A 53,941-nucleotide genomic window follows, 5' to 3' on the forward strand; every position below is an offset into this window, starting at 1 on the left:
AACTCCTTGGGCCACGCGTCGAGATGCGCATCCGCCTTGGCGATGCCCCGCGGCCACAACCGGTCGATCAGGACGCGCAGGCCGTCGTCCGGATCGACCGGCTCGTACACCCGGCGCACGGTGATGGTGGGTCCGCCGGTGGTGCCGCGCCGAGCCATCGTGCCTCCCGCTCGTGTGGTGATCGCCGGCCTGTACCCGGCTCGGGGCGATCTCACCGCGGGGCCGGCGCGGCACCCGATCCCGGCGCGGGTTCAGTACGCGATGCCCACCGGTCGGCGGTAGGTCGCCGGGTCGCCCAGGACCGCGAGCATGGCGTGCGCGAGGTCGGCCCGGGCGATGGTGCTGCCGCGCGGGACACTGCCGCCGATGTGGGTGCGGTAGGTGCCGCGGCCGGCGCCGTCGGTGAGCTTCGGTGGCCGCATCGTGGTCCAGTCCGCGTCGCTGCGGGCCAACTCGGCCTCCATCGCCGCCAGGTCCGCGTACACCGCCTTGAGCGCCGCGCGCAACATCGGGATCAGCGCGCCGCGTACGAACACCGAGTCCTCGCGCGGCGTCGGGCCCACCGGCGCCGCGCTGATCGTCACCACGCGTCGCACGCCGGTGTCGGCCATCGCGGTCAGGATCGCGGCGGTCGCCGCCGCCGCGATGCCGGGGCTCTTGCGATTGCGTGGTCCGATCCCGGACAACACCGCGTCGCGGCCCTCGATCGCCTCGTGCAACTCGGCCGGGTTCGTCACGTCCGCCCGCACGACCTCGATGTTCGGGTGTTCGAAGGCCGGTCGGGACGGGGCCCGGACCACGGCGGTGATCTTGTGTCCGGCGGCTGCGGCGTGGCGCAGGACGTGTTCACCGGTGGCACCGGTCGCGCCGAGGACGGTGAGCCTCATATCTGCCTCCCGAGGTTGGTGAGTGTTCACTCACCTGTCCATGGTGAATACTTGCTCACCACTACGTCAAGTCCGGGAGACGGACCGCCCCGAATCCCCTCGGAGCCACCCGAAACCCCCGGATCGCACCGCCCACGACGAACGGACGACCGCCTCGATGCCGCACTCGCCCCGCCCGGAACCCCAGCGGCGGGAGCCGCAGTCGGCGCCGACCCCCGGACGGCGCCCGGCCGTGCCCACCCGGCAGCGGATCCTGGACGCCGCCGAGCACCTGATGCGCACGCTCGGCCTCGCGCGGACCACGACCAAGGAGATCGCCCGGGCCGCCGGTTGCTCGGAGGCCGCGCTGTACAAACACTTCACCGGCAAGGAGGAACTGTTCGTCGCGGTCCTCCAGGAGCGGCTGCCGCCCCTGGGCCCGCTGCTCGCCCAACTGGCCGAAGAGCCGGACGAATCCGATGGGTTCGGCGGCTCGGGCGGCTCGGTGGGCTTCGCGGAGGCCGGCGGCTCCGGTGGGTCCGATGGCTCCGGCGGTTCCAGCGGAGCCGGTGGGTCCGTGGAGTCCGGCGCCGACCCGGTCGAGCGGCGGCTGGCCGCGATCGCGAGCCGCGCGGCCGAGTTCTACGAGCAGAGCATGCCGATCGCCTCGTCGCTGTTCGCCGAACCCGCGCTGCTGCACCGCCACCGCGAGGCGCTGCGCGGCATCGGCGCCGGCCCGCACGTCCCGCTGCGATTGCTCGCCGCCTACCTCACGGTCGAACGCGACCGGGGCCGGATCGACCCGGACGCCGACCCCGAGGCAGCCGCCGCGATGTTGCTCGGTGCGTGCTACCAGCGGGCGTTCCTGCGGCACTTCATGGGCATCGAGGACGGCCCCACGGTGGCCGAGTTCGCCGCGAGCACGGCCCGGACGCTGATCCGAGGCATCGCCGCCCGTTCCTGAGCGCGGCCGAGGCCGGGCCGGTGCGTGTCGCGGGGCGCGCCGCGTCGGTGTCGGTGTCGGTGCGCCATGCGACACTCCGAGGAGGAGGGTGGGCCGCGATGTCGGACCCGGCTCCTATCGTGCGCGTATGGAATTGAAACAAGAGATGATCACGATCGACTGCGCCGACCCGGGCACGCTGGCCGCGTGGTGGGCGAACGCACTGGGCGTGGAGATCGCCCAGGACTTCGGCGAGTTCGTGATGGTCGCGGCCCAGCCCCTGGTCCTCGGTTTCCAGCGGGTCCCGGAGGACCGGGCCGGCAAGAACCGGCTGCACGTGGACTTCTCCACACCGGACCGCCCGGCCGCGGTCGAGCGCCTGGTGGCCCTGGGCGCGACGGTGGTGGCCGAGCGCAGTGCACCCGGTCTGAACTGGACCACGATGCAGGACCCGGCGGGCAACGAATTCTGCGTCTCGGGCTGACCGACGACCGGCCGCCGACATCGATGGGGACCGTGACCGGTCCCGGTCGATGTCGGCGGCCGTGTTCGTTCCTGGGTGTGTACGTCTGCCGCGTGGACGTCCGCCGCGTGAATGGCTGCCCCTTGCCCCAGGCGCCGCATCTCGGGTCGCCCTGATTGCGCCGAGGCCCCTGGCGCCCGTCGCGGCACGGTCCGTTCCCGCCGCGGCCCATCCGAGGCGGGACCCGCGGTGCCGCTCACCTTCGGGTCAGGGGTGGGTGCGTAGGTAGCGGCCGCGGGGGAGTTCGGTGACCAGGACCGGTTTGCCGTGGGCGGGGACGGTGGTGCGGCGTTCCTCGGTCATGCCCAGCTTGCCCATCACCGCGAGGGAAGCGGTGTTGTCCACGTGGCAGATGGAGATCAGGCGCGGTACGCGGGCGTACTCGAATGCGAAGCGCAGTACCTCGAAGGCGGCCTCGGTGGCGATGCCGTGTCCCCAGTACGGGCGGGCCAGTCGCCAGCCGATCTCCACGGCGGGCATCACCTCGGGCAGGAACTCCGGTACGGCCAGGCCCACCCAGCCCGCGAGCGCACCGACCGGGCCCGGGTCGGGGGTGCGCAGTTCGACCGCGAAGAGGCCGAACCCACGTGTCTCCCAGGCGAGTTCGTATTCGGCCAGGGCGGCGGCGCTCTGCTCGGGAGTGCGCGGCAGGCCGTCGCCCACGTAGCGCATCACCTCGGGGTCGGCGTTCATCGCGGTGAGCGCGGGCAGGTCGTCGTCACGCCAGCGGCGGAGCAGGAGACGGTCCGTTTCGATCATCGGACCATCCTGCCCGACGCGCCGCGCACGGCCCGTTCGGATCGACCCGCCGTGACCCCGGCCCCGCCGCGCCCCTCGCCGCGCCCGCGCGGTTTGACCCGGGGCCCGGGCCGGCATTCGATTCGGCGCTCCGCCGGGCACCCGCTCGGCATGCGATTCGGCACCCGCTCCGCTTCCGGATCGGCGCTCGAATCAGGGTTCAACGCCATGTCCGATTCCCGCCGGACGACGGGCTCGTCATCGCGCACAGTGGAACCCGGAAGCACCTGTGACCAGTGCACACGGCAACCGGCCGGTGCCCGCGGCGACCGCCGCGGCCTCGACGAAGGAAGCGCTCATGACCGTCCACACCACCCTCGACAGCCCCCTCGGCGAGCTGCTGCTGATCGGCGACGAACACCCCGACGGCACGCTCGCGCTGGCCTCGCTGTCCGTGCCGGGCCAGAAGGGCGGCGCCGCCGTGCCCGCCGATTCGCACCCGGACCCGGCCGCGTTCGCCGAAGTGGTCCGCCAACTCACCGCGTACTTCGCGGGCGGCCTGCGGGTCTTCGACCTGCCGACGGCGCCGCGTGGCTCGGCGTTCCAGGAACGCGTCTGGGCCGCGGTCGACGAGATCCCGTACGGCACCACCACCACGTACGGTGCCATCGCCGAACGGGTGGGCACCTCGCGGGCGGGGGTGCGCGCGGTCGGTACCGCGATCGGCGCCAATCCGCTGCTCCTGATCCGGCCGTGTCACCGGGTGATCGGCGCGGACGGCGCGCTGCGCGGGTACGCCGGCGGCCTGGACCGCAAGGAGTACCTGCTCGGCCACGAAGGCGCCCTCCCGGCGCAGGTGCGGTGAGCGCCGTGGACACACTGTTCGCCGCCGAGCCGGCGACCACCACGGAACTCGCCGCGCACGTGGACGAGCACGGCCACGCACTGACCCACCGGATCCTGGACCCGGACACCTGCCGCGAGATCGCCGAGCTGTACGACCGCCCGGAACTCTTCCGGGCCACCATCGACATGGCCCGGCATCGTTTCGGCTCCGGCCGGTACCGCTATTTCGCCGCGCCCGTGCCGGAGCCGATCGCGACGCTGCGCGCGTCCTGCTACCCGCACCTGCTGCCGATCGCCCGCGCGTGGGCCGCCCGCCTGGGTCGGCCCGCGCCCTGGCCGGACACCCTGGACGAGTGGCTGACGATGTGTCACGCGGCGGGCCAGACCCGGCCGACGCCGATCCTGCTGCGCTACGGACCGGGAGACTGGAACGCGCTGCACCGGGACCTGTACGGCGACCTGGTCTTCCCGCTCCAGGTGGTGATCGGCCTGGACGAGCCCGGAGTCGACTACACCGGCGGCGAGTTCCTGATGGCCGAGCAGCGATTCCGGGCCCAGTCGCGGGGCACCGCGATCAGCCTGCCGCAGGGGCACGGGCTGATCTTCACCACCCGGGACCGCCCGATCCGTTCGGCCCGCGGCTGGTCGGCGGCGCCGATGCGGCACGGCGTCAGTACCGTGCACACCGGGCTGCGCCGCACGCTCGGCCTGGTCTTCCACGATGCGGCGTGAGGTGATGTACACGCTGATCGGATCGGACGGGCGGCCCTACCGCAGCACGACCCCCGGCACGCTGGGCGGCACCACGAACGGTCGGCTGTACGGGCGGTTGGACTGCCGCAGTGCGCTGCGGGCGATCGCGCGCGGCGGCTATGTCGCGAGTCGGGTGTTCTTCGCGGACGAGGCCGTCGCGGTCGCCGCCGGGTTCCGGCCGTGCGCGGTGTGTCTGCCGGCGGCCTACGCCCGTTGGAAGGGCCGCCCGCCGGCGCCGCACACCGACGCCGAACTGGCCGCGCTGTTGGGCCGGTTGACCGGCTGCCGGACGTTGGCGATCGGCCACGGGCGAGACCGTGCCTCGACGGCGGCGGCGCATGCGCTCGCGGCGGCCTGGCCGGGCGAGGTGGTGGCCCTCGTCTCGTGGCCGGAGCAGGCCGCGTCGTGGCTGCGCCCGGCGTTGCGGCTGACCGCCCAGGCTCCGGACGCGTGGGTGGTGGCGGGTGCGGCACCGGGCTGGGCGGGCATGCGGGACCGGCTGCTGCGCAGTACCGACTGGGATCCGCAACGCACGTACGCCTTCGCCTCGTTGGCGGACGCGATCACCGATCCCGATCGGGACGCCGGGCCTTGGTGGGCGGCGGCCCGGCCGGGTTGAGGGCGGCCGGGTCGAGGTGGCCGGGGCGGGCGGTGGCGGGATCGATGCCGACTACCGTTTCGCGTACCGGATCCGCTCGAACGGCCAGTGCTCGGCCAGCCACGCGGAGACCTCGCGGTAGACCGGCTCATCGAGTTCGGCCCGATCGGCCCGAACCCAGGAGCGCACCGAGGTGACGGCGGGGTCGTCCCGATCCGGGTAGATGTAGACGCAGCCGATCACGTCGTAGTCGCCGGCGTTGTCGAGCACGGTGTAGGTGAAGCCGGTGCGCTTGGTGAAGTCGTCGGCGTGCCGGACCAGATCACGCAGATTGTCGTCCGCGGACAGCCCGTCGAGTGGTGGCCAGTGGCGACCGGCGAAGCCGGGGGTGGCCCGGATGTGCTCGATGCTCGACGACCACGCGGCCAGATCGGCCCGGTTGTGCCGGGCGGCCAGTGGCTCCAGTCGAAAGGACGGGGTGCTCGGCGGCGCGGGCACGACGAAATCCGTCGGGACGAAGGTGGGTTCAGCCATGCGGGGAGCCTACGCGGGGCGATGGGGCCGGGCGACCGCGGGTTGATTGCATCCGGTGGCCGGCGCGGCGAGTTCGCGCCACCGCGCGGGTGGAGTGCGGCCCTGACGGGGGTCGGCACGCGGAGGCCGCCGTAGCGAGTCCGTCGATGACGGCTGCCGCCTCGTGTACCGTGCCGGCCGCTTGCCCGTCGACCACGACGGTCCACGGGTTCGACTGCGACGGCCCACGGGCCGAGTCGTGCGGACCTCGCCCGCCGGGCCGGGACCCCTTCGGTCGGTGGCGTGGGGGCTGGGTCAGACTGCGTGGTCATGGACACCCAAGCGGACGGCCACGCAGGCACCCATGCGGACGGTCACCGGGACGGCTTTGCGGACAGTCACGGAGGCACCCGAGCGGACGGTCGTGGAGGTACCCATACGGGCGGCCCCCCGGACCGCCTCGCGGAGACTGCTGCGGATCGCCGGACCGACGGCGGCGCGGACGGGGGAACGGATCGGGAAGTGGTAGGCCGGTTGACCACCGCTGCCGGGGCGTTGTTCTTCGATGGCGAGGGACGTGTGCTGCTCGTCGAGCCCGACTACAAGCCGGGGTTGGAGTTTCCCGGCGGGATCGTCGAGCCGGGGGAGTCGCCGTGGGCGGGCTGTGTGCGGGAGGTTCGGGAGGAGTTGGGGATCGTCCTGGACGGGCCGCCGAACCTGCTCGTCGCGCAGTGGGTGGCGCCGGTGGACGGCCACCGGGGTGGGATGCGCTGGTTGTTCGACGGTGGCGTGTTGACCCCGCGTCGACTCGGCGGAATCCGGCTCCAGGCCGACGAGTTGCGGGCCTGGCATCTGCTGACCCCGGATCAGGGTGCGGCGGCGATGCCGGCGGAGCGGGCCCAGCGGTTGTGGGCCGCGCTGCGGGCGCGTGACAGCGGTCGGCCGATGTATGTGGAGGCCGCGACCTGATCCGCGCGGCGACCGGGCGACCGGGCGATCGAACGCCCGCCGCTCCCCGCTTGTCGTCCGTCGTCCGCCGCTCCCCGCCCGTCGCCCGTCGCCCGTCGCCCGCTGTTCGTGCGTCGATGGCGGTAGACCCATGGGGCAACCGGCCCCGGACAAGCCGCCGGTCGCGCCGGTCAGCCCTGCGGCGCGTCGTTCGTCACGGCCGTCGTGAGTACCTCGACGAGCGGGATCGGCGCGGCATCGGCCGGCGGCGGAAACACCAGCAGCGTGCCGTCGGCCGCGACGCCGAAGCAGCCGCCGGCGCGGCCGGTGCGCGCGGCCTCGTCCGGGTCGAGCACGATCGGCGGCCCCGCGACCAGGGTCGGGCTGTCCGGGGTCAGGCCGGCCCGGAGCACGGCCGCGCGCAACGCGTGGGCCCGACCGGGGTGCGAATTGCGCAGCCACACCTCCCGGGCCGGTACGGCGCCGCGCTCCAGGAACGGCCGGCCCGCGGGGTCGAGCGAGAACAGGTCCAGGACCGGTCGACGCCGATCGACGACGGTCGGCCGTCGGCGGAGGAGCCGGGCCGGCCCTCGCGCGGGCGGGTAGCCGAAGACCGGCAGCCCCGGGACGCCTCGGCTGTCGAGCTCCGCCGCCGTCGCGGCCAGGAGGATCTCGATGCGTTCGATGATCCGGGCCCAGTCCGCGGGTCGACTCGCGGGCGGTCCCGTGCCGGCTCCGGCCGCCGGGTCCGCCGGCCGCCGCCGCTCCGCGTCGATGCGGGCGTCGAAGTCGCTCATGGCGGCAACCTACCGGCGCGAACCCGGCGGCGGGCGGCGGCGATCGACGCCGACGGGTCGATGGTTCGGCCCGCCCCGGTGCGGCGCTCCGACCCGCTCGCCCCGCAGGGGCTTCACCGGCCTGCTCGACCGTCAGTCCGACCACCCCCGGCCCTGGCCGAACGGCAAGCCACTTTCCTTGCGAACAACGGTGCCGAGATGAAAATTGACGCCCCATCAGCCTTGTCGATTGGCAGAGGTCGACGTATGTTCATGCCCAACAGGAAGGGGGACCCGTGGCGATCCCGGCACCCGAGGACACCTATGACAAGGTGCTCCAGGCGGCAGAGGAACTGTTCGGCGAACAGGGCTTCGCCGGCACCTCGCTGCAGGCCATCGCCGACCGGGTCGGGGTGACCAAGGCCGCCCTCTACTACCACTTCCGCACCAAGGACGAACTGCTCGACGCGCTCCTGCGCCCGGCCCTGAACGACCTGGACCGGGTGTTGGAGGTCGCCGAGAGCAGGCGCGGCAGCACCGCCCGCCAACGCCTGTTGTTCGAGGGCTACGTCGACTTCCTCATCCGGTATCGCACCCTCGCCGTCATCCTCGACCGGGACGTCGCGATCGGACGCCACCCCGCCATCCAGCCCCGACTCGCCTCGATCACCGCACGGGTGCGCGAAGTCCTCGACGACGTCGACGACTCGATCGAGTACCGCGTGTCCACGGCCGTGGCAATGGGCGGCATCTACTCCGCCGTCGCCGCGTTCCCGGAACTGCCCGACGACGAACTCGCGCGCATCCTGCGCGGCGTGGTCCGCAAGCTGCTGGGCCCACGCCGCAGGGCGCCGGGCCCGGTCGCCGGGACCTGACCAGCACTCCGCACCCACCACCACCGGCCCACCACCGGTGGCCGGTACGCAGCACCGCAGCACCGCACCACCGCGCTTCCCGGCACTCGTCCCCGGCCGGTTCCCGCGGCGACCTCGCACACCCTCCGGCAACGGGAGTTCCACCATGACGTGTCCGGTCCTCGACCACGGCTTCGACCCCACCGACCCCGACCTGTACACCACGCGCATCCCGCTCGACGAGTTCGCCGAGCTGCGCAAGACCTCGCCGGTGGTGTGGGTCCCGCAGACGCCCGAGGTCTCCAACTTCGGCGACGACGGCTACTGGCTGGTCACCCGGCACGCGGACGTCAAGGAGGTCTCCACCAAGCCGGAGATCTACTCGACGAACAAGAACACGGCGATCATCCGGTTCGCCGAGGGCATGGACATGAGCAACATCGATGCGCAGAAGCTCATCATGATCAACATCGACCCACCGGAGCACACCCGGCTGCGCAGCATCGTCCAGCGCGGCTTCACGCCCCGGGCGATCAACGCCCTCCAGGCCGCGCTGACCGAGCGGGCCGCACAGATCGTGCGCGACGCCAAGCTCAAGGGCTCGGGCGACTTCGTCACCGAGGTCGCGTGCGAGCTGCCGTTGCAGGCGATCGCGGAGCTGATCGGCGTACCGCAGGAGGACCGCAAGAAGATCTTCGAGTGGTCGAACAAGATGCTCGGCTACGACGACCCGGAGTACGCGGAGTCCACCGAGGTCGGCGCGCAGGCCGCCGCCGAACTGATGTTGTACTCGATGGGCATGGCCGAGGAGCGCAAGGCGTGCCCGGCGCAGGACATCGTCACCCGGCTGATCACCGCCGAGTCCGACGGCAGCCTGTCCTCGGACGAATTCGGCTTCTTCGTCCTGCTGCTGGCGGTCGCGGGCAACGAGACCACGCGCAACGCGATCACCCACGGCATGCTCGCGTTCTTCGACAACCCCGACCAGTGGGAGCTGTACAAGGCGGAGCGGCCGGAGACCACGGCGGACGAGATCGTGCGCTACTCCTCGCCGGTGATGTCCTTCCAGCGCACCGCGACCCAGGACACCGTGCTCGGCGGCCAGGAGATCAAGGCGGGTCAGCGGGTCGGCATCTTCTACAGCTCGGCCAACTACGACGCCGACGTGTTCGAGAACCCGATGAAGTTCGACATCACCCGCAACCCGAACCCGCACCTGGGCTTCGGCGGCGGCGGTCCGCACTTCTGCCTGGGCGCGTCGCTGGCCCGGATGGAGATCAACCTGATGTTCAACGCGATCGCCGACGCGATGCCGGACATCAGCAAGGCTGCCGACCCCCGACGCCTGCGGCACGCATGGATCAACGGGATCAAGGAACTTCAGGTGAACTACACGGGCAAGTAGCCCACCGGAACCCGGTCGGGTCACATGTTCGTGACCCGACCGAACACGACGGGCGCCGTCCGCTACGGGAGCAGCGGGCGGCGCCGTCATGCCGTCGCAGGGGGCGGCTCGGCGCGCAATGGATCACGACTCGGTGAAGGACGCCCGTTCGGGTGGTTCGGGGGCGTAGCCTCCGCGGCATCCGACTGTGGGGAGTCCCGTGAGCAATCAACCGCCGCCGCCGCGTCGACGGATCGGCAACCGTGTCGTGGGGGCATGTGTTGCCATCGTCCTGGTGATCGGCGCCGCCGTGTTCGTGGCAAGTCTGGTGCAGGGAAAGGGAGACGGCGAAGCGGCGGGTCCGGCAGCGGCCGGGCGGCCGGACTCCTCGCCGGCCGATGGGAGCCGCTCGCCCACCGATGCCAGGTTCGTCGCCGAACTCGGCCGCTCCGCACCGCAACTCGTCGACGGCAAGGCCGACTTGGGCGTCCTGCTGAGCATGGCCAATGTGGCCTGCGGGTGGGTGCAGATGGGCAAGGACCGGGAGGAGATCGCCAGCCGCATCATGGGCGTCACCTACACCCACGACGAGGCCCTGGCCATCACCAACGCCGCCATGACCGGCTACTGCCCGAACGGAGGGCGCAAGTAGGGACGTGGGCCGGCGGGCGACATGTGGGTGCGGCGTGCAAGGGTGACTGGTTCAAGATCATGGATCGGGACCAGGGGTGCGACGTGGGTGGCGTTGACGAGGGCGTGTACGTGCTGCGGAATGTGCACAGCGGGCTGGTCCTCGAAGTCGAGGGCGGGCGGACCCACAGTGGGGCCAATGTGTGGCAGGGCGCGGAGGACGGTTCGAGCGCGCAGCACTGGCGGATCACCGCCGTGCACGCGGGCGGTGCGGTGTACCACGTGGAGCACGTGACCAGCGGGAAGCGGCTGGACGTGACCGGGGCCTCGGAGGAGAACGGGGCCAACGTGCAGCTGTGGCGGGCGAACAACTTCGGCGCGCAGGAGTGGATCCTGGAGCAGCACGCCGACGCGCCGGGCCGGGTCACGCTGGTCAACTACGTCAGCGGGCTGCTCCTGGAGGTGGCGGACGGCAGCACCGAGCCCGGCGGCAACGTGCGGCAGTGGGAGGACACCGACCGCGCCTCGCAGTGGTGGGCGCTCGAACCGCGCTGACCGTGCCGCCCGGGTCGGCTGGGGCGCGCTGACCGTGCGATCCGGGCCGGGTGACCGTGTCGTGCGAGACGGGCCGGGTCGCCGCCGGCCCGCCTGGCAGTGGGGGTGCTCGAACCGCGCCGACCGTGCCCGGGGTGCGACGGCCCTGCCGGACGAACCGCGCCGGCTGTGTCGTGCGAGACGGGACGGCCGCCGCCGGTCCGCCTCGCGTTGCGACTATGCGGCGGCGACCACGTGGGTGCGTGCGAGTGCCGGGGCGACCGGGCGCGGGCGGGCAGCGGGGCGGACGAAGACGAACAGGCGCAGCACCACGAACCGGCCGATCCCGGCCAGGCCGGACGCGCCCAGGTAGACGCCCTGTTCGACCAGGACCCCCGCGCCCGGCGCCGCCGCGTGCAGGCCGAGCACCGCGGCCGTGGTGAACAGGTAGGCGACCAGCGCGCTGAGCGCCGACTGGCCGTGGGCGCGCAATCCGGCACGCCCGCCGCCGAAGGTGAACCGACTGTGCAGCTCGGTGGCGGCCACCGTGGAGACCACGGTCACGAACGCGTTGGCGACCGCGATCGGCATCGTGCCGGAGAGCACGACCAGCGCGCCCGAGGAGGCGATCCCGGTGCCGCCACCGAAGACCACGAACCGCGCGAACGCGGCGATCGAACCGGACTTCCCGGCCCTGCCGCCGGCTGCGTTGGTGTTCTTCCCCGTGGTCTTCATGTCCTTCAGCCTAGAAACGAATGAGGCCAGAGACGTTCCTGATTCACCCGGTGCGCGCGAGGTGTTCGGCAAAAACACGGCGGTTCGCCGAAACCCCTCTCCCGCTTGGCCTCCGGGCACCCCGTCCCTCGCTTCGGAACGGCCGTGCCGACCCCCAGCCTGCTGGAAGACCGGCGCCCGGCGCACCCGATTTTCGCCCGCGCGACGTGTCCGCACGGAACGGTTGTGGGGCCGCCCCGGGCCGGTTCGCTCGGAGGTCGTCCGCTCCGCCCGCACCATCCGGTTCGGTCCCGCTGCGCCCCGCCTTGCGTCGCACCGCGCCACCCCGCTCCACTCGATCCGCTTCCTTCGCGACTCGGGCGCGGGCATGCGACGACCCCGGTCGGTGCGTCGGGACGCGGGGACCGGGGTCGGGCGAGCGCGGTGTTTCCTCGGGGCCGGACCCCACCGAGTTCCGCCGGACGGAGCCTAGTTCGCCGAGGTGAAGACCAGGGCGGCGTTGTGGCCGCCGAAACCGAAGGCGTTGGCGACGGCGACGTTCAGGGGGCCCACCCGGGGCTCCTTGGCGACCACGTCGAGGTCGATGTCCGGGTCCTGGGAGTCCAGGTTGAGGGTGGCCGGGATGACGCCGTCGCGCAGCGCCGACACCGCGGCGACCGCGGCGATCGCGCCGGCCGCGCCGCACAGGTGGCCCAGCATCGACTTGATCGCGGTGACCGCCGCGTGCTTACCGATCGCCTCGGTGATCGAGGCGGCCTCCAACGCATCGCCCCCCGGCGTCGAGGTCGCATGTGCCTGGATGTGGTCCACGTCCGCGGCGGCGACGCCCGCTTCGGCCATCGCCATCCGCAATGCCCGGACCTGGCCCGGACCGTACCCGGCGGTGATGTGGTTGGCGTCCGAGGTGACACCGGCGCCGGCCAGGTACGCGTGCACGGAGGCGCCGCGTGCCGCCGCGAAGTCGGCCCGCTCCAGGACCAGCAGCGCGGCCCCCTCGCTCATCACGAACCCGTTCCGCCCGGCGTCGAACGGACGCGACGCCGCGGCCGGGTCGCCCTCGTAGGTGGACAGCGCGCGCGCCTGCGCGAAGCCCGCGATCGGCAGGGCGCCTATCGTCGCCTCCGCGCCACCGGCGATCACCACGTCGGCGCGGCCGAGTCGGATCAGGTCCAGGGCGTACGCGATCGCCTCCGAGCCCGACGCGCACGCGCTCACCGGGGTGTAGGCGCCGGCCCGGGCGCCGAACTCCATGCTGACCTGCGCGGCCGGCCCGTTGGGCATCAGCATCGGCACGGTGTGCGGGGACACCCGGCGCACGCCGGACGCGGCCAGCACGTCGTGCTGCGCGAGCATCGTCATCGCACCACCCATGCCGGTGCCCACCACCACGGCGAACCGTTCCGGCTCGACCGTCGGCGCGCCCGCGTTCTCCCACGCCTCGCGCGCCGCCACGAGTGCGGCCTGCTGACATCGGTCCAGCCGCCGCGCCCGGACCCGGTCGAGCACCGTCTCGGGGCAGACCCGCATCCGTCCGGCGATCCGCACCGGCAGGTCGGCCGCCCACGCGTCGGCCAGGGCTTCGATTCCCGACTCGCCCGCGAGGAGGGCCGCCCACGTGGACGGTACGTCCCCGCCCAACGGCGTGGTCGCACCCATCCCCGTCACCACCACATCGGTCTTGCCGAGCGTCATAAAACGCACCCCAGCTCTGTCGAAGCATTGTGGAAACACGACACGGGTGGCCCACGCGCGCTCGCGTATGGGCCACTTGATCCGCAACGCTGTCAGGGAAAAGTCGGCGGGCGGGTATCGACACCGATAAAGAGGACGTCCTATTACTTGTGGAGTCCCGACAACCGACCGGTAACCGGCTCAGCCCCGCAAAGTATGTCAGAGCGGCCGATACCCGCCGATGATCGTCGGCCCCGGGCGGCGGATTCGGCTCGGTCGGTCGCTCGCGTCGGGCCCGGACTCCGCCGCCTCGCCGACCCCGGAGCCCGGGCCGCTGCCGGATCGGGGCGCCTTTCGGCCGGTGGCGAAGGCGCCCCGTGCCCGCGCGGCGCCACCCTGGTGAGCGGGTCGCGGCGCGGGTCGGGCAGCCGATGGATCGCCTCGGGATCGACCACCGTTCGGCCGTCGGCGACCTGCTCCGATGGGGCCATGAGTTCGGTCACATCGGCGGCGATCGGCAGGTCCGCCTCCCGGGCCGACGCGTCCGGATCCCGGTTCGGGCCATCGGCGGTGCGGTGCTCGGCGGCACCGGGGCGGATCGGGTTCGGGGTCTGAGCGGGAGCCCGGGGCGCGGACGGGTGTACGGGGTGCGGCGCGGGCGCGTACGGGTGTTCGGCGACATTATGGGCGGCTTCATGCGGATCGGCCCGGGTTTCCGGAAAATATCCGAAAAGCCGGCGAACCGTGGCGACCATGGGCATTTGCGACCCCGTCCCCCCGACCTCGATCACAGGGAGACCGCCATGGCCTGGTACCCCGGAGCCACCAAGCGCGAGCTGGAGCCGGAATCCGACGCGCAGCCCGCCATCCGCCCGACCCAGTTGATCCTGCACTCGATCGCGGCGCCCTGGTCCGGGGAGCGCATGTACGAGTACTGGCGCGACTCGACCAACCTCGAATCGCACTTCGGCTGTGCGTACGACGGCGGGCTGTGGCAGTACATCGGCACCGAGACCCGGGCCGACGCCAATGCCTCGGCGAACCGGCGATCCGACGGCACCGGCGCGGTCAGTTGCGAGAGCGCCAGCAACCTGGAGCACACCGACCCGTGGACCGACGCCCAGGTGGACAGCCTGATCCGGCTCGGAGTGTGGATGCACGAGCGGCACGGCCTGCCGCTGCGGGTGTGCCGGGCCTGGGACGACCCCGGCTACGGCTACCACCGGCTGTTCGCCAAGTGGTCCATCGACGGCACGGCGTGCCCCGGCGACGCGCGCGTGCAACAGTTCCACGACCTGGTCTTCCCGGGCATCGTGGCCGGAGCCGGCGGCACACCACCCGTCGACATCCCCGCCCCGCGCCCCGCCGTCGACCTGGTCGAACTGGTGGCCGCCGCCCGGTCCGACCCGGGCCGGGCGGGCACCCCGGTCACCTACGTGGGCACCCGCATGGTGGAGAACGCCCTGGTCGCCGAGGGCCTGCTCGCCCGCAACCTGGCCGACGGCCACTACGGCACCGCGACCGTGAAGGCGTACGCCGAATGGCAGCGCCGACTGGGCTACAACGGCTCGGACGCGGACGGCATCCCGGGCCGTCGGTCACTGACCCGGCTGGGCGCCAAACACGGCTTCACCGTCGTGTGAGCGGGCCGGGCACGCGTCGCCACGCGGGCCTCGCACGCCTCGGTGGACGCACGATCGTCACACGCCTCGGCCGGCGCACGGGTCTCACCCGCATGGGTCGATGCGTGCGGGCACCCGCGTGAGTCGATGCGTGGGGGTCAGATGCCTCGGTCGGTAGCCACCAGGAGGGCGGTGACGATCGCCATCAGCGACCACACCAGCCACGTCCAGGCCATCGCGTCGTACACCGCGCTGTACAAACCCAGGATGGTCAGCAGCACGAGGGTGCAGACCACCATGCCCCGACTCTGTGGACCGTACGTACGGATCATCGTCGCCTCCACCTCGGAGCCCGGGAACAACCGGTACCCGGCACGGTAGCGCAGCAGCTCACGACACGGACAGAGCGTGGCGGTCGGCAACCGCGTGGCGCGGCGGGTCGGTGCGCCGCGTTCGGGTGGACCGGCAGCGGTCCGGGTGCGCGGGGGGCATGGCATCCCCGCGCACCGTGCCGCCCGTTTCACAACACCAGCAGGTCGAAGAGCCGGTCCAGGTCCGCCGCCGGATTCGCGGTCAACCCGCCGTGCACCGGACCGGGCTGCACGATGGTGCTGCGCGGCGCGGTCAGCCAGCGAAACCGCCGGCCGACCGGCTCGGCCCCGGGCGCGCCGGCCGCTTCGCTCCCGGCACATACGAGTTCCCACGCGGCGAGCACCGCGCGCGCCTGGGTGACGTCGGCGTCCGGGTCCAGCGCGCACAGCCTGGACTGTTCGACGTGGGTGCGCGCGCCCAGGAAGCCGAACGCCTGGCTGTACAGCGCGACACCGACGTTCAGGCACTCGCCGCGCTCCACGCGCGGCACCAGGCGGATGATCGAGTACTCGAAGAACTCCCGTTGCGCGATCATCGTCATCACTTGAGCCAATCCGGGCGGTTCGACGGTTGTGCCGCGCCCTGCCGCGCGATCGTCTCGGGCGCGATGTCCGGAAGCCATGCGCGCGGTGCGGCGGCCCGGGCGAGCAGGTGCGCGATGTACGCCTCGCGCAGCGCGTCGGGGCTGTCCAGGCCCAGCGCGCGCTCGGCGTCACCGGACTCCAGCCACTCGTCCGGGACCAGCGCGAGTACCTCGGTGAGCAACTCGCGGGTGATCCGGGGAGCCAGTTCGGCGTCCGCCTTGAGCAGGCCCGGACCGCCGAGCGCGGCCAGCACGTGGTCGCCGGCGTCGAACGCACGCGTCGCGGCGGACTTCGCGGCCTGCCACGCGTGGTGGAACCACAGCGCGGCGCCGTGGTCGATCAGCCACAGCCGGCCGTGCCACACCAGCAGGTTCGGATTGCGCCAGGAACGGTCCACGTTCGAGGTGAACGCGTCCAGCCACAACACGCGCGCGGCCGGCTCGGCGTCCGGCTCCCACGTGGCGGGGGTGAAGTCGGCCGAGCCCGGCAGGAAGTCCATCCCCAGGTTCAGCCCCGCACTGGCCCGGACCAACTCCTGGACCTCCTGGTCCGGCTCGCCGCGCACGATCACCGGATCCACCTCGACCCGCACCAGGGCGGGCACCGGCAACCCGAGCCGGCGGGCCAGTTCGCCCACCACGACCTCGGCGACCAGCACCTTGGCACCCTGCCCGGCACTGCGGAACTTCACGACGTAGGTGCCCAGATCGTCGGCCTCGACGAGACCGGGCAACGAACCGCCCTCACGCATCGGCGTGACGTAACGAATGGCATGGACCAGGGGAAGCATTCCCGAACAATGCCACGGGGCGCACGGGGAAAAACACTCGCCCCACCGGGCCCGGGGCCGACACCGTGGGCCCCATGACCTCCGCCGACCGCGTCCTGTTGGTCGCACCGCGCAGCACCGACACCGATCGTGCCCTGGTGGGCGCCGTGCTCCGTCGCGGCCTGCCCGCACGCCGGCTGCACACCTGGCGTGTCCCCGAGGACCTGGTGGGTGCCCGAGCCCATCCGTACGCCGGCCCGCTGTTCGCCGACGCGGTGGCACGCGACCTGGACCCGGGCCTGCTGGGCGTCGCGCCGATCGACGAGTGCGCGCAGGGCGCGGACGCGCTCGCGTTCGGCGCCGACGTACCGGTCGCCGCCGGGTCCCGGCTGCCGTCGGCGATCGTGGTGGACGTGGGCACGACCGACCGGGGCTGGGCGGTCGTGGAGGCCAACGCGGCATGGGCCTCCGGAGCCCACGCGAGCGATATCGACGCCGTTCCGGACGTCGTGTTGCGCGCCGGTGGGCCGCGTGGGGAACACAGAGAGTGCGACACGTCGTTTCCGCGACACGCCCCCGTCGTTCGGCATCGGGCCTGACGGGACAATGGGCCACCCGGATCCGACCGGATCCCCGTTTCCCTGGACGTGACACGCGTGAGTTCGCCGGAATCCACCTCGGCGCCGATCGGCGACCTGTTCATGCGGCTGGCCAAGCGCATCCGGGTGCGCGCCGGACGTGAACTCGCCCCGCTGGGGCTGACCCCGGCGCAGGCGCATGCGATGAAGGTGCTTGCGCACGCCGGCGAGCCGTTGCGGATGGCCGATCTGGCGGCGCGGTTGGAGATCGTGCCGCGGTCGGCGACCACCGTCGTGGACGACCTGGCCGCGCGGGACTTGGTCCGGCGCAGCACCTCCGAGTCGGACCGGCGCTCGACGCTGGTCGAGTTGACCGAGCTGGGGCGGGCCGAGCTGCGTCGGATCCGGGCGATCCGGCAGGGTGCGGGTGCGGCCGTCTTCGATCGGCTGGGTGAGGCGGATCGGGCCGAGCTGTTGCGGCTGTTGCAGTTGGTGGACCGGGAGTTGGCGGATCGGGAGGCTTCGGATCGGGAGGCGTCGGGCTCGGAGGGGCCGAGCTCGGAGGGGGCGGGCCGGCACGGGCGTTCCTGCCCGCCGCGGGGAGTGGGGTAGACGCCGGTCGGCGCGGGTTTACGCCGACAGCGATTCCGCCCAGAGCGTGAGGTGCTTCCCGTGATCGCCGCAGGTGGGCAGAGTCGAGCCCATGAGAATTCTGATTCTGGGTGGTAGCGCTTTCGTCGGCCGCGCCGTCACCGACGCCGCGTCGGCCAGGGGCTGGGACGTGACCGTTTTCAATCGCGGGCGGCACGAACTCCCAGTCGGCGTAAGGTCGTTGGTTGGTGACCGGACCGCCGAGGGCGGCTTGGCCGCGCTCGCCGACGGCGAGTGGGACGTGGTCCTGGACACCTGGAGTGCCGCGCCGCGCGTGGTCCGCGACTCGGCCGACCTGCTGGCAGGTCGGGTCGAGCGGTACGTCTACATTTCCAGTTGCTCGGTGTACGCCTACCCGACGCCCGCCGGGTCGGGCGAGGAGGCCCCGCTGGTCGAGGCGTCGCCCGACGACGGTGACGACGTGGCCTATGCCAGGGCCAAGCGTGGCGCCGAGATCGCCATCGAGCAGGCGTTCGGCGACCGGTACGTGCACGCGCGCGCCGGCCTGATCCTGGGCCCGCGCGAGAACATCGGCCGCCTTCCGTGGTGGCTCAACCGGATCGCCCGCGGCGGCCCGGTCCCGGCTCCGGGGCCGCGCGAGGCGCGGATCCAATACATCGACGCCCGCGACCTGGCCGAATGGACCCTGGACGCGGCCGAGGCGGGTCGTAGCGGCGCCTACAACCTGATCGGCCCGACCGGCCACACCACGATGGGCGAACTGCTCGACCTGTGCGTCCGGGTCACCGGTTCGGACGCCGAACTGCGCTGGCTCGACCCCGACACGATCCTGGCCGCGGGTATCGAACCGTGGCTCGAACTGCCGATCTGGCTTCCGGCCGGCGAACTCTACGACAGCATCCACCGCCGGGATGTGCGCAAGGCACTGGGCGCCGGCCTGCACGTGCGCCCGGTCGAGGAGACCGTCGCCGACACCTGGGCCTGGCTCCGCTCGGTGAACGGCGTCGTGCCTCAACGCCCCGACCGCCCGGTGGTGGGCCTGCCGGCGGAGAAAGAGGCGAAGTTGCTGGCGAGCTGAGCGCGGTCGTTCGGAACGGGGGCGGCGCGGGTGCGGGTCGGGGGTGGGGGCGGAGCGCGCGGGGGCGTGGGTTGGGGCGAAGGGGCGTTGGGGGCGCGGAGAGCGGAGCAACGCGGAGGTGACCGTGCGGCGCGCCGGACTCCGGCGTGTGGCGTTGCTGCGTGACGGGCCTCTTCGGCGCCGGCTCGCGACGCACCACCTTCACCGCGTCGGTCCCGCCGACTCCGGAGGTCAGTGGCCCCGGGGCGCATACATGATCACGCCGACGCCGACGAGACAGATCAACGCGCCGGCGACGTCGAAGCGGTCCGGGCGGTAGCCGTCCAACGCCATCCCCCAGGCCAGAGAGCCGGCGACGAACACACCGCCGTACGCGGCGAGGATGCGCCCGAAGTTCGCGTCCTCTTGAAGGGTGGCGACAAACCCGTACGCACCCAGAGCCACGACACCCGCACCGATCCACGCCCATCCGCGGTGTTCACGAGTGCCCTGCCACACCAACCACGCGCCGCCGATCTCCAGAACGGCAGCCGCCAGGAACAGAGCGATGGAACGGAAGATCGTCACGGGCGCGAGCGTACCGAGACACCGACCGCGGACGGTTCGGCGTTCCCGCTGCCACGGCCGCACGACGACCCGCAGCCATGCCTGTTCTCGGCGGCTTCGGTTCGGCGACGCCACCGGGTCCGGGCCGACCGGTGCGACCGCCGCGCTTTGTGCTGCCGCTCGGCGGCGGCATGTCGCACATGGCGGGGTTGGGCTGCTCGGCGCTTGTGGGTTCGGTCGGCCTATCGGCCTCGGGTGGGTTCGGGGTGGGGCGGGGTCAGTGGGCGGTCGGTGGGGGGAAGGAGTGGTCGAGGAAGGCTGTCCAGGCTGATTGCACTCGTTGCAGGTGGGCCGTGGTGGTGCCGGCCAGGTGGTCGAGGAGGAGGCCGCGGAGGACGGCGAGGACCAGGGTCGGCGGGACGGGATGGTCGGCCAGGACGCGCCGGAGCGGGGGAAGCCAGTCGTCGAGGGACTTGCCGGCGAAGTCGGACCAGGGGCCGTCCGGGCCGTCGCAGGAGCGGACGTAGCCGTCGAAGAACAGCCGCAGTGCGCCCCGGCGTTCGGGGGCGATCAGCCAGGTCCACAGCAGGTCGAGGGTCTCCCGGGCGGTGCCGGGGTGGCCGTCGGCACGTTCGACCAGGGCGAGTTGTTCGGCTCGGCCGACGTCCAGAATCTCCCGGATCAGCCCCTCCTTGGCGCCGAACAGGTAGAGCAGTACGCGCGGGCTGGAGCCGATCGCCTGAGCCAGTGGGCGCAGCGAGAGTTCGGCCAGCCCGTGTTCGGCGACGTAGGCGACGCTCGCCGCGAGCAGCTCGTCACGGCGGGCGGAGGTGGGGGGTTTCGCGTCGGCGGTCATCCGCATATCCTCTACTGAAACGACTGTTTCAGTGAAGGGTATCGAGACCATGACCTCGACACCGAGCCCCGGCCCCACGCCCGGCCGAAGCCCCGACCCGAGCCCGGGCCCGAGCGCCGTGACCGTGCGCGACGCGACCCGTCCCGGCGACCTGGGTGCGCTCGCGGCGCTGCACGGCGTGCTGTACAGCCGCGAATACGGCATGGACACCACGATGGAGGCGGGCGTCGCCGCGGGCATGGCCGAACTCGTGTTGGCCCGGGCCCGGGAGGGGCACGACGGACCCGGGCGGATGTGGGTCGCCGAGGACGCGGAACGGGTGCTCGGCGGCATCGGGATCACCCGCGAGGAGGACGGGTGGATGCGGCTGCGCTGGGTGATCCTGGATCCGGCCGCACGCGGTCGCGGCGTGGGCGGTGCGTTGCTCGACACCGCACTGGCCGAGGCCCGTCGGCGCGACGCGGTCGGCGTGTACCTGTGGACGATCGCGGGCCTGGACGCCTCCAGGCACCTGTACGACCGGGCCGGATTCACCCTGACCGAGGAACACCCGGCCCGCGCCTGGGGAATCGACGCCGTGGAGCAGCGCTTCGACCTGAAGTGGTGAACGGTGGTGAACGGGGTCAGCCGACGAAGGTCACCTCCGTTTCGCGCAGGTGATCGGGGTCGGACAGCAGGTCGATGCCGACGATCCGGCCGTCCACGACGGTGAAGCCGAAGATCACCCGGGGCTTGCCGCGCGGTGCCCAGACGGCGCCGAAGATGCCGTCGACGAGCGCGGTTCGGGCGGCCTGGGCCCGGCCGGTGAAGGTCTCCGCGACCGCCATCGCGCCGCGAACGTCGTCCGTCGCGCCCGCCAGGACCGCGGCCCGGTCGGCGCGTACCACCACGTCCGGGTCGAGCAGGGCCAGTAGCGCCTGGAAATCGCCGGCGCGCGACGCGGCGAGGAAGGCGTCGACCACCTCGCGCTGCCGGATGGGGTCGACGTCCGGGTCGCCCGGCGAACCCTGGACCCGGCGGCGGGCCCGGCTGGCCAACTGCCGGGTGGCGGTGGGTGTGCGGTCCACGATCGGCGCGATCTCGTCGAAGGGCAGCGCGAACATGTCGTGCAACACGAAGGCGAGGCGCTCGGCGGGCGCGAGCGTCTCCAGCACGACCAGCAGCGCGAGGCCGACCGAATCGGCCAGGACCGCCTCGTGCTCGGGGTCGGTGCCCTCGTCGGGCGTGACCACCGGGTCCGGGACGTGCGCGTCCAACGGGTCCTCGCGACGGGTCCGGCGCGAGCGCAGCATGTTCAACGACACCCGGGCCACCGCCGTGGTCAGCCAACCGGCCAGGTTGTCGATCTCACGCACGTCGGTGCGGCTGAGCCGGATCCAGGTCTCCTGGACCGCGTCGTCCGCCTCGCTCAGCGAGCCGAGCATGCGATACGCCACCGCCCGCAGACGCGCTCGGTGCTCCTCGAAGCGGCCCGCCAGGAACTCGTTCTCGTCCATCGGTCTCACATTCCCGTCGTGTCGTGTCACAGCCTTGACCGACGAAACCCGATGGATGTGACCGAACCGGCGATCCCGCGGGCGACCGACGAACACGCGCGGCGGACCCGACCCGTCGCGACGTCCCGACCCGGCAGACGGCAGACGGCAGACGGCGACGGCCGACCACGGCGCACCCCGCCCGGCTCAGCGCAGCGGCAGCGTCACCCACACCGTCTTGCCGCCGGTCGCGTCCGGCTGGATCCCCGCGTATCCGCCGGCCTCCGCGACCAGGGCCTTGACGATCAGCAGGCCGCGTCCGCTGTCGTCGTCGACCGTCTCCAACAGCGCCTTGGGACAGAACGGATGTCGATCGTGCACCCCCACCTGCACGCCACCGTCGTCTGTGCCGCACACGGTGACGCCGATGGCGGGGGTCAACACCCCCGCGTGCCGGACCGCGTTGGTCACCAACTCGGACACGACCAGACGCAGCGTGTCCACGAGATCGCCGTGGGCCGGCATGCCCCACTCGACGGCGATCGCGACGACCTTGCGCCGGGCCGCGGACACCTCCGCCTCGTGCGGCGGCAGATCGAACCGACACACCGGATGAGCATCGTTGAGCACGGTCATACCGCGCCTCCCGAGCCGGTGGCGGTCACGCGATGGACGGACACGGCACCGTGACGGTGCCCGGTGTGACTCATGATGTCCCCGATGGCGGGTGTACGGATCTTCCGAGGGAATTCCATCGGAGCGTACCGATTCCGACACCCGGTGCGTCCAGTTTGCGACACTTCCACGCCCCACTCGGCGGGGCGTTCGGGGGCGTGCGCGTGTGAAATGCCCTGGCGAGCGCGCCGTTCGTGCACGGCGTGCGCCAGGGGCGACCGGCCCGGGTCCACTCGTACGCGTGACATCCGCCCCGCGCGTCCGCCTCGGGCCCGCCGCGGCGACGGCCCCGGGGGTTCGGCGCCGGGGCTTCGGCGCCGGGGCGGACGCCGGGCGGGCTCGCCGCTACACCGTGGCGGGATGTACGCCCGACCCCTCCAGGTGCGGTCGGACCAGGACCTTGACGTGCTCGTCCGGCCGGCCCAGCGTGTCGATCGCGGCGGCCACCCCGCCGAAGCCCACCTGACCGGTGACCAGCGCCGCCGCGTCCACGCCGCCGGCGGCGATCCGGGCCAGCGTCTTCGGGTACTCCTCGGGCGGATAGGTCAGACACATCTTGACCGTGAGGTCCTTGTAGATGCCCACCACGGGTCGGAACGTGTCCTCGGTCATGCACACTCCGATCAGCAACACCGTGGCGCCCCGCGGCGCGGCGTAGGTGATGCGATCGAACATGCCGGCCCTGCCCGAGCACTCGAAGACGGTCAGCGGTTGTCCCGGCTCGGCGATCTCGCGCCACGCGACGAACGGATCCTGCTCGGCCGGGTCGACCACGACGTGGGCGCCGAACGCGCGGGCGAGTTCACGGCGGCGCGGCGAGGGTTCGGAGACCACCACCGGCGCCACGCCGCGCTCGATCAGGCCGGCGATCGCCCCCAGGCCGATCGGCCCGGCACCGATCACGATCGCCGCGCCGCCCTTCTCCGCACCGGAGCGGGCCACGTTGCCGAAGCCGACCGCCAGCGGCTCGGTCAGCGCGGCGATGTGCGCCGGTACGTGGGAGGGCACCTTGACCAGCGCCGCGGCCTGCATCACCATGCGCTCGCCGAAACCGCCGGGGAAGGTGTTGGAGAAGCCGATGGTGCGCAGGACGCCTCCGCCGTCCAGCGCCCAGGGCAGCCCGACCACCACCTCGCCCTCCTCGAAGCCGGTCACACCCGGGCCGGGCCGCACCACCCGCGCGGACAACTCGTGACCCATCACCAGGTCGGCGTCCGGGTCGAAGACGAACGAGGGTGTGTCGGAGTCGATGGACGCCTGTAGGAATTCGGCCGTGTGCTTGTATGCGGACAGGTCCGAACCGCAGATCCCGCAGGCCACCGTCTCCACGAGGACCTGCCCCTCGCCGGGTTCGGGTGCCGCGATGTCCTCGACCGTGAACGTGCCGCCGCGCAGTACCGCTGCTCGCATGATGGGCAATCTCCCTGTCGGATCGACCGGTTCGCCGGTCACCGGATCACCGGATCACCGGGTCACGGGTCTCCGGGTCCCGGGTGCACCGGGTCACCGGGTCGGTGAACGAACGTGTGTCGGTGGGGTTCAGGACGCGGCGGGCGGCGTCATCGCGGCGACGACCGCCTGACGCAGCGCGCCGATGAAGCGCTCGCTGTTGTCGTTCGCCCAGGCCATCGAGGCCCGCCGTGGGCGGTTGGCGCCGGTGAAGTGCGGTACCACGTACTCGGCGAACAGTTCGTAGCTGCGCCACTTGTCCGCGGGTCGCGCGATCGGCAGGTCGAGCAGGAGCAGCGTGCCGAAGCCGCCGGACCGCTCGGTCATCGCGGTGATGCGTTCGATCGCCTGCGCGGGCGTGCCGATCATCGCCACGCCGAAGGTCGGGAAGCCCTCGCCGGTCCACTGCGCCACGGCCTCCCGGGCCGTCGCGCCCCAGGGCATGGTCATCCCGGACAGCCCCTGGATGTAGTCGACCAGGTGGTGCACGCCGTACTCGGCCTGTTCGCGCGCGGCCTCGGTGGTCTCGGCCAGGTGCATCGGCACCACCAGGCGCCAGCGCTCGCGGTCGGCGACGTGGCCGTGTTCGGCGCAAGTCTTGGCGTACACGTCCCAGTTCGTGGCCAGCGCGGCGAAGCCGGACGGGTCGGCGGCGGCGAGCGATAGCAGGCCCATGCCGTGGATTCCGGCCTGTACCGACCCGGACGGGGAGACGGTGGACGCGCATACGGTCTCGATGCCGGCGCGCGTGTACGGGCCCAGATGCAGTCGGGCCTGGTCCAGGGTGAACCAGTCGGTCCGCATGGTCACCGTCTCGCCGCGCAGCAGCGGGACGATCGCGGCCAGCGCCTCGGCCATCATGCTCCGCTGGCGCATCGGGTCGATGCCCATCATGAAGGCGTCCGAGGCCAGTTGGCCGGGCCCGGAGCCGAACATCACCCGACCGCGCGACTGCAGGTCGAGCTGCACGATGCGGTCGGCCAGGACCAGCGGGTGGTGGTACGGCAGCGAGTTGACGCCGGTGCCGAGTCGGATCCGGCCGGTGCGTTCGGCGGCGGCGGCGATGAACACCTCGGGCGAGGCGATCGTCTCGTACCCGGCCGAGTGGTGCTCGCCGATCCACGCCTCCTCGAAGCCGAGCGCGTCCAGGTGTTCGACCAGGTCGAGGTCCCGGCGCAGTTGCAGCGCGGGGTTGCCGTCGATGCCGTGGTAGGGGGCGATGAAGGCGCCGAAGCGGGTCGGCGGGGCGGCCTCGGACACGGCGACATCGGACACGAGCGGGACCTTTCGTAGGACACAAGAACCTGCTTGGATGAGTTATGTCCTACATGGAGGATGACGAGGAAACAAGGGGTACGCCCACCGGTCGCACCGGACCGCGCACCCGGCGCACCGCCGCCGGCGGCCCCAGCGCCCGCACGCTGTTGTTGACCGTGCTGGGCGAGTACGTGCGCTGGCCCGGACACGACGGGGTGTGGTCACCGACGGCCGTGGCGGCACTCGACGCGCTGGGGGTCCCGGAGGCGGCGACCCGGCGGGCGATCACCAGGCTGACCGCGGAGGGGTGGTTGGTGGCCCGCGCCGAGGGGCGGTACACCCGGCTGACCCTCGCGCCGTCGCTGTATCGGCTGTTGGCCGGGTGGACCGAGCGGCTCTCCCGGGCGACCCGGGAGACGCCCTGGTCGGGGCAGTGGCAACAACTGCTGTTCCGCCCGCCGGCGACGTTGCGCGAGGCGCGCGCGGTGGTCGAGGAGCAACTCGCCTTCGAGGGCTTCGGCGATCTGGGTCGGGGCGTGTGGATCGCGGCGGACCCGGGCGGGGTGGGCGTGCTGCGGGCGCTGATCGCCGAGCGTGGCCTGACCGGGTACGCGACCTGGATGACGTCGAGCGTGAGCGACCCGGAGCGGGAACGGGCCCTGGTCGAACAGGCCTGGGACCCGGCTGCGATCCGGGTGGTCCTGGAGGCCTTCGTCGATCGGTTCACCGGGGCCCGGGCGAACACCGACGCGGAGGCGTTCGAGCTGCGTACCCGGCTGGTGCACGCGTGGCGGCTGACCTTCGAATGCGACCCGCGGCTGCCTGCGGCGCTGCTGCCGGCGGATTGGCCGGGGGCGGCGGCGAGCGACCTGTTCGTGGCCACGTGGCGCGAGATCCACGAACCGGCGCAGCGATGGTGGGCGCGGTTGGACCGAGACCCGAGGCCGGCCTGACCGAACCGCGTGTCACCACGCGGTGGGCGCGGGCCGGCGGGTCGGTGGGCGGGCCGCGCGCCGCTCTCTCGCGCCGCCCCGCCCCGCCCCGCTCGGTTCGGCGGCCGTCCGGCCGGCCGGGCGATCGGCCGCCCGGGCGATCGGCCGGCCGGGCGATCGGGTCGGGATGGGTGTGGCGTGGTTGCGTGTAGATACCCCCTGCCCCTATGTTCTTCTCGTGCTCGTATGAAGAGCTGTTCAGACGTTACGATGTCCGAGTCGGGACGACGGCGGGCGGGGCGTGGACGCGAAAGTGGAGGTGACCCGGTGGCGCAGCCGGTGAACGCGGACCTGGTGGACTCGGTGCGATCACGGTTGCCCGACGGTCCGCACCTGGCCGAGACGGCGGACGTGTTCGCGCTCCTGGGCGACCCCGGTCGGCTCACCCTGCTGGTCGCGCTCCTGGAGGGCGAACTGTGCGTCCGCGACCTGGCCGCCGCGTGCGGGCAGGGCGAATCGGCGGTCTCGCACCAGTTGCGGCTGCTGCGCGCACACCAGGTGGTGACGGTGCGCCGGGCGGGCCGGTTGGCCTACTACCGCCTCGCGGACGCGCATGTACGCCTGCTCCTGGACGTGGCGCTCGCGCACATCGGCCACGCCCCCGCCACCGATCACACCGGCTGCGCGAACGACCTTCCCGGAGGGACTTCATGACCACCCGCGACCACGACCACGGCCCGGACGCGCCCGGGTCCCCGGCGCCGACCCGAGAGCCGCGAGGGGCCCACGGCAGTCACGACACGCACGGCAGTCACGACGGGCACGACCACGGGGGAGCCGGGCACGCGGGTCACTCGCACGGGGTCGCCGCGGACGCGGATCGGCGCTACCTGACCGCCGCGCTCGTGCTGATCGGCGCGTTCATCGTGGTCGAGGTCACGGTCGGTATCCTGGCGAGCTCGCTCGCGCTGATCACCGACGCCGGCCACATGGTCACCGACGCGTTCGCGATCGGCCTCGCGCTGGTGGCGATGCGGCTCGCGGCCCGGCCCGCGCGCGGGCGCTGGACGTACGGATTCAAGCGCGCGGAGATCCTGTCCGCGCAGATCAACGGCATCACATTCCTGGTCCTGGCGGTGTGGTTCAGCTACGAGGCGGTCCGGCGCTTGATCTCGCCGCCCGACGTCGAGGGCTCGCTGGTGATCGTCACCGCCGCGGTCGGCATCGTGATCAACGTGCTCGCGGCCTGGCTGATCTCACGCGCCAACCGCTCCAGTCTCAATGTCGAGGGCGCCTACCAGCACATCCTCAACGACCTGTGGGCGTTCATCGCCACCCTGATCTCCGGTGTCGTGGTGCTGACCACCGGTTTCGCCCGGGCGGACGCGATCGCCTCGCTGATCGTGGCGGCGCTGATGCTCAAGTCCGGTATCGCGCTGGTCCGCGAGTCGTGGCGGATCTTCCTGGAGGCGGCCCCCGCCGGCATCGAGCCGGACACGGTCGGGGCGGACCTGGCCTCGGTCGAGGGTGTCACCGAGGTCCACGACCTGCACATCTGGACCATCACGTCGGGCTTCCCGGCGCTGTCCGCCCACGTTCTGGTCGAGCCCGGGGACGACTGCCACCGGGTGCGCGACCGGCTCCAGGCGCGGCTGCGCGAACGGTACGCGATCACCCACACGACGCTTCAGGTCGACCACGCCGACCCGTCGGTGCTGGCGATCGGCGCGACCCGCGGGCACTGCGAGGACCCGCACGGGACGGTGCACACGCCCTGACGGGTGGTGGACGGCCGAGGAGCCCGCATACCGCTCGGCGGCGGTATGCGGGCTCCTCGGCTCGGGTTCCTCCCCGGGTCGGCTCGGGTGCCGCCTCAGTTCGAGGCGGCTGCCCGGACCGTGCGCAGGCGCTCGGAGCGCAGCTGCTCGTGCCAGTGGTCGCCCAGCGGGGTCAGCGGCACGCCGGTGGCCCAGGTGAGCAGCAGGTCGGCGAGCGCCGGGTTGCGCGACATCACCGGCCCGTGCATGTACGTGCCGATCACCCGACCCGCGTAGGCGCCCTCGGTGCCGTCGCCGGTCCCGTTGCCGTTGCCGTGGGTGACCCTGGCCAGCGGCTTGGCGCCGGGGCCCACGTGGGTGACGCCCTGGTGGTTCTCGAACCCGGAGAGCACGGGCAGGCCGAGCGCGGGGTCGACCTCGGCCAGCACCTCGCCGACGCAGCGCTTGCCGGGCGCGCCCCGGCCGGAGCGCACGTCCAGCAGACCCAGGCCCGCCTCGGGCTGGTCGAGGTCGTCGATGAACTCGTTGCCGATGATCTGATAGCCCGCGCACACCGCGAGCAGCGCGGCGCCGGCACCGACCGCGGTGGCCAGCCCCGGGTCGCGGCGCAGGCGCTCGGCGGCCAGTCGCTGCGGTCGGTCCTCGCCGCCGCCGATCAGGTAGATGTCCCCGGAGGTGGGGACGGGCTGGTCGGAGCGTACGTCCACGCGCTCGACCTCGATGCCGCGCATCAGCGCGCGACGCTCCACGATCAGTGCGTTGCCCTGGTCGCCGTATGTGCTGAGCAGGTCCGGGTAGATCCAGACCAGGCGCAGCCTGCTCTCACCGATCATGCCTGTGCCGCTTCCTTGATCGTCTTGCGCAGCTGTTGGAACGCCGTGTAGTTGGCGATGACCTCGATCTGGCCGGGCGGCGCCGCCGCGACCGCCTGGCCGAGCGTCTCGCAGACCTGGAACTGCAGGCCCGCGACCTCCAACCGGACGGCCAGGTCGAGTCGGCGCTGGCCCAGCACGAACAGCGGGCGGGCGGCGAGCTGGGTGAAGTCCACGTCCCAGATCCACGAGGTGTCCTTGCCGTCCGCGTCGAGCGCGTTGACGGACAGGATCACCGGGGTGGGCGGCGGGTCGATCAGCGAGAACGTCTCGACCCAGCCGGCCGGGTTCTTCGCCAGGAGCAGCCGCAGCTTGCGGCCCATGTAGTCGACCACGTCGTAGCGGCCGGCGACGGCGGTGACGTGCTTCATCCGCTCCAGCGCCGCCTCCACGGGCACGCCGAACAGGGACGCGACGGCCGCGGCGGTGACCGCGTTGGCGCGGTTGGCCCGGCCCGGCAGCTGAAGGTGCAGCGGCCACACCCGCCCGTCCGGGTCGACCATGCGGTCGCCGGCGAGCGACCAAGTGGGCGAGGGGCGACGGAAGTCGCATTCCGAGCAGAACCAGTCGTCGCCCGGACGCTGCATCACGCCGCCGCACTGCGGGCAGGACCAGGAGTCCTCCTGCCAGGTCTGCCCGGCGGCGACCCACAACACGTCCTTGCTGGAGGACGCGGCCCACACGATCAGCGGGTCGTCCGCGTTGGCGACCACGATCGCGTCCCGCCCGCGCAGGCCCTCGCGCCACTTCTCGGCGAGCATCCGGGTCTCCGCGGCACGGTCGAGCTGGTCCCGGGAGAGGTTGAGCAGCGCGATGGCGACCGGGTCGGAGTCCCGGGCGACGCCCGCGAGGTACTTCTCGTCGACCTCGATCACGCCGTAACGGGCCTCGTTGCCCGCGCCCGCGAGAGCGGAGGTGATCCCCGCCGGCATGTTCGCGCCCAGCGCGTTGGACACCACGGGACCCGCGGCGCGCATCGCCTCGGCGACCAGGCGGGTGGTGGTGGTCTTGCCGTTGGTCCCGGAGATCAGCACCACCTGCAGCCCCACCGACAACTGCGCGAGCAGGTCCGGGGCGAGCCGCAGCGCGAGCTTGCCCCCGATGACCGAACCGCTGCCCTTGCCGGCGCGTCGCGAGATGGCCGCGGTCACCCGACTCGCGGTGATCGCCAATTTGGAACGCGGCGGCAACGCCTCGGAGGAGCGCTGCGGCGCACCCCCCTGGCCGGGAACGCTATTGCCTGACATCGAAGAAGGTTCCTCCAAGCGACGGCCCCGACCGGCGGTGGCCCATGACCGGTTGTACCGGCCGCCACCCTATAGGCGTGGACGCGCGGGGTGGTTGTCGTGGTTGCGCCCCGGCCGGGTCGGCAGGGCGTGCCTGTCCGCTCCGGCCGGCGCGCCGGCTGCGGGGGTTGGGATCTTGCGGCAGGTCGGTGGACCCGCTCCGGTCCGGTGGGCCGGGCGGGTCGATTGGTGCTTTGGGGTTACGGGAAGCGGTGGTTCGGGTTCCCGGAAGTGGTGCTTCGGGGCTACGGGAGGCGCCAGTCGACCGGTTGGGCGCCCTGGGCGACCAGGAGGTCGTTGGTGCGGGAGAAGGGGCGGGAGCCGAAGAAGCCGCCGGCGGCCGACATGGGGGAGGGGTGGGCCGACTCGACCACGGCCGCGCCGGGGCCGAGCAGGGGCCGGGCGTTGCGGGCGTCGCGGCCCCACAGGATCGACACGAGCGGGGTGCCGCGGGCCGCGAGCGCCTTGATGGCCTGCTCGGTGACCTCTTCCCAGCCCTTGCCGCGGTGTGCGGCGGGGCGACCGGGGGCGGTGGTCAGGGCGCGGTTGAGCAGCAGTACGCCCTGGTCGGCCCACGGGGTCAGGTCGCCGTTGGTGGGCATCGGCAGGCCCAGGTCGCGGTTCATCTCGGTGAAGATGTTGATCAGCGAGCCCGGTAGCGGACGCACCTCCGGGGCGACCGAAAAGCTCAGCCCCACCGCGTGCCCGGGGTTGGGATAGGGATCCTGGCCCACGATCAACACCCGTACGTCCGCGAAGGGTTGGGTGAACGCCCGCAACACGTTCGCGCCGGCCGGGACGTAACGCCGTCCCGCTGCGATCTCTCCTCGCAGGAAGTCGCCCATGGCGGCCACTCGGCCCGCCACCGGTTCCAGGGCCTTCGCCCATCCTGCCTCGACAATTTCGCCCAACGGCCGCGCCACCATGGGAGTTGAGCATAGGGCAAACGGGTGACAGTCCCGGCACGCCGGCAGCGTCGGCCACGGTACGGGCGTGCGGGCGGGGGGACTCGGCCGGTTTCGGGGCTCGATGGTGCCGGGTGCCGAAGGCCCGATGGCCGATGGCATGGGCGTTTTTCGGTCGGCACGGGAAACGGGGAGGGCGGCCGTTGCGCCGGCGGTCAGGCCGGGGACATGACCTCGTACAGGTTTCCCGTGTCGTCGGTGAAGAACAGGCCGCGTGGGCACAAGGGGTGGTCGATGCGGCCGTTGGTCGGTTCGGCGGGGGAACTGCCGTACGGGATGTCGGCCGCCCGGAGTCGGGCCAGGATCGCGTCGAAGGTGGCCGGGTCGACGTCGAAGGCCAGGTGGTGTCCCTCCGCCGCGGCCACCGTCATGAAGTCGAGGGTGAGCTGCTCGTTGACCCGGACGGGCGCGAAGTGGCCGTGGGCACCGTCCGGAGGCAGTTCCTCCAGGCCCATCACCGTGGCGAAGAAGTGCGCCGCCGCCCGGTGGTCCGTGGCGGGGACGATGGTGTGGTTCAGCGAGACGGCCATCCTGCGGCACTCCCGGGGGCGTCGGTCGGTACGGACACGTGCCTTCGCCACGGGGGACGACGATTCCTTTGTCCGGAACGCGAGGCCGGTGGCCGGTCCGCGGGCGAAGACGACGCCAGGGGAGACGCACGAGCTCCCGGCCGGGTTCCCGAGCACGAGTCGTGGGGCGGTCGGTAGGAGCCGATGCGGGCCGCTTCCGGTCGGGTCGGCGGACGGCGGCGGCGCGGGTCCGGTCCGGGATCGGACCGTGGTCACGGGATTGCTCGACCCGTTCAGCGCCGGTGCGGCCGACGCTCGGGCGCGGCGGCGTGTGGCGGGCGATCGCGCCGTGACGCCATGGGCATCCGTACGGCCGGCCGTACGGATGCCCATGGCGGTTCGCCGGCGGCTGTCCTGGCCTATTCGAGCAGGCCCGTCACCGTGTCCCAGGCGTCCTCGGCGTCCGTGCCGGCCAGGGCCAGGGCCACCGCCGCCTCGCACGCGGCCAACGCGAAGACCGCCCCGACCCACCTGCGTTCCGCGGGGGTGAGGCGGCGCCACTCGATCGCGCCGCCGGCCCCGTCGACCAGATCCGACGCCACCACGAGCCAGCCCCACTCGGCGCTGCCCCGTCCGCCCGCCAGGGCGCGCAGTACGCCCGTGCCCAGCAACACATCCCGCGCGCCGAGACCGCGGCCGAGCAACGACGCCTCCCGGGCCGCGGTGGGCCGCAACCACACCCCGCCGCGCGGAGCCACCATGGACACCACCCCGGCGGCCACCCGTCCAGCCGCCAATACCGCCGCCACCCGTCCGGCCGACCCGGATATCGCCCCCGAAACCGCCACCACTGCCCCTTATCGACACCAGTTCGCACCCCCGGCCCATCGGCCGGCGGCCCACACCGTAGCGGTGCCCCGGATAGGCGCCTCCGCACCCCCACCACGCACACGACCCGCCAACGGTTTCCATCCCACGTGTCCAACCGTCTCGACGCCGCCGGAAGAGGCCGGGCACGGCGCGGCGGGGTCGCTCGGTGCGGCAGTGTGGCGGCGCGAACGGGACGCGGTGGGTGGCCTGTTGTCGTGGCGCGTGAGTGGTGTGAGTCGCACGCGGCGGAGCGGGCGGGGTGGTTCGGTCCGCCAGCGCGCAGGGCGGACGTTTGCTGTCGTGGCGAGTGCGGCGAATCGGACGCGGCTGGTGCGCAAACCAGGGGAGGGGGCGGAGCGCGGCACACGGGGTCGGTGCCGTCGGCGGCCGGAGCGAGCACGGACGGGCCGACCGCGATCGCGCCGGCCGGACGGTGGTGTGCCGCGGCTTCCCGGCGGGGCGGTGGCCACCGGCGCGGCGGAGCGCCGCCGGGTGAGGCGGGTCGGATGCGGTGCGGAACCGGCGGATGGGGCGCGCGGGGGCGTGCGCGGCGGGGTGCTTCCGGTGCGGCGAGGGCGGCCCGGGCCCGGGATTGTTCCCGTGGCCCGGGCCCGGCGCCGTGACCGCAGTCGGGTTCGGTTCGGGTCGGGGTCAGTCGCGTAGGGCGCCTTCGGGGCGGTAGACCGTGAGACGGCGGCCCTTGGCGATGCGTAGTTGGGAGGCGCCGGGGCGGACTTCGCCGTCGACGGCGAGTTCGGCGCCCTCCTGTATTTCGGAGAGGCGGACCGTGCGGGCCGTGGACGCCTCGTAGACGCGCGAGCGGCCGAGTGTGCCGGACAGGACGGCGGCCACCAGCCGGGTGCGGGCCAGGGGGCGCGAGGCGTCGACGATGCGCACGTCGAGGAGGCCGTCGGTGAGGTCGGGTCGGTAGGTGGGCGCGAAGCCCTCCGGGGCGTATTCGCCGTTGCCGAGGAACAGCAGCCACAACGAGCGCGGGCGGCCGTTGACGCGCATCTTGACCGGACCCGCGTCCCGGAGCACCCGGACCAGGCCCACCAGCATGGCCGGCCACTTGCCGATCTTGCCCTCCAACTCCTCGCGGAAGCGCACCAGATCGGGGTAGACGCCGAGCGAGAAGGTGTTCAGGAAGAGCTCCGGACCCAACTCCCGACCGTCGTCGGAGAACGGGTGCGAGTGGTCGCGCTGCAATTCGGCGACGTCCACCAGCACCGCCTCGCCCGCCGCGAGCGCCAGCGCGGTGTCGTCCAACCGGGTCAGGCCCAGGTCGCCGGCGAAGTGGTTGAGCGTGCCGGCCGGGAAGACCGCGAGCGGCATGCCCCGGTCCAGTGCGATCCGTGCCGCGCAGTTCACGCTGCCGTCGCCGCCCGCGACGCCCAGCACCCGCGCCTCCTGGGCCGCCTCGCACAACAATGCGACCAGGTCGCCGTTCTGGCCGCGCTCGACCACCTTGGCGCCGGGCAACAACTCGCGCAGGCGTTGTGCGGTGTCGCCCTCGGGGCCGGCCGAGGAGTTGACCACGACCACCAGGCCGTCTCCCTCGACCAGCGACGGCACCTTCCCGCGTGGGGGCGGTGCGGACGCCGCCTCCACCGGCCGGGTCGGCCACCAGCGCAGCGTCACCGCCGCGAGGCCCGCGCCCAGCGCCGCGCCCGCCAGTACGTCACCCGGATAGTGCACGCCCGTGTACACCCGGGAGAAGGCCACCGATCCGGCCAGCGCGCCGGCCGCGACACCCAACGGCCGCGACTCCAACGCGACGCCCGTGGCGAAGGCCGCCGCGGACGCCGCGTGCCCGGACGGGAACGAGGTCGTCCACGGCTGCCGGCTGAGCCGGCGGGCCAGCGGCACCGCGTCGATCACCGGCCGGGGCCGGCGTACCCAACTCTTGAGGACCACATTGGTCACGGTCGACGCGAGCGCCACCGAGCCCAGTCCGCGCATTGCCGCCCGACGCCCGCTGCGTCCACCGGAAAGCGCCATCCCCGCACCGGTCACCGCCCACAGACGCGAATGGTTGGCCGCGCGGGACAAGGCGGGCAGCGCCTTGTTCGCCCACGGCACATGATGCGTTGCCACCCACGCGAAGGCCGCCCGGTCGGCGGCATGGATCTTTCCCATGGCGCCATCACTACCCGCAACCGGTCTCGCGCACCACGACCTGCGTCACATCCGGAGAGCCTCGGACACCTCGGACAGTTCGGCCCGATACTCGATACGGTCGAGCCACTCGGCGGGCCAGCCCGCCAGGCCGTGTACGGCGCCGATCATCGCGCCCGTCAACGCGGCGATCGAGTCCGAGTCGCCGGACGTGGCCGCCGCGCGGGCGAGCGCCGACCTCGGGTCGTCCGGATACAGCGCGACGCAGAGCACGGCCGTGGCCAACGCCTCCTCCGCGATCCAGCCGGCGCCGGTGACCTGGCACGGATCCGAGCGTCGGTCCCGCTCCAGCAGGGCGCGGTCCAACCGGTCCAGGACGCCCAGGCATTCGTCCCAGCCGCGTGCGATGAAGCCCTCCGGCGTGTCCGCGAACGGGCCGCGCCACAGGTCCTCGCCGAGCCAGTCGGCGCGGTAGACCTTGCGCTGCGCCTCGGCGTGCGCACGCAGGTACGCGGGCAGTTCGGCGACCGGCACACCCGACCGCAGGCCGTGCACGGCGGTCGCGGTCAGATCCGACGCGGCCAGCGCGGTCGGATGACCGTGGGTGACCGCGGCCTGGAGTTGCGCGGCGCCGCACCGGGCGGCCTCGTCGAGGCCGTCGACCAGGCCCAGCGCGGTGACCCGCATGTTCGCGCCGCAGCCCTTGGAGCCGCGCCGGGTCGCGTCGAGCCAGGTTCGACCGGCGGCCAGCTCCGCGCACGCGGACATGCATGTGTGCCCCGGCGCGCGGGTGTTGTCCGGGGAGTCCCACCAGGTCAGGAACCGCTCGATCACCAGCGGCGCGAACCGCTCCGCGGTCAACACCCGCGCGTTCGCGCGCGCGTCGATCAGAGCGTGGGCCACCGCCAGACCCATCTGGGTGTCGTCGGTGACCAGGGCCGGCGTGCCTTCGAGGTCCATCGGCCCGGGCAGTTCGTACCGGCGCACGATCTGCGCGTAGGACAGGAACTCCGTCGGCGCGCCCAACGCGTCCCCGTACGCCAGCCCGAACATGCTCCCGCGCACCCGCTCCGCGTTCCCCACCATGTGGCACCACCCTTCGTCGAGGCCCCAGCCTGCCGGCCGCACGACCACCTTCCGGATCCTTTTCGACCCGGCACCGAGGACGAGCGGAGCCCGGGCGGGCGGGGCGGGGTGTGGAGGCGATCGTCGGAGGCGGGTGAGGTGGGCGGGATTCGCACGCACCCCGGCCATGCCCCGCGACATCGCGCCCGGACCGTCGCGCCGCCGACCACCACACCTGCCGCCGCGCCCCCGCACCGGCCGCCGCATCGGCCGCCGCACCGGCCGCCGCACCGGCCCCCGCACCGGCCCCCGCACCGCGCCCGACCGCCCCGCCCACCGCCACGCCCCGCTCCCGCGCCGGAGCCCGACCGATCCGGCGCCTCCGCCTCCCCATCCCCCGCCCCCACCCCCAATGGGTGGGATGTACCGTCTCGGGAGGGTTCGAAATCCGTGGATCGGGGCGAAGCTTCCGGTCATGGACGTACTCTCCGGTCGCATTCTGTTGCGCCCCATCGACCTCGATCGTTCGCTGGCCTTCTACCGGGACGTGCTCGGGCTCGCGATCGCCCGCGAGTTCGGGACCGGGATCCATCGGGGGACGGTGTTCTTCCTCGGCGGTGGTTTCCTGGAGGTCTCGGGCACCGCGACGGAGGCCGGGCCCGGGTGCGCGGATCTGCGGTTGTGGCTCCAGGTACGGGACTTGGTCGCCACCCACAAGGAACTCCTGGGCAAGGGCGCCACCGTGGTGCGCGAGCCGCGTCGTGAGGCGTGGGGGTTGGACGAGATGTGGATCGCCGATCCGGACGGTGTGCGGATCTGCGTGGTGCAGGTTCCGGACGAGCATCCGATCCGCTACCGACCCGGCATCTGACGGTTCGTCCGCAGCCGTCGCGAGAGCCGCCGGCTTCGCCGTGCGGTGCCGGTGCACAGCCCGATCGGCCCGTATCCCCGGGCCTCTTGACGCCCCCAGGCGCTGACGACACACTCAAGCTACCAGCCGGTAACAATTTCGACGACGTCCGGGGGCCCACCACCCATGACCGCCTTCAATCTCGCCCTCGACGAGGACCAGACCACCATCCGCGACTGGGTGCACGCCTTCGCCGCCGACACCATGCGCCCGGCCGCGGCCGAATGGGACGAGCGGGAGGAAACCCCCTGGCCGATCATCCAGGAAGCCGCCAAGGTCGGACTGTACTCCCTCGACTTCTTCACCACCCAGGCCTTCGACCCCACCGGTCTGAGCATGCCGCTGATCATGGAGGAACTCTTCTGGGGCGACGCCGGGTTGGGCCTGGCGCTGACCGGCACCGCGCTCGCCGCGGCCGGCCTGGTGGCCAACGGCACGCAGGAGCAGATCATGACGTGGGCGCCGGAACTGTTCGGCACCGCCGACGACATCCGGGTCGCCGCGTTCTGCTCCTCCGAGCCGGACGCCGGCTCCGACGTCTCCTCGATGCGCACCCGCGCCACGTACGACGAGGCGACCGGCGACTGGATCCTCAACGGGGTCAAGACCTGGGCCACGAACGGCGGTATCGCGCACGTGCACGTCGTGGTCGCCACCACCGATCCGACCCTCGGCTCGCGCGGCCAGGCCAGCTTCGTGATCCCGCCGAACACGCCCGGGCTCTCCCAGGGGCAGAAGTTCAAGAAGCACGGGATCCGCGCGTCGCACACCGCCGAGGTGGTCCTGGACAACGTCCGCGTCCCCGGCGACTGCCTGTTGGGCGGCAAGGACAAGCTGGACGAGCGGATCGCGCGGGCCAGGTCCGGCACGTCCGCGCGCTCGAACGCGGCGATGGCCACGTTCGAGTCGTCCCGCCCGGCGGTCGCCGCGCAGGCGGTGGGCATCGCGCGCGCCGCCTACGAGGTGGCCCTGGAATACGCGCAGGTCCGCGAGCAGTTCGGCCGGCCGATCATCGACAACCAGGGCGTCGCGTTCACCATCGCCGACATGCGCACCCGGATCGACGCGGCCCGGCTGCTCACCTGGCGCGCCTCGTGGATGGCGGCGACGAACCAGCCGTTCACCGCGGCCGAGGGCTCGATGTCCAAGCTGTACGCCGGCGAGACCGCCAAGTGGGTGACCTCCGCCGCGATGCAGATCCTCGGCGGCAACGGGTACACCCGTGAATACCCGGTCGAGCGCATGCACCGGGACAGCGCGATCTACACGATCTTCGAGGGCACGAGCGAAATCCAGCGCCTGGTCATCGCACGCACGTTGTCCGGAGTGCCGATTCGCTGACAAGTACGCAGGTCAGAGTCGCATCGGCCGCCAAAGAGCAACGCCCGATCGCTGATTGCGGACGGGCATTGCTTTGCTTTCCGAGATCAATTGCATGATCGGCGACCTGCCGAGCCCGGTACAGCACGACGGCGGCCGCCCGCGCCTCGGTCCGGAGGCGGTCCCACTCGCCGCGCCACTGCTCGTGGGCGGCGTCCCACGCGCCCGCTCGGCCTCGCCCTCGGGCTAGTCGTTCCGCCGGCCGCTCGCGGCGTGTGCCCTGACGGCGGCGTCGGCCGCGTCCCAGCGGGCTTGGGCCTGCTCGGGCGTGGGGGTGTCGTGCTGTACGAGCCCGGCCCGACAAGCGGGCACGTGGGCGGTCACACGATGCGGACGACCGTGATGAACATCAGCCCGGCCGACACCTGGTACACAACGATGAACTCGCCGGCGGAGGCCTGCCTGTGGTCCCGGTCCCGCATCGCCGCGGTGCCGGGGCCGTAGGGGTCGCGGGCGATCGACGCCACCCCGGCGTCGAGGGACCTGCGCCGGCCTGAGCTGAGCTGGGAGCGGACCTTGTCGCAGTCGGGGCTCCACTGCACGGAGTAGCTCACCGCGTCTCCTCCTCGTCCCGGGCGCGCTCGGCCAGCACCTGGCGCTCTTCCTCGCGGAGGGCTTCGACGGCGGCGATGTCCTCGTCCCAGGCCGGAGTGGGGCGGAGGGCCCAGCGGTTGAGGATGAGCAGGAGGTCACGGGCGTGGGCGTCGCCGACCTCTTCGTCGAACTTCTCGCGCCACTCCTCGGGGAGGGCTGCCCTGATCCCGTTGATGGATGCGGGCAGCTCGACCATCTCGCCGCCGATGTGGGTCGTGAACGTCGCCGCCATGGTGCCTCCCAAGTGGGTAGTGGGAGGCAAGCGTGACACCACGCCGGCCGTGATCGGTAGCCGGCGCACCCGGGCGGAGTACGCGACCCGGTGTGCGCCCTACGCGACGACGGGCAGGCGGCCGGCTACCGTTGACCAGTCGAGTGTGTCGTAACCACTGAGGGGTGCACCGTTCCCGTCGAGGATCAGATCGACGCCGCTCTCTCGGAGTGATTCCCGGCTCCGGGCAGATGCCGGATGCGCGGCGAGGGCGCCCTTGAACCACGGCACGGCGACGATCGGGATACCTGAGCCCAGTGCCTCGTTCAGGGTGCCGAGGGCCACGTTGTCGGAGATGCCGAGGGCCCACTTGTTCAGGGTGTTGAACGTCAGCGGGCAGGCGAGCAGCGCATCCGGGGCGGGGTGCGGCCGTGGGTCGTCCGGCCGGCGATCGCATGTGCGCACCGAACGCCCCGCGGCGGCGGTCAGATCGTCGAGGCCGGTGTCGAGCCACGCTGCGGCGGTCGGGGTGAGCGTGACGCATGTGTCCCAGCCGCCTCGGCGCAGGACGCGGATCAGGGTCACGAGGTCACGCACGGGAGGAGCGGCCCCGGCCACGACGTACAGCACACGATTCGTCATGCGGGGAGCCTACGAGCGCCTACGCTTTGTTCAGCATCAGGAATGGAGTTCGGCATGCCGGTGCTCAAGCACGAGTCGACGGGGGCCCGGATCGCGGCCTACCGCAAGTTGCGTGGTTTCACCCAGCGGGGCTTGGCCCGGCAGGCGTGTGTGTCGTACAGCCTGCTCACCAAGGTGGAATCCGGGCATCGACCTGCCACGCCCGCCCTGATAGCGGCTTGTGCCAGGGCTTTGAGCGTGACGTCGTTCGACCTCACCGGGCAGCCGTATCTCGCCGAACTCCGGCGTGATCGGATCGAGGAATTGATTCAGCCGATCCGGGCGGCCCTCGACAATTGGGATCTGGCGCTGGAGTGGGAGGTGCGGCCGCGGTCCATTGCGGACCTTGAGGTGGATGTGCGGCGTGCCATGGTGCATCGGCGGAACGCGCAATACGGGTCCATGGCCCAGACGCTGCCGGCGCTCATCGACGAACTCGTGCAGGCCGCACAAGAGTCGGCCACCCCGGAGGACCGGGCTCACCTGTATTCGCTGATGGGTGACGTGTATCGCTGCGTGCACACCCTGGCGTACAAGTTGGGGCTCATCGATCTCGGCACGGTCGCCCTGGAGCGCATGGCCTGGTGTGCGCCCCTGTCGGACGACCCGTACCTGTCCGCGCTGCGCTCGTTCCTGAGGGTGCAATCCACGTTCACGACCGGCCGCCACGACGTCGGTCTGCGTCTCGTGGAGGTGACACAGGCACAGTTGCAGGAGTCGGGTCTCGACGACGGACGCTCGGCGGCGCTGACGGGTGCGCTGCATCTCCAGGCTGCTGTGCTCGCCGCTCGCCGCCACGACTCGCAGGGTGCGAGCGAGCGCATTCACGCCGCCCGCGAGCTTGCGCAGCGGACCGGCGAGTTGCCTCATTACGGCCTGTCGTGGGGGCCCACCAACGTCGTGGTGCACGCCGTCTCGACAGCGGTGGACCTGGAGCGCCCGGACGATGCGATCGCGGAGGGGGATCCCCTGACGTTTCCCCCGGACTGGCCTCGATCGCGGGAGGGTCACCACTGGATCGACATGAGCCGCGCCTACCTGTGGAAGGGTCGGCACGACAAGGCGCTGGAGTGCCTGAACAAGGCCCGCGCCGCGGCTCCCCAGCAGGCGCGCTACCACCCGTCGGTCAGGGAGACCGTGGAGGCGCTGGTCCGTCACAGGCGAACGGTCCCTGGAAGCCTGACGGCGTTCGCGTCATGGGTGGGCATGTAGGGCTTTCACAAGGTGTGAAAGTTGATCCCCTTGCCGTGGGTCAATCTCGACGTATGGCAGAGATTGCGCACGCCGAGCCGGCCGCGTGGACCCGCTGGGTATCATCGATCACAGCCCTGGGCGAGCCTGGGAGCGCGGGCGACGACGGACTCCGGTGCGTCGAGACCGGCGTTCTCTTCGATGTGGTGGTCGTCGCCCGGCAGCTTGCGGAACGTGTCGTCGAGCGCCTGACCTCCGCCGGCACACGGATAGGCCCCGTCTCCGGGTATCGCACTTCGGCACAGTTCCTCGTGCCCCTGGGCGTCAGCGACTGCTGGGATGAACTCGTGGACCAGTTCGGCGTATCGGCCGACGTCTCGTCCCGGTGCATGGGCCCGGGCTGTCTGATCCGGCTCCCGGCGCAATCCCCGGGCTCCTCCCTGTCGGCGGTGTGGCTGGTCACTCCGCCACTCGACGAAGGGGGCCTGCCGATCCTGACGGATCCACATGATCTCGTCCTGGCCATGGGAGCTGAGACACCTTGAGCGAATCCATCCACGTCGACCCGTCCGGCAAGCCGAACCGCCCGAACCGCGTCACGCTGCCCGATCGGACGCCGGTGGACCTGACGGACGACGAACTGGTGGCCCTGCAACACGAGATCCGCCGCCACATGCTGTACCCGGTCCCGGCCACGACCGACCGGCCTGCCGTCTCGGGCGGCTGACGAGCCGCCCTCCCGCCGCTGCGGCTGGGCACCGCTCGCGGCCTCCGGCCCGGCCCGCGCATCCCACCGCGCCGCCGGGCCGGCCTCCTCGTCGCCCGCCCTTCCGTTCGACGGGCGACCGGACCGGTGGCGCTGGTATCGCCGCCGGGTCCCACCGTCTCCGCCCGGCCGGGAGATCGCGCTCTGGCGCCGGCCGGGCGGGGCACCACCACTCACACCCGCGATGGAGACGTCATGTCCAGCTCACCCCCGTGGTCCGTCGGCGACACCCTGTGGCGCAAGCTCGGCCCCCGCAACCACCACCTCGGCACCATCACCCGGGTATGGCACGACGGCACCCGGTGGATGGTCGAGTACGAGCACGGCGTCCGGACGCAGGAAACGGTCACCGCGCCCGCCGACGAGATGTACCAGGACGGGCCGCCGACACGGCCGGTGTGACCTACCCGAGCCGCACCCGCCACCGATCCGCCGGCAACAGCAACTCCTCGACCACCGCGGCCTGTCCATCCCGCGCGTACCAGACCACCCGGACCACGAACAGGAGCGACCCGATGGCAACCCCGAGCAGCCCCGCCTCTCCGGCCGCCGCCGTTCGGGCCTCCGCGCTCATCACGACGGAGCGCTCCGTCGGCCCGTCTCGATGCACGTACCGCACCAGGGCGTGCGATGTGCGGCCGTCAGGGTCGAACAGCTCGGCCTGCTCGCGCAGAGAAAGCCCGGGAGAGACCGCGAGATGTCGCGAGGTCCTGCGGGCATCCGTGCGAACCTGCGAGGACTCGCGAGGCATTGGGCCAGGGCAGGTGACTTCTGTTTTCGTTGGGCCGCTGGGATTTACAGGATCTTCGTGCGGTCGGCGGGCGCGGTGTCGACGGGGAGGCCGGCGTTCAACCGGCGGATGGTCTCTTCCATCTCGGGCCGGTTTGGGGAGCGGCGGCGTGCGAGTTCGCCCTGCCACGGGGGCAGCATGTCGGCGAGGGGCCGGAGATCGCCATTGGCGTTGGCCGCGGTGAGTGCGGCCTGGTACTCGTCCTCGAATTCCATGCGCAGGTCGTCGGGCAGTTCGGCGCGCAACTCGGCCGGGGTGGCGTGCTCGGGCCCGCCGATTCCGATCGTGTGTCGGGGTCGACGGGGGTCCTCGGTCTGCTCGTCCATGCCTCCAGCGTGCCGGCCCGGCCGTCTCGTTCGGTAGCCGGCGTGCGCGCACCCGACGTGCACCCCCGACGCCCGTCGCGAGCTCGGCGCGAGGCCCCTCCCGGTCCGCTCAGCGCAGGGGTCCCGGATCCGGCGTCGGATGCGGCTCGTCCGGGACAGGGGGCGAGCCCGGGTCGGGGGGCAGTGGTTCGGGGCCGGGTTCCGGCAGCGGGTGTGGCGTGGGCATCGGTGGGGCCGGGGGCAGTGGGTCCGGCCATGGGTCGGTCACGGCGACCTCCTGGACGAGGGCGGTTCCGGGCGTGCCCGGACACGTCGCGGCGGCGACGTCACCTTGCGGATACCCGCACCGACGCCGCCCCACCTCCGGCCACGCCGATCATGCCGTCGCAGGCATCTGCGAGCACCTGTGCACGCGCGTTCGCCGCGTCGTCCGGCGGCCTGATCATTCGACGAAATCCACCCATGACGCCTTCGATCAATCGGGCAAATCCGGGTGGAAGCCGCATCGATACGCCAGGAAGAAGGCCGACCACCCCCTGGTTGCACCTAATCTGAAGGCCCTCGTTCGAACAGGAGAAACCCATGGGCGGCCAGGTCCCGATCAGCGAAACCCCCCTCCCGGGCATCGGTACGCAGTACACGCTCTCCACCGTCGCCGGCCGCGCCATCTCCGTGGTCGCCGGCCGGGACGGGGTGCGTCGGATCGCCTTCTACAACGTCGACGACCCGGATGCCTGCGGGCCCGGCGTGCGACTGACCCGCGCCGAGGCCGTGGCGCTCGCCGAACTGCTCGCCGAGGACTGACCCCGCCCGCTCGCGGACCCCCTCACCCGCGTTCGAGCCGCAGACCGTCCTGCCCCTGCGAACACCGCGAGTACAGCCCCACCATGCACCCGGCAACACTGCTCATCGAACTCGGCGCCATCATCCTGGGCCTGTCCATCCTCGGTCGGGTCGCCACCCGAATGGGGATGTCACCCATCCCCTTCTACCTCCTCGGCGGCCTCGCCTTCGGGCACGGCGGCGTGCTCGACCTCTCGCAGAGCGACGACTTCATCGAGATCGGCGCCGAGATCGGCGTGGTCCTGCTCCTGCTGCTGCTCGGCCTGGAGTACACGGCCGGCGAACTGGTCACCAACCTGCGCGCCGCCGCACCCGCCGGGGCGATCGACGCGCTGCTCAACGCGGTCCCCGGCTTCCTGGCCGGCCTGCTGCTCGGCTGGGGGCCCACCGCCGCGCTCGCCCTGGCCGGCGTCACCTGGATCTCGTCGTCCGGGGTGATCGCGAAGGTGCTCGGCGACCTGGGCCACCTGGGCAACCGGGAGACCCCGGTCGTGCTGTCCGTCCTGGTCATCGAAGACCTCGCGATGGCGCTCTACCTGCCCATTCTCACCGCGCTGTTGGCCGGCGTCGGGTTGCTCGGCGGCTCGCTCACCGTGGCCATCGCGCTGGGCACGATCAGCATCGTGCTCTTCCTCGCGCTTCGGCACGGCGGCCGGATCTCCAAGGCACTCTCCAGCGAGGAGCCGGAGTTCCTGCTCCTCGGCGTGCTCGGCCTGACGCTGCTCGTCGCCGGCGTCGCGGACAAGCTCCAGGTCTCCGCGGCCGTCGGCGCCTTCCTGGTCGGCATCGCGATCTCCGGCGACGTGGCCGAACACGCGCAGACCCTGCTGGCGCCGCTGCGCGACCTGTTCGCCGCGGTCTTCTTCGTGTTCTTCGGCCTGTCCACCGACCCGGGCGCGCTGCCGGGCGTGCTGCTGCCCGCCGCGGCGCTGGCCCTGGTCACCGCGCTGACCAAGATCGCCACCGGCTACTGGGCCGCCGCCCGGGCCGGCATCGCCAAACCCGGCCGCTACCGGGCCGGCGGCGCACTCGTCGCACGCGGCGAGTTCTCCATCGTGATCGCCGGCCTGGCCGCCACATCGGGCGTCGAACCCCGGATGGGGCCGTTCGCCGCCGCCTACGTGCTCATCCTCGTGGTCGCCGGTCCCTTCACTGCGCGCTACGCCGAACCGGTGCTGCGCCGGTTGTTCGGCCCCAAGCCGGTGCCCGCCCCGATCGAGGAGGACGACGACGACCTGAGGCCGCTGTAGCCCGCGGCCCGGCCGATCATGCCGAGAGGGCGTCGCCGGCCACGTGTACCGATCGGCCGACCCAGGTGTCGGTGCGCATGGACGCCAGTACGTCCGGGTGCGTCGAGGTCGCCACCGACCGTACGCCTCCGGTGCCCTCCACGACCGCGATCGCGATCGCCGGTTCGCCCTGCTCGAACGCCACCGTGCAGCCCACCACCTCGGCCGGCCCCGTGTAGTCCGGGTCCACCGGGCGGCTCGGCAACTCCGCGCGTACCTCGATCGCGCGGAAACCGTCGGCGGGCGGACGATCCGACCACAACGCGCCGGCCTGCTTGGTGACCATCCCGGACACGCTCGTCACCAGCCCGTCGCCGCCCGCGCGCACCCGTCGGGCCACCTCGACCGTCGCCTGCAACGCGTAGTTGTTCAGCGGTCCGCCGGCGAACGCCATCCCGCCCGTCGCGGTCAGCTCCCGGCCGGGGCGCCCGCTCAGGCCCAGCTCGTGCCGCTGGATCCGGACCGCCGCCGGAAAGCAGCTGTACAGGTCCAGGTGCGTCGTGTCGGACAGCCCGGCGCCCAGTGCCGCGCCGACCGCGGCGAACCCCGGGGAGCGGCCCGGATCGGGCCGGGCCACCAGCGGCACCATCGTGTTCGCCTCGGCCGCCGCCGTCGGGAACACCCACCGGTCGCGGGCCTCCCCGAACCGGCGCGCGGCCTCGGTCGAGCACAGCAGCAACGCGGCGGCCTGGTCGACGTTCATCTGCGAGCAGTGCCACTTCGAGTACGGGCTCGCCAGCCACGCGTTGCGCCCGTCGGGTGCCAGCAGCTCGTCCGCGGACACCGCGCGGCCCCGGATCGAGTGCCCGGCGTCGGCGGCGACCGTCGAGAAATCCGCCCACAGCGCGGCGATCTCCCGGGCATCGTCCGCCGGCGGCCGGCCCCGCGCGGCGCCGATCGCCGACTCCATCACCGCGTACTGCCGCGCGGGCACGGCCAGATGCCGATCGATCTCGACCCGGGCCAGGATGTCCGCGCCGGGCGCCCACACCGTGTCCGGGACCCCCTCCGCGACCGGATCCGCGAGTTCGAGCCCGGCGATCCGCGCGCGCAGTCGCCGATGTGCCGCCTCGCCGCCCACGACGAGCACCGCCTCGGCCCGCCCGGCGGCGATCTCGGCGCAGGCCCGGGTGATCAACGACTGTTGCAGGACCCCCAGTTCGGCCAGCGTGCTGTGCGCGTCCACGATCTTGAACCGGTCCGCCAACCAGCGCCCGGGATCGCCGTGCCGCCAGGTCCCGCGCGGTACGAGCACGTGCCCTACCGCCCGCAACAGCGCGCCCGACCCCGCGGCGGCCTCCTCGACCGCCTGCGCCATCAGCTCCAACTCGCCGACTCCGGCCCCGGCCTCGGTCAGGCGCTGCCGCGCCACCCCGGCCCCGACCAACACCGGCGTCCGCGGATCGACCGCCTCCAGCCCCATCGCCGCCCCCTTGCCACAGCCCAGCCGCCCCGGACCACCCGGCGCGCGCCGACGTTAGCCGCGGATCCCGACGATCACCAGTGCGTTCGTCGCCCGTCGTGGTGCCGGCCGCGGTTGTGGATCACTCTTCGGCGGGCATAGGACAACCTTCGGCCGGTGGTTCGAGGAGCGGTGTGCGAGGAGCGATGTGATGACCGAGCACGATCCGTATGTGCGGGTGCGCGGTGCGCGGGAGCACAACCTGCGGGACGTGGACGTGGACATTCCGCGCGACACGTTCGTGGTGTTCACGGGGGTGTCCGGATCGGGCAAGTCCTCGCTGGCGTTCGGCACGGTGTACGCGGAGGCGCAGCGGCGCTACTTCGAGTCGATCGCGCCCTATGCCCGGCGGTTGATCCAGCAGGTCGGCGCGCCGCACGTGGACGAGATCAGCGGGTTGCCGCCGGCCATCGCGCTGCGTCAGCAGCGGTCCGCGCCGACCTCGCGCTCGACGGTGGGCACCCTGACGACACTGTCCAATTCGCTGCGGATGCTCTTCTCCCGGGCCGGCGACTACCCGCCCGGCGCGGAGCGGGTGGATTCGGACGCGTTCTCGCCGAACACCGCGGCCGGGGCCTGCCCGAACTGTCACGGCTTGGGCCTGGTGCACGAGGTGAGCGAGGAGTCGCTGGTTCCGGATCCGGGCAAATCGATCCGGGACGGGGCGATCGCCGCGTGGCCCGGTGCCTGGTACGGGAAGAACCTGCGGGACATCCTGGCCACGCTCGGCTACGACGTGGACCGGCCGTGGCGCGAGCTGCCCAGGGCGGAGCGGGAGTGGATCCTGTTCACCGACGATCAGCCGGTGGTCACCGTGCACCCGGTGCGCGACGCGAGCCGGATCCAGCGCGACTACCAGGGCACGTACAGCAGCGCGCGGCGGATCGTGCTGAAGACGTTCGCGAGTTCGAAGAGCGCGACACAGCGCAAACGGGTCGAGCGCTTCCTGGACAGCGGACCGTGCCCGGTGTGCCACGGTCGGCGGCTGCGGCCCGCATCGCTGGCGGTGACCTTCGCGGGATACGACATCGCCGCGCTGGTCGCCCTGCCGCTGGCGGAGGCGGCGAAGGTACTGGCCGGGGCCGGGGCCGACGGCGAGCCGGCCGCGACGATCTGCGCCGACCTGGTGGCGCGGATCGCGGTGCTGGTCGAGTTGGGCCTGGGCTACTTGAGCATGGACCGGGAGACGCCGACGTTGTCGTCGGGCGAACTGCAGCGGTTGCGGCTGGCCACCCAGTTGCGGTCGGGGCTGTTCGGGGTGGTGTACGTGCTGGACGAGCCGTCCGCCGGGCTGCACTCGGCGGACACCGAGGCGCTGCTCGTGGTGCTCGACCGGCTGCGCGCGGCGGGCAATTCGCTGTTCGTGGTGGAGCACCGGATGGCGGTGGCGCGCCGGGCGGGCTGGCTGGTGGACGTGGGTCCCGGCGCGGGGGAGGGCGGCGGCCGGATCCTGTACAGCGGCCCGCCGGACGGGCTGCGTGAGGTGGCCGACTCGGCGACCCGCCGATTCCTGTTCCCGACCGATCCGCGGCCGGCGCGGGAACCGCGGTCGCCGAGCGGGTGGCTGACGCTGACCGGGGTGAGCCTGCACAACCTGCGCGACCTGGACGTGCGCCTGCCGCTGGGCGTGTTCACGGTGGTCACCGGCGTCTCCGGGGCGGGCAAGTCCAGTCTGATCGGCGGGGTGTTGGCGGACGTGACGGCGGAGCACCTGGGCAGCGGGGCGCAGGAGGACGAGGAAGGGCGGCAGGAGTCCGGGGAGATTCGCGCGGTCGAGGGCCTGGAGGTGATCGACCGCATGGTGCGGGTGGACCAGAAGCCGATCGGGCGCACGCCGCGCTCGAACCTGGCCACCTACACCGGCCTGTTCGACACGGTCCGCAAACTGTTCGCCGACACCGACGCGGCGCGCGAGCGCGGGTGGACCGCGAGCCGGTTCTCCTTCAACGTGGACGGCGGCCGGTGCGAGACGTGTTCGGGCGAGGGCTTCGTCGCGGTCGAGCTGCTGTTCCTGCCGGGGACGTATGCGCCGTGTCCGACCTGCCACGGTGCGCGCTACAACCCGCGGACGCTGGAGGTCGCCTACCGCGGACTGAGTGTGGCGGACGTGCTCGGGCTGACCGTGGACGCCGCCGCCGACTTCCTCGCCGAGGTGCCCGCCGCCGCGCGCAGCCTGACCACGCTGCGCGAGGTGGGCCTGGGCTATCTGCGGCTGGGCCAACCGGCGACCGAGCTCTCCGGCGGCGAGGCGCAGCGGATCAAGTTGGCGAGCGAACTGCAACGGGCCCGGCGCGGGCACACGCTGTACCTGTTGGACGAGCCGACGGCCGGGCTGCACCCGGCGGATGTCGAGTTGTTGATGCGCCAGTTGCACGGACTGGTCGCCGCGGGCAGCACGGTGGTGGTGGTCGAACACGACCTGGACGTAATCGCCGGCGCGGACTGGATGATCGACATGGGTCCCGGCGGCGGGGCGAACGGCGGCCGGATCGTGGCGAGCGGGGTGCCGGCGGACGTGGCGGCGAAGGGCGCGGGGGTGACCGCGCGATTCCTGGCGGCGCCCTGACGGGCCGGGGCGCGGCCGGGCCGGTCCGGCGGGGTCGGCCGCCCGGGCGGGGGTCGGGTCGCGGCCCCGGTGCGGGCGGGCGCCGGGGCGTTGCGCGGTGCGTGCGTGCCCCGGCCCGGTCAGGCCGCGTCCGGCCCGGCCAGGTAGGCCAGGATGGCGGCCGGATCCTCGCTCGCGCACGCGGCCCGCACGGCCGACTCGTGCGCCTCGGCCAGCGCGTTCAGCCGGGTGAGGCGATCGTGGCCGCGCCGGGACAGATGCGCCGTGATCCGGCGGCGGTCCGTGCCGGACTGGCGTCGGTAGATCCAGCCGTTGTCCACCAGCGCGTCCACGAGCCGGGTCAGGCTGGCATGCGGAATCAGCAGGCTCTGGGCCAGATCGCCCATCGACCGGCCCTCGCCGTCGCCCAGGGCGCGCAGCACGAGCCACTGGTCGAAGGTGCAGTTCTCCTCGGCCAACGTGTGGGTCAGCGTGCGGGTGAGGCGGCGCTGCGCGAGGGTGAGCATCTCGACCAGGAGCGGCTGCCCGACGGCCCGCTCCGCGAGTTCGCCGGCGGACATGCCCATCACCCCTTCACCAGACCGTTCTCGGGAGCATACTTACTCGCCTGATGAGCGTCGAGACAGTCTTGATCGAGCCGCTCGACGCACTGCATTCCGACCGGAACCCGCACGTGCTTCGAGTGGGGCTCGTGGTGCCCCAGTCCGGTGCGCTGGGCATCATCGGGCCCTCCGCGGTGGATGCGGCGCTGCTCGCGGCGCACGAGATCAACACGGCCTGCGGGGTGCGCGACCGCCCGCTGGAACTGGTCCTGGTGGACGCCGGCGGGCCGCCCGACCAGGTCGCGGCGCAGGTCGAACTGCTCGGCGACGCCGGAGCGGTGGACGTGTTGGTCGGCTTCCACACCAGCGATGTGCATCGGGCGATCGAGTCGGTGGTGAGCGGGCGGACCCCGTACATCTTCACCCCGCCGCACGAGGGCGGCGGCCGACTGCCCGGGGTGGTGTGCACGGGGGTCGACCCGATGCGTCAGTTGCGCGAGTCGATCGGGTGGCTCACCGAGCACCATCGGCTGCGCCGGTGGGCGCTGATCGGCAACGACTACATCTGGCCGCAGGCCATCCACGCCGCCGCCACGCGGTTGATCGCGGACGCGCGCAGCAGTGTGGTGTACGAGCGGCGGGTGGGCTTCGGTGCGGTGCGGGCGGGGCTGGACGAGTTGTTCGCCGGGCTGCGGGCCACCCGGGCCGATGCGCTGCTGCTCAGCCTGATCGGCCGCGACCTGGTCGACTTCAACCGGGCGCTGCGGCATGCCGGGCTGGATCGCATCCTGGTGCGACTGTCCGGCTCGCTGGAGGAGAACGGACTGTTGGCGTACGGCGGGGACGACACCGGCGCGATGTACGCGGTGATGCAGTCGTTCGCGTCGCAGACCGACGATCGCCGGCTGGGCCTGGCCGAGCGGCACCGGTCGTTGTTCGGGCCGCAGGCGCCGGTGCTGGATGCCTACGCCGAGGGCCTGTACGACGGGCTGCACCTGGTCGCGGCGTTGGCCGCGCGCGGCGCGCTCGCGCCGAGCGGGTTGGCGGCGGAGGTACATCGCCTGTTGGACGGGGACCCGGAGGCCGCGCCCGGGGCCTGGGCCCGCTCGCCGCTGGGGCCACCGCGCCGGCAGGTGTACCTGGCTCGGGCGGAGGGGCTGGATTTCGCCGTGCTGCCGCGACGAGAAAGTACTTCCATTTGGAAATAACTGGTTCTAAGGTCTCTTCGAGACCCCTCGGGGTCGTCCCGAGGAGAGACCAACATGAGCGAAGTCCCCGCGCCCGAAATCACCGGAAGACCCGGGTCGACCGCTGGACCCGGCTCCACCGACAGTCCCGGCCCGACCGACGGCCCGGGCTCGACCGGCAGCCCCGCGTCGATCGAGAAGTACGGCTACAAGCAAGAACTCCGCCGCTCCCTGAGCTTTCGTGACCTGCTCGTCTACGGCCTGGTCTTCATGGTCCCGATCGCGCCGTTCGGCATCTTCGGCGGCGTGTTCCAGGGCTCGGGCGGCATGGTGGCGCTCGCCTACGTCATCGGCATGGTCGCGATGATGTTCACCGCGCTGTCCTACGCCCAGATGTCCCAGGCGTTCCCGATGGCCGGATCGGTGTACTCCTACGCCGGCCGCGGCATCGCCGCCCCGGTGGGCTTCCTGGCCGGCTGGATGATCCTGCTCGACTACATCCTGGTCCCCGGCCTGCTCTACCTGATCGCCGCCGTCGCGATGAACTCGCTCGTCACCTCGATCCCGGTGTGGATGTGGGTGGTCGGGTTCGTGCTGCTGAACACGGCGGTCAACTACCTCGGCGTGGAGATGACCGCCAAGGTCAACAAGATCATGCTGATCGGCGAACTGATCATCCTGATCGTGTTCATCGTGATCGGCGTGGTCGCGCTGATCGACGGCAAGGGCCGCGGCTTCGACTTCACCCCGATCTACAACAGCGACACCTTCTCCTGGAGCCTGGTCTTCGGCGCCGTCTCGATCGCGGCGCTGAGCTTCCTCGGCTTCGACGGCATCTCCATGCTGTCCGAGGAGAACAAGGACTCGGCCAAGGCCATCGGCAGGTCGATGGTCGCCGCGCTGCTCCTGGCCGGGACGCTGTTCATCGTGCAGACGTGGGTGGCCTCGCTGCTGGTGTCCGACCCCAAGGCGCTGATCGACAACGGCGACCCGGACGGCACCGCGTTCTACGACGCGGCCCGGGTCGCGGCGGGCGGCTGGCTGGCCAAGCTCACCGCCGTGGCCACCGCGATCGCGTGGGGCTTCGCCAACTCGCTGGTGGCCCAGGCCGCGACCTCGCGCCTGCTGTACGCGATGGCCCGAGACCGGCAACTGCCGTCCTTCCTGGCCAAGGTGCACCCCAAGCACCGGGTCCCGGTCAACGCCACGCTGCTCACCGCGGCGGTCTCGCTCGCCCTGGGCCTGTACACCAGCACCCGCGACGACGGCATCACCACGCTGAGCAGCCTGGTCAACATCGGCGCACTCACCACCTTCCTGGTGCTGCACGTGTCGGTGGTCGTGCACTATCTCGTCCGGCACAGGAGCCGGGACTACTGGCGACACCTGATCGCACCCTCGCTCGGCTTCGCGATCCTGGCCTACGTCGTCTACAACGCCGACGGCGACGCGAAACGACTGGGCACGATCTGGTTCGCGATCGGCGTCGCCCTCCTCGCCGGCCTGGTCCTGGCGGGCCGCCGGCCCAAAATCTCCGCCATCGACCACGTCGAGGAACCGGTATGACCCTGCTCGAAGTCGTCTCCCTGAGGCCGACCTACCACCAGTACGCCTACACCTTCGGCGGGCGCCGGCCGCTCGTGACGGTCCGGCCCGGCACCATCGTCGAGTTGTCCACCGAGGACTGCTTCGGCGGGAGCGTCAGGGGCATCGACGACCTGCCCAGCGCGGTGTGCACCTTCCCCTACCTCAATCCGGTCACCGGACCGATCGCGGTCGAGGGCGCCGAACCCGGCGACACCCTCGCGGTGCACTTCGTGGACATCACGCCCGCCCGCGACTGGGGCATTTCCGGCACCTTCCCGCACTTCGGCGCGCTGACCGCGACGCCGACCACGGCGATGCTGCACGCCCCGCTGGAGGAAAGGGTGTGGGTGTACGACCTGGACGTCGCGGCCGGCGTCTGCCGCTTCCGGGCCCGGAAGAGCGACTTCACGGTGGAACTGCCGCTGGACCCGATGCACGGCACCGTCGGGGTCGCGCCGGCGGGCGGCGAGACGCTGATGTCGATCACCCCGGGGGCGCACGGCGGCAACATGGACACGCCCGAGATGCGCGCCGGTACCACCGCGTACTTCGGCGTCAACGTCGCGGGCGGCATGCTCTCGATCGGTGACGGCCACGCCCGACAGGGCGAGGGGGAGGTGTGCGGGACCGCGGTCGAGGCGGCCATGCGCACGGTGATCGTGGTCGACCTGATCAAGGGCGGCGCGCCCGCGTCGCCGCGCCTGGAGAACGACGAATACCTGCTCACCACCGGTTCGGCCCGCCCGCTGGAGGACGCCTTCCGGATCAGCCAGCGCGACCTGGTGGACTGGACGGCGGACCTGCTCGACCTGGAACTGCTCGACGCCTACCAATTGGTCAGCCAGGCCGGCCTGGCCCCGGCCGCCAACGTGTGCGACACCAACTACACGATGGTCGGCAAGCTGCCCAAGGCGGTGCTCGGCCGACACCGCGCCTACGAGGGGCGGCACGACCACCTGCGGGCGGTGGCCGCGGCCTATCTGGCCGAGCGCTGAGACCGCGGCACCGGTCGGGACCGCCGCGTTGCGAAGTCCCGTCCCGGTGCCACGACTCCGGGACCGGAGGGGCCACCGGTTCCCGGTGCCCGGCGGCGGCCGATCGGCCGCCGCCGGGCGGGATGGGGGACATCCCCGGGGGAGGAGCGGACGCGTCCGCCGACGCGGATCCCCTCACGGGAGCCCGGGGATGTTCCTGCATGTGTGCCGGCGGCCGCACGTGTGCCGACGGCCGGCACCTCTCGTCCCGAGGTGCCGGCCGGGTGACCCGACGGGGTGGGAATTACCGGCTCGGGTGGGTGTTGGCACTCGTGTGAATGTGTTGCCGCCGGGTGTCCGGTTCTCCGTGCTCGACAGGTCGCTCACCCTGGAGGGGGAGCACCCCTCCTCGGCGCTGCGCCATGCCGTGGCGTTCGCGCGCGACGTGGAGCGCCTGGGATACCACCGCTTCTGGGTCGCCGAGCATCACAGCGTGCCGGGCGTGGCCGGGTCGGCACCCACCGTGCTGGCCGCCGCGGTGGCGGCGGTCACCGAGCGGATCCGGGTCGGGACCGGCGGGGTGATGCTGCCCAACCACCAACCGCTGGTGGTGGCCGAACAGTTCGGCGTCCTGGAGTCGCTGTACCCGGGACGGATCGACCTGGGCGTGGGTCGGTCGGTGGGCTTCACCGACGGGATCCGGGCCGCGTTGGGCCGGGGCAAGGACGCGGCCGAGGACTTCCCGGACCGCCTGGCCGAACTGCTCGGCTACTTCCTGGGCACCCAGGACGCGCACCCCGGAGTGCACGCCCGACCGGCCGAGGGGCTGCGCCCCGCCCCCTTCGTGCTCGCCACCGGTGCCGGCGCCGACCACGCGGCGCTCGCCGGGGTGCCGCTCGTGGTCGCCGCGGCGATCGGCGAGGAGCGCATGCTGAGCGCGATCGAGCGCTACCGGACCGCCTTTCGCCCGTCCGCGTGGTCGGCGCGGCCCTACGTCGTGGTGGCCGGCACGGTCGCCGTCGCGGACACCGCGGAGGCGGCCCACGACCTGCTGCTGCCCGA

61 protein-coding genes (2 of these 61 only partly in view) are annotated in these 53,941 nt (G+C 72.4%); 31 read left to right on the forward strand and 30 right to left on the reverse strand.

The features are described 5' to 3' along the window. Together ACIBM5_RS32565 and ACIBM5_RS32570 are read right to left on the reverse strand one after the other, a co-directional pair. A protein-coding gene (locus tag ACIBM5_RS32565) for a DUF488 domain-containing protein (RefSeq protein WP_396010199.1) crosses the window boundary here: on the reverse strand, nt 1-158 show its start. The gene continues 226 nt to the left of window position 1, outside the view; the window shows 158 of its 384 coding nt (coding positions 1-158); it begins with the start codon at nt 156-158; its stop codon lies beyond the left edge, outside the window. Between the two features lie 93 nt (nt 159-251). Then, nucleotides 252-887, reverse strand: coding sequence for an NAD(P)-dependent oxidoreductase (locus ACIBM5_RS32570; protein ID WP_396010200.1), 636 nt, complete (start codon nt 885-887; stop codon nt 252-254). 274 nt (nt 888-1,161) lie between these two features. Here ACIBM5_RS32570 and ACIBM5_RS32575 point away from each other — a divergent pair, with 274 nt between their 5' ends. Next, entirely contained in the window at nt 1,162-1,830 is a 669-nt protein-coding gene (locus ACIBM5_RS32575; RefSeq protein WP_396010276.1) for a helix-turn-helix domain-containing protein, read from the forward strand. Between the two features lie 127 nt (nt 1,831-1,957). Beyond that, nucleotides 1,958-2,293, forward strand: coding sequence for a VOC family protein (locus ACIBM5_RS32580; protein ID WP_396010201.1), 336 nt, complete (start codon nt 1,958-1,960; stop codon nt 2,291-2,293). A 246-nt stretch (nt 2,294-2,539) separates the two neighbouring features. Here ACIBM5_RS32580 and ACIBM5_RS32585 read toward each other — a convergent pair whose 3' ends face one another. Then, entirely contained in the window at nt 2,540-3,091 is a 552-nt protein-coding gene (locus ACIBM5_RS32585) for a GNAT family N-acetyltransferase (protein WP_396010202.1), read from the reverse strand. Between the two features lie 337 nt (nt 3,092-3,428). On the opposite strand from ACIBM5_RS32585, the gene ACIBM5_RS32590 reads away from it, so the two are divergent. Genes ACIBM5_RS32590 through ACIBM5_RS32600 form a run of 3 tightly spaced genes read left to right on the forward strand, consistent with a single transcriptional unit; the run spans nt 3,429 to nt 5,288 of the window. Continuing rightward, nucleotides 3,429-3,935 carry a methylated-DNA--[protein]-cysteine S-methyltransferase gene (locus ACIBM5_RS32590; protein WP_396010203.1) on the forward strand — a complete coding sequence of 169 codons (507 nt, stop codon included), beginning with the start codon at nt 3,429-3,431 and terminating at the stop codon, nt 3,933-3,935. Further along, a complete protein-coding gene (locus ACIBM5_RS32595) occupies nt 3,932-4,648 on the forward strand; it encodes a 2OG-Fe(II) oxygenase (RefSeq protein ID WP_396010204.1) in 717 nt (238 codons plus the stop codon). Before ACIBM5_RS32590 ends, ACIBM5_RS32595 begins: the two co-directional genes overlap by 4 nt. Beyond that, nucleotides 4,638-5,288, forward strand: coding sequence for a hypothetical protein (locus ACIBM5_RS32600; protein WP_396010206.1), 651 nt, complete (start codon nt 4,638-4,640; stop codon nt 5,286-5,288). The genes ACIBM5_RS32595 and ACIBM5_RS32600 overlap by 11 nt, the downstream gene beginning before the upstream one ends. A gap of 51 nt (nt 5,289-5,339) precedes the next feature. Here ACIBM5_RS32600 and ACIBM5_RS32605 read toward each other — a convergent pair whose 3' ends face one another. Continuing rightward, complete coding sequence (locus ACIBM5_RS32605) at nt 5,340-5,801, reverse strand: N-acetyltransferase (protein WP_396010208.1); 462 nt, start codon at nt 5,799-5,801, stop codon at nt 5,340-5,342. 513 nt (nt 5,802-6,314) lie between these two features. On the opposite strand from ACIBM5_RS32605, the gene ACIBM5_RS32610 reads away from it, so the two are divergent. Then, entirely contained in the window at nt 6,315-6,749 is a 435-nt protein-coding gene (locus ACIBM5_RS32610) for an NUDIX domain-containing protein (RefSeq protein WP_396010211.1), read from the forward strand. 170 nt (nt 6,750-6,919) lie between these two features. Here ACIBM5_RS32610 and ACIBM5_RS32615 read toward each other — a convergent pair whose 3' ends face one another. Further along, complete coding sequence (locus ACIBM5_RS32615; RefSeq protein ID WP_396010212.1) at nt 6,920-7,525, reverse strand: hypothetical protein; 606 nt, start codon at nt 7,523-7,525, stop codon at nt 6,920-6,922. Nucleotides 7,526-7,800: 275 nt separating this feature from the next. Between ACIBM5_RS32615 and ACIBM5_RS32620 the strand changes: the two genes are divergently transcribed. The 4 genes from ACIBM5_RS32620 (at nt 7,801) to ACIBM5_RS32635 (ending at nt 10,927) form a co-directional block, all read left to right on the forward strand. Then, a complete protein-coding gene (locus tag ACIBM5_RS32620; protein WP_391585944.1) occupies nt 7,801-8,379 on the forward strand; it encodes a TetR/AcrR family transcriptional regulator in 579 nt (192 codons plus the stop codon). A 145-nt stretch (nt 8,380-8,524) separates the two neighbouring features. Further along, complete coding sequence (locus ACIBM5_RS32625) at nt 8,525-9,763, forward strand: cytochrome P450 (protein WP_391585943.1); 1,239 nt, start codon at nt 8,525-8,527, stop codon at nt 9,761-9,763. Nucleotides 9,764-9,962: 199 nt separating this feature from the next. Next, the gene (locus tag ACIBM5_RS32630; RefSeq protein WP_396010213.1) at nt 9,963-10,394 is read left to right on the forward strand and encodes a DUF732 domain-containing protein; all 432 of its coding nucleotides are present in this window, start codon (nt 9,963-9,965) and stop codon (nt 10,392-10,394) included. 83 nt (nt 10,395-10,477) lie between these two features. Beyond that, complete coding sequence (locus ACIBM5_RS32635; RefSeq protein WP_396010214.1) at nt 10,478-10,927, forward strand: RICIN domain-containing protein; 450 nt, start codon at nt 10,478-10,480, stop codon at nt 10,925-10,927. 216 nt (nt 10,928-11,143) lie between these two features. Here the strand turns inward: ACIBM5_RS32635 and ACIBM5_RS32640 are convergent, their stop codons facing one another. Both ACIBM5_RS32640 and ACIBM5_RS32645 read right to left on the reverse strand, forming a co-directional pair. Beyond that, a complete protein-coding gene (locus tag ACIBM5_RS32640; protein ID WP_391585940.1) occupies nt 11,144-11,641 on the reverse strand; it encodes a hypothetical protein in 498 nt (165 codons plus the stop codon). Nucleotides 11,642-12,109: 468 nt separating this feature from the next. Then, entirely contained in the window at nt 12,110-13,333 is a 1,224-nt protein-coding gene (locus ACIBM5_RS32645) for a beta-ketoacyl-[acyl-carrier-protein] synthase family protein (protein ID WP_391585939.1), read from the reverse strand. Between the two features lie 782 nt (nt 13,334-14,115). On the opposite strand from ACIBM5_RS32645, the gene ACIBM5_RS32650 reads away from it, so the two are divergent. Continuing rightward, nucleotides 14,116-14,955: an N-acetylmuramoyl-L-alanine amidase gene (locus tag ACIBM5_RS32650; protein WP_396010215.1), complete on the forward strand. Its 840-nt coding sequence runs from the start codon at nt 14,116-14,118 to the stop codon at nt 14,953-14,955. Between the two features lie 137 nt (nt 14,956-15,092). On the opposite strand, the gene ACIBM5_RS32655 is transcribed toward ACIBM5_RS32650, so the two are convergent. From ACIBM5_RS32655 to ACIBM5_RS32665, 3 genes are all read right to left on the reverse strand, one after another. Beyond that, complete coding sequence (locus tag ACIBM5_RS32655) at nt 15,093-15,266, reverse strand: hypothetical protein (protein ID WP_391585935.1); 174 nt, start codon at nt 15,264-15,266, stop codon at nt 15,093-15,095. Between the two features lie 188 nt (nt 15,267-15,454). Next, complete coding sequence (locus tag ACIBM5_RS32660) at nt 15,455-15,847, reverse strand: DUF3037 domain-containing protein (protein WP_391585934.1); 393 nt, start codon at nt 15,845-15,847, stop codon at nt 15,455-15,457. Continuing rightward, complete coding sequence (locus tag ACIBM5_RS32665; protein ID WP_396010216.1) at nt 15,847-16,680, reverse strand: HipA family kinase; 834 nt, start codon at nt 16,678-16,680, stop codon at nt 15,847-15,849. Before ACIBM5_RS32665 ends, ACIBM5_RS32660 begins: the two co-directional genes overlap by 1 nt. Before the next feature lie 74 nt (nt 16,681-16,754). Here ACIBM5_RS32665 and ACIBM5_RS32670 point away from each other — a divergent pair, with 74 nt between their 5' ends. From ACIBM5_RS32670 to ACIBM5_RS32680, 3 genes are all read left to right on the forward strand, one after another. After that, on the forward strand, nt 16,755-17,258 hold the full coding sequence (locus ACIBM5_RS32670; protein ID WP_396010218.1) for an ATP-grasp domain-containing protein: 504 nt from the start codon (nt 16,755-16,757) through the stop codon (nt 17,256-17,258). A gap of 57 nt (nt 17,259-17,315) precedes the next feature. Next, complete coding sequence (locus ACIBM5_RS32675; protein WP_396010219.1) at nt 17,316-17,849, forward strand: MarR family winged helix-turn-helix transcriptional regulator; 534 nt, start codon at nt 17,316-17,318, stop codon at nt 17,847-17,849. Nucleotides 17,850-17,952: 103 nt separating this feature from the next. Beyond that, nucleotides 17,953-18,927: an NAD-dependent epimerase/dehydratase family protein gene (locus ACIBM5_RS32680; RefSeq protein ID WP_396010277.1), complete on the forward strand. Its 975-nt coding sequence runs from the start codon at nt 17,953-17,955 to the stop codon at nt 18,925-18,927. A 231-nt stretch (nt 18,928-19,158) separates the two neighbouring features. Here ACIBM5_RS32680 and ACIBM5_RS32685 read toward each other — a convergent pair whose 3' ends face one another. Together ACIBM5_RS32685 and ACIBM5_RS32690 are read right to left on the reverse strand one after the other, a co-directional pair. After that, complete coding sequence (locus tag ACIBM5_RS32685) at nt 19,159-19,494, reverse strand: YnfA family protein (RefSeq protein ID WP_391585929.1); 336 nt, start codon at nt 19,492-19,494, stop codon at nt 19,159-19,161. Between the two features lie 256 nt (nt 19,495-19,750). Further along, complete coding sequence (locus tag ACIBM5_RS32690; RefSeq protein ID WP_396010220.1) at nt 19,751-20,329, reverse strand: TetR/AcrR family transcriptional regulator; 579 nt, start codon at nt 20,327-20,329, stop codon at nt 19,751-19,753. 49 nt (nt 20,330-20,378) lie between these two features. Here ACIBM5_RS32690 and ACIBM5_RS32695 point away from each other — a divergent pair, with 49 nt between their 5' ends. Then, entirely contained in the window at nt 20,379-20,936 is a 558-nt protein-coding gene (locus ACIBM5_RS32695; RefSeq protein ID WP_396010221.1) for a GNAT family N-acetyltransferase, read from the forward strand. A gap of 16 nt (nt 20,937-20,952) precedes the next feature. Here ACIBM5_RS32695 and ACIBM5_RS32700 read toward each other — a convergent pair whose 3' ends face one another. From ACIBM5_RS32700 to ACIBM5_RS32715, 4 genes are all read right to left on the reverse strand, one after another. Then, entirely contained in the window at nt 20,953-21,825 is an 873-nt protein-coding gene (locus tag ACIBM5_RS32700) for a sigma-70 family RNA polymerase sigma factor (RefSeq protein ID WP_396010222.1), read from the reverse strand. A gap of 186 nt (nt 21,826-22,011) precedes the next feature. Further along, complete coding sequence (locus ACIBM5_RS32705; protein ID WP_391585925.1) at nt 22,012-22,440, reverse strand: ATP-binding protein; 429 nt, start codon at nt 22,438-22,440, stop codon at nt 22,012-22,014. Nucleotides 22,441-22,824: 384 nt separating this feature from the next. Further along, complete coding sequence (locus ACIBM5_RS32710) at nt 22,825-23,889, reverse strand: zinc-binding dehydrogenase (protein ID WP_396010223.1); 1,065 nt, start codon at nt 23,887-23,889, stop codon at nt 22,825-22,827. A 129-nt stretch (nt 23,890-24,018) separates the two neighbouring features. Beyond that, entirely contained in the window at nt 24,019-25,203 is a 1,185-nt protein-coding gene (locus ACIBM5_RS32715) for an LLM class flavin-dependent oxidoreductase (protein WP_396010225.1), read from the reverse strand. A 44-nt stretch (nt 25,204-25,247) separates the two neighbouring features. Here ACIBM5_RS32715 and ACIBM5_RS32720 point away from each other — a divergent pair, with 44 nt between their 5' ends. The 3 genes from ACIBM5_RS32720 to ACIBM5_RS32730 all read left to right on the forward strand — a co-directional run bounded on the left by ACIBM5_RS32720 (nt 25,248) and on the right by ACIBM5_RS32730 (nt 27,895). Further along, nucleotides 25,248-26,138 carry a PaaX family transcriptional regulator C-terminal domain-containing protein gene (locus ACIBM5_RS32720; protein WP_396010226.1) on the forward strand — a complete coding sequence of 297 codons (891 nt, stop codon included), beginning with the start codon at nt 25,248-25,250 and terminating at the stop codon, nt 26,136-26,138. A gap of 306 nt (nt 26,139-26,444) precedes the next feature. Further along, on the forward strand, nt 26,445-26,831 hold the full coding sequence (locus ACIBM5_RS32725; RefSeq protein WP_391585921.1) for an ArsR/SmtB family transcription factor: 387 nt from the start codon (nt 26,445-26,447) through the stop codon (nt 26,829-26,831). After that, entirely contained in the window at nt 26,828-27,895 is a 1,068-nt protein-coding gene (locus ACIBM5_RS32730) for a cation diffusion facilitator family transporter (protein WP_396010227.1), read from the forward strand. Before ACIBM5_RS32725 ends, ACIBM5_RS32730 begins: the two co-directional genes overlap by 4 nt. Before the next feature lie 95 nt (nt 27,896-27,990). Here ACIBM5_RS32730 and ACIBM5_RS32735 read toward each other — a convergent pair whose 3' ends face one another. The 7 genes from ACIBM5_RS32735 to ACIBM5_RS32765 form a co-directional block, all read right to left on the reverse strand. Further along, complete coding sequence (locus ACIBM5_RS32735) at nt 27,991-28,725, reverse strand: glutamine amidotransferase (RefSeq protein WP_355535707.1); 735 nt, start codon at nt 28,723-28,725, stop codon at nt 27,991-27,993. Next, nucleotides 28,725-30,014 carry a MurT ligase domain-containing protein gene (locus ACIBM5_RS32740; RefSeq protein ID WP_396010228.1) on the reverse strand — a complete coding sequence of 430 codons (1,290 nt, stop codon included), beginning with the start codon at nt 30,012-30,014 and terminating at the stop codon, nt 28,725-28,727. Before ACIBM5_RS32740 ends, ACIBM5_RS32735 begins: the two co-directional genes overlap by 1 nt. Nucleotides 30,015-30,298: 284 nt before the next feature. Continuing rightward, complete coding sequence (locus tag ACIBM5_RS32745; RefSeq protein ID WP_396010229.1) at nt 30,299-30,979, reverse strand: uracil-DNA glycosylase; 681 nt, start codon at nt 30,977-30,979, stop codon at nt 30,299-30,301. A 194-nt stretch (nt 30,980-31,173) separates the two neighbouring features. Next, nucleotides 31,174-31,548, reverse strand: a complete 375-nt coding sequence (locus ACIBM5_RS32750; RefSeq protein ID WP_396010231.1) for a VOC family protein — start codon at nt 31,546-31,548, stop codon at nt 31,174-31,176. A 398-nt stretch (nt 31,549-31,946) separates the two neighbouring features. Then, complete coding sequence (locus tag ACIBM5_RS32755) at nt 31,947-32,288, reverse strand: hypothetical protein (RefSeq protein ID WP_396010232.1); 342 nt, start codon at nt 32,286-32,288, stop codon at nt 31,947-31,949. A 760-nt stretch (nt 32,289-33,048) separates the two neighbouring features. After that, nucleotides 33,049-34,536 carry a phosphatase PAP2 family protein gene (locus ACIBM5_RS32760; RefSeq protein ID WP_396010233.1) on the reverse strand — a complete coding sequence of 496 codons (1,488 nt, stop codon included), beginning with the start codon at nt 34,534-34,536 and terminating at the stop codon, nt 33,049-33,051. 45 nt (nt 34,537-34,581) lie between these two features. Continuing rightward, nucleotides 34,582-35,601 carry an ADP-ribosylglycohydrolase family protein gene (locus tag ACIBM5_RS32765; protein ID WP_396010234.1) on the reverse strand — a complete coding sequence of 340 codons (1,020 nt, stop codon included), beginning with the start codon at nt 35,599-35,601 and terminating at the stop codon, nt 34,582-34,584. Between the two features lie 454 nt (nt 35,602-36,055). Between ACIBM5_RS32765 and ACIBM5_RS32770 the strand changes: the two genes are divergently transcribed. Both ACIBM5_RS32770 and ACIBM5_RS32775 read left to right on the forward strand, forming a co-directional pair. Continuing rightward, nucleotides 36,056-36,451, forward strand: coding sequence for a VOC family protein (locus tag ACIBM5_RS32770; protein ID WP_391585913.1), 396 nt, complete (start codon nt 36,056-36,058; stop codon nt 36,449-36,451). A 165-nt stretch (nt 36,452-36,616) separates the two neighbouring features. Continuing rightward, on the forward strand, nt 36,617-37,831 hold the full coding sequence (locus ACIBM5_RS32775; RefSeq protein ID WP_396010235.1) for an acyl-CoA dehydrogenase family protein: 1,215 nt from the start codon (nt 36,617-36,619) through the stop codon (nt 37,829-37,831). Nucleotides 37,832-38,190: 359 nt separating this feature from the next. On the opposite strand, the gene ACIBM5_RS32780 is transcribed toward ACIBM5_RS32775, so the two are convergent. The 3 genes from ACIBM5_RS32780 to ACIBM5_RS32790 form a co-directional block, all read right to left on the reverse strand. Further along, complete coding sequence (locus ACIBM5_RS32780) at nt 38,191-38,424, reverse strand: hypothetical protein (RefSeq protein ID WP_396010236.1); 234 nt, start codon at nt 38,422-38,424, stop codon at nt 38,191-38,193. After that, nucleotides 38,421-38,696 (reverse strand): hypothetical protein, encoded by a 276-nt coding sequence (locus tag ACIBM5_RS32785; protein ID WP_396010237.1) that lies wholly within the window; start codon nt 38,694-38,696, stop codon nt 38,421-38,423. The genes ACIBM5_RS32780 and ACIBM5_RS32785 overlap by 4 nt, the downstream gene beginning before the upstream one ends. Nucleotides 38,697-38,795: 99 nt before the next feature. Beyond that, a complete protein-coding gene (locus ACIBM5_RS32790; RefSeq protein ID WP_396010238.1) occupies nt 38,796-39,317 on the reverse strand; it encodes a flavoprotein in 522 nt (173 codons plus the stop codon). Between the two features lie 54 nt (nt 39,318-39,371). Here ACIBM5_RS32790 and ACIBM5_RS32795 point away from each other — a divergent pair, with 54 nt between their 5' ends. The 4 genes from ACIBM5_RS32795 to ACIBM5_RS32810 all read left to right on the forward strand — a co-directional run bounded on the left by ACIBM5_RS32795 (nt 39,372) and on the right by ACIBM5_RS32810 (nt 41,715). Beyond that, nucleotides 39,372-40,568: a helix-turn-helix domain-containing protein gene (locus ACIBM5_RS32795; protein ID WP_396010240.1), complete on the forward strand. Its 1,197-nt coding sequence runs from the start codon at nt 39,372-39,374 to the stop codon at nt 40,566-40,568. Between the two features lie 53 nt (nt 40,569-40,621). Next, the gene (locus ACIBM5_RS32800; protein WP_396010241.1) at nt 40,622-41,092 is read left to right on the forward strand and encodes a hypothetical protein; all 471 of its coding nucleotides are present in this window, start codon (nt 40,622-40,624) and stop codon (nt 41,090-41,092) included. Next, a complete protein-coding gene (locus ACIBM5_RS32805; protein ID WP_396010242.1) occupies nt 41,089-41,274 on the forward strand; it encodes a hypothetical protein in 186 nt (61 codons plus the stop codon). The genes ACIBM5_RS32800 and ACIBM5_RS32805 overlap by 4 nt, the downstream gene beginning before the upstream one ends. A gap of 234 nt (nt 41,275-41,508) precedes the next feature. Further along, on the forward strand, nt 41,509-41,715 hold the full coding sequence (locus ACIBM5_RS32810) for a hypothetical protein (RefSeq protein WP_396010244.1): 207 nt from the start codon (nt 41,509-41,511) through the stop codon (nt 41,713-41,715). A 1-nt stretch (nt 41,716) separates the two neighbouring features. On the opposite strand, the gene ACIBM5_RS32815 is transcribed toward ACIBM5_RS32810, so the two are convergent. Continuing rightward, a complete protein-coding gene (locus ACIBM5_RS32815) occupies nt 41,717-42,064 on the reverse strand; it encodes a hypothetical protein (RefSeq protein ID WP_396010246.1) in 348 nt (115 codons plus the stop codon). 44 nt (nt 42,065-42,108) lie between these two features. Then, on the reverse strand, nt 42,109-42,429 hold the full coding sequence (locus ACIBM5_RS32820; protein WP_396010247.1) for a DUF6247 family protein: 321 nt from the start codon (nt 42,427-42,429) through the stop codon (nt 42,109-42,111). 582 nt (nt 42,430-43,011) lie between these two features. On the opposite strand from ACIBM5_RS32820, the gene ACIBM5_RS32825 reads away from it, so the two are divergent. Further along, nucleotides 43,012-43,233, forward strand: a complete 222-nt coding sequence (locus ACIBM5_RS32825) for a hypothetical protein (protein WP_020555717.1) — start codon at nt 43,012-43,014, stop codon at nt 43,231-43,233. An 83-nt stretch (nt 43,234-43,316) separates the two neighbouring features. Beyond that, nucleotides 43,317-44,522, forward strand: a complete 1,206-nt coding sequence (locus ACIBM5_RS32830) for a cation:proton antiporter (protein WP_396010248.1) — start codon at nt 43,317-43,319, stop codon at nt 44,520-44,522. A 16-nt stretch (nt 44,523-44,538) separates the two neighbouring features. Here the strand turns inward: ACIBM5_RS32830 and ACIBM5_RS32835 are convergent, their stop codons facing one another. Beyond that, on the reverse strand, nt 44,539-45,984 hold the full coding sequence (locus ACIBM5_RS32835) for a hypothetical protein (protein ID WP_396010249.1): 1,446 nt from the start codon (nt 45,982-45,984) through the stop codon (nt 44,539-44,541). A 187-nt stretch (nt 45,985-46,171) separates the two neighbouring features. On the opposite strand from ACIBM5_RS32835, the gene ACIBM5_RS32840 reads away from it, so the two are divergent. Then, on the forward strand, nt 46,172-48,589 hold the full coding sequence (locus tag ACIBM5_RS32840) for an ATP-binding cassette domain-containing protein (protein ID WP_396010251.1): 2,418 nt from the start codon (nt 46,172-46,174) through the stop codon (nt 48,587-48,589). A 119-nt stretch (nt 48,590-48,708) separates the two neighbouring features. Here ACIBM5_RS32840 and ACIBM5_RS32845 read toward each other — a convergent pair whose 3' ends face one another. Beyond that, entirely contained in the window at nt 48,709-49,149 is a 441-nt protein-coding gene (locus tag ACIBM5_RS32845; protein WP_396010252.1) for a MarR family winged helix-turn-helix transcriptional regulator, read from the reverse strand. 50 nt (nt 49,150-49,199) lie between these two features. Between ACIBM5_RS32845 and ACIBM5_RS32850 the strand changes: the two genes are divergently transcribed. From ACIBM5_RS32850 to ACIBM5_RS32865, 4 genes are all read left to right on the forward strand, one after another. Further along, on the forward strand, nt 49,200-50,339 hold the full coding sequence (locus tag ACIBM5_RS32850) for a substrate-binding domain-containing protein (RefSeq protein ID WP_396010253.1): 1,140 nt from the start codon (nt 49,200-49,202) through the stop codon (nt 50,337-50,339). Nucleotides 50,340-50,393: 54 nt separating this feature from the next. Further along, complete coding sequence (locus tag ACIBM5_RS32855; RefSeq protein ID WP_396010254.1) at nt 50,394-51,884, forward strand: APC family permease; 1,491 nt, start codon at nt 50,394-50,396, stop codon at nt 51,882-51,884. Then, a complete protein-coding gene (locus tag ACIBM5_RS32860; RefSeq protein ID WP_396010255.1) occupies nt 51,881-52,900 on the forward strand; it encodes an acetamidase/formamidase family protein in 1,020 nt (339 codons plus the stop codon). The genes ACIBM5_RS32855 and ACIBM5_RS32860 overlap by 4 nt, the downstream gene beginning before the upstream one ends. A 346-nt stretch (nt 52,901-53,246) precedes the next feature. Beyond that, nucleotides 53,247-53,941, forward strand: the 5' portion of a protein-coding gene (locus ACIBM5_RS32865; protein WP_396010256.1) for an MsnO8 family LLM class oxidoreductase. 307 nt of this gene lie beyond the right edge of the window; 695 of the gene's 1,002 nt are visible here — the first part of the coding sequence; its start codon is at nt 53,247-53,249; its stop codon lies beyond the right edge, outside the window.

Source organism: Embleya sp. NPDC050493 (assembly GCF_044458105.1).
Classification (GTDB): Bacteria; Actinomycetota; Actinomycetes; order Streptomycetales; family Streptomycetaceae; genus Embleya.

Excerpts from the sequence above, each read along its gene's own strand:
- ACIBM5_RS32570 (WP_396010200.1), bottom strand. The coding sequence starts at position 887 with ATGAGGCTCACCGTCCTCGGCGCGACCGGTGCCACCGGTGAACACGTC.
- ACIBM5_RS32575 (WP_396010276.1), top strand. The coding sequence starts at position 1,162 with ATGCGCACGCTCGGCCTCGCGCGGACCACGACCAAGGAGATCGCCCGG.
- ACIBM5_RS32580 (WP_396010201.1), top strand. The coding sequence starts at position 1,958 with ATGGAATTGAAACAAGAGATGATCACGATCGACTGCGCCGACCCGGGC.
- ACIBM5_RS32585 (WP_396010202.1), bottom strand. The coding sequence starts at position 3,091 with ATGATCGAAACGGACCGTCTCCTGCTCCGCCGCTGGCGTGACGACGAC.
- ACIBM5_RS32590 (WP_396010203.1), top strand. The coding sequence starts at position 3,429 with ATGACCGTCCACACCACCCTCGACAGCCCCCTCGGCGAGCTGCTGCTG.
- ACIBM5_RS32600 (WP_396010206.1), top strand. The coding sequence starts at position 4,638 with ATGCGGCGTGAGGTGATGTACACGCTGATCGGATCGGACGGGCGGCCC.
- ACIBM5_RS32605 (WP_396010208.1), bottom strand. The coding sequence starts at position 5,801 with ATGGCTGAACCCACCTTCGTCCCGACGGATTTCGTCGTGCCCGCGCCG.
- ACIBM5_RS32615 (WP_396010212.1), bottom strand. The coding sequence starts at position 7,525 with ATGAGCGACTTCGACGCCCGCATCGACGCGGAGCGGCGGCGGCCGGCG.
- ACIBM5_RS32625 (WP_391585943.1), top strand. The coding sequence starts at position 8,525 with ATGACGTGTCCGGTCCTCGACCACGGCTTCGACCCCACCGACCCCGAC.
- ACIBM5_RS32640 (WP_391585940.1), bottom strand. The coding sequence starts at position 11,641 with ATGAAGACCACGGGGAAGAACACCAACGCAGCCGGCGGCAGGGCCGGG.
- ACIBM5_RS32645 (WP_391585939.1), bottom strand. The coding sequence starts at position 13,333 with ATGACGCTCGGCAAGACCGATGTGGTGGTGACGGGGATGGGTGCGACC.
- ACIBM5_RS32650 (WP_396010215.1), top strand. The coding sequence starts at position 14,116 with ATGGCCTGGTACCCCGGAGCCACCAAGCGCGAGCTGGAGCCGGAATCC.
- ACIBM5_RS32655 (WP_391585935.1), bottom strand. The coding sequence starts at position 15,266 with ATGATCCGTACGTACGGTCCACAGAGTCGGGGCATGGTGGTCTGCACC.
- ACIBM5_RS32660 (WP_391585934.1), bottom strand. The coding sequence starts at position 15,847 with ATGACGATGATCGCGCAACGGGAGTTCTTCGAGTACTCGATCATCCGC.
- ACIBM5_RS32665 (WP_396010216.1), bottom strand. The coding sequence starts at position 16,680 with ATGCTTCCCCTGGTCCATGCCATTCGTTACGTCACGCCGATGCGTGAG.
- ACIBM5_RS32670 (WP_396010218.1), top strand. The coding sequence starts at position 16,755 with ATGACCTCCGCCGACCGCGTCCTGTTGGTCGCACCGCGCAGCACCGAC.
- ACIBM5_RS32690 (WP_396010220.1), bottom strand. The coding sequence starts at position 20,329 with ATGACCGCCGACGCGAAACCCCCCACCTCCGCCCGCCGTGACGAGCTG.
- ACIBM5_RS32695 (WP_396010221.1), top strand. The coding sequence starts at position 20,379 with ATGACCTCGACACCGAGCCCCGGCCCCACGCCCGGCCGAAGCCCCGAC.
- ACIBM5_RS32700 (WP_396010222.1), bottom strand. The coding sequence starts at position 21,825 with ATGGACGAGAACGAGTTCCTGGCGGGCCGCTTCGAGGAGCACCGAGCG.
- ACIBM5_RS32705 (WP_391585925.1), bottom strand. The coding sequence starts at position 22,440 with ATGACCGTGCTCAACGATGCTCATCCGGTGTGTCGGTTCGATCTGCCG.
- ACIBM5_RS32710 (WP_396010223.1), bottom strand. The coding sequence starts at position 23,889 with ATGCGAGCAGCGGTACTGCGCGGCGGCACGTTCACGGTCGAGGACATC.
- ACIBM5_RS32720 (WP_396010226.1), top strand. The coding sequence starts at position 25,248 with ATGTCCTACATGGAGGATGACGAGGAAACAAGGGGTACGCCCACCGGT.
- ACIBM5_RS32730 (WP_396010227.1), top strand. The coding sequence starts at position 26,828 with ATGACCACCCGCGACCACGACCACGGCCCGGACGCGCCCGGGTCCCCG.
- ACIBM5_RS32740 (WP_396010228.1), bottom strand. The coding sequence starts at position 30,014 with ATGTCAGGCAATAGCGTTCCCGGCCAGGGGGGTGCGCCGCAGCGCTCC.
- ACIBM5_RS32745 (WP_396010229.1), bottom strand. The coding sequence starts at position 30,979 with ATGGTGGCGCGGCCGTTGGGCGAAATTGTCGAGGCAGGATGGGCGAAG.
- ACIBM5_RS32750 (WP_396010231.1), bottom strand. The coding sequence starts at position 31,548 with ATGGCCGTCTCGCTGAACCACACCATCGTCCCCGCCACGGACCACCGG.
- ACIBM5_RS32755 (WP_396010232.1), bottom strand. The coding sequence starts at position 32,288 with ATGGTGGCTCCGCGCGGCGGGGTGTGGTTGCGGCCCACCGCGGCCCGG.
- ACIBM5_RS32760 (WP_396010233.1), bottom strand. The coding sequence starts at position 34,536 with ATGGGAAAGATCCATGCCGCCGACCGGGCGGCCTTCGCGTGGGTGGCA.
- ACIBM5_RS32765 (WP_396010234.1), bottom strand. The coding sequence starts at position 35,601 with ATGGTGGGGAACGCGGAGCGGGTGCGCGGGAGCATGTTCGGGCTGGCG.
- ACIBM5_RS32770 (WP_391585913.1), top strand. The coding sequence starts at position 36,056 with ATGGACGTACTCTCCGGTCGCATTCTGTTGCGCCCCATCGACCTCGAT.
- ACIBM5_RS32775 (WP_396010235.1), top strand. The coding sequence starts at position 36,617 with ATGACCGCCTTCAATCTCGCCCTCGACGAGGACCAGACCACCATCCGC.
- ACIBM5_RS32785 (WP_396010237.1), bottom strand. The coding sequence starts at position 38,696 with ATGGCGGCGACGTTCACGACCCACATCGGCGGCGAGATGGTCGAGCTG.
- ACIBM5_RS32790 (WP_396010238.1), bottom strand. The coding sequence starts at position 39,317 with ATGACGAATCGTGTGCTGTACGTCGTGGCCGGGGCCGCTCCTCCCGTG.
- ACIBM5_RS32795 (WP_396010240.1), top strand. The coding sequence starts at position 39,372 with ATGCCGGTGCTCAAGCACGAGTCGACGGGGGCCCGGATCGCGGCCTAC.
- ACIBM5_RS32800 (WP_396010241.1), top strand. The coding sequence starts at position 40,622 with ATGGCAGAGATTGCGCACGCCGAGCCGGCCGCGTGGACCCGCTGGGTA.
- ACIBM5_RS32810 (WP_396010244.1), top strand. The coding sequence starts at position 41,509 with ATGTCCAGCTCACCCCCGTGGTCCGTCGGCGACACCCTGTGGCGCAAG.
- ACIBM5_RS32815 (WP_396010246.1), bottom strand. The coding sequence starts at position 42,064 with ATGCCTCGCGAGTCCTCGCAGGTTCGCACGGATGCCCGCAGGACCTCG.
- ACIBM5_RS32820 (WP_396010247.1), bottom strand. The coding sequence starts at position 42,429 with ATGGACGAGCAGACCGAGGACCCCCGTCGACCCCGACACACGATCGGA.
- ACIBM5_RS32825 (WP_020555717.1), top strand. The coding sequence starts at position 43,012 with ATGGGCGGCCAGGTCCCGATCAGCGAAACCCCCCTCCCGGGCATCGGT.
- ACIBM5_RS32830 (WP_396010248.1), top strand. The coding sequence starts at position 43,317 with ATGCACCCGGCAACACTGCTCATCGAACTCGGCGCCATCATCCTGGGC.
- ACIBM5_RS32835 (WP_396010249.1), bottom strand. The coding sequence starts at position 45,984 with ATGGGGCTGGAGGCGGTCGATCCGCGGACGCCGGTGTTGGTCGGGGCC.
- ACIBM5_RS32845 (WP_396010252.1), bottom strand. The coding sequence starts at position 49,149 with ATGTCCGCCGGCGAACTCGCGGAGCGGGCCGTCGGGCAGCCGCTCCTG.
- ACIBM5_RS32850 (WP_396010253.1), top strand. The coding sequence starts at position 49,200 with ATGAGCGTCGAGACAGTCTTGATCGAGCCGCTCGACGCACTGCATTCC.
- ACIBM5_RS32855 (WP_396010254.1), top strand. The coding sequence starts at position 50,394 with ATGAGCGAAGTCCCCGCGCCCGAAATCACCGGAAGACCCGGGTCGACC.
- ACIBM5_RS32860 (WP_396010255.1), top strand. The coding sequence starts at position 51,881 with ATGACCCTGCTCGAAGTCGTCTCCCTGAGGCCGACCTACCACCAGTAC.